A 55,961-nucleotide genomic window follows, 5' to 3' on the forward strand; every position below is an offset into this window, starting at 1 on the left:
TCAACGCGTTCGCCATCACGTTCGCCGGACGGTTCGAAAGAACCACCAACTAATGAAAACCGCCGGAACCCACACACCGTATATCGGACAGACCCCCCACCCCCTCAAAACGCGCTTAAATGCGACCCAGTTGGGTTAAGTTGGCGCAGGGTTAAGCGGACTTGCGGGCTGCGCGTTCCACGGCTTTGCGGGAAAGGTGCCCGTGGCCTGCCATGAGTCGCGGGACCACCACATACACGGCCAGCGGGACCACGAGCGCCGTCAACAGCAGGGCGCGGAACACGGGGTGCCATGGTTCCATGATCGGGCCAAGGGCGAGCATGCCGATCGAAACCAGCGGGAAGATCGCGAGCCACGTGATGAGGGCTCGGGTGTGGATCGAGGGCATCGGAGGACGGGCCGGCGCGGCGGGTACGGCAGTGGTTTCGGGTGAGGCAGGGGCGGTCATCGGATTCTCCAACCAGATAGTTGCAATTGGCTTGGGACTACCATAACCGGGCCTCCAAGCAATTACAACCACTTGGTTGGAAACTGGTAATATGACCCTATGGCGTGGGACACAGAGCGGACCAAGGGACTATTGCTGGAGGCGGCAACGTCAGAGTTCTGCGCCCGCGGTTTGGCGGGTGCGCGCATTGACCGGATCGCCTCCGAGGCCGGGGTCAACAAGGAGCGGATCTACCAGTACTTCGGCAACAAGAACGCCCTCTTCGACGCCGTCATCGTCAACGCCCTGAGCACGCTGATGGACGAGGTCCCCATCGAAGGCGCGGGTCCCGAGGCGATGGCCGACTATGCCGGGCGACTCTTCGACCATCACCAAAAGGACGCCACCGCTCCACGGCTCCTGTTCTGGGAGGGCCTCGAACGGGGAACCGAGGTGGTGGGACTGCCCAAGCGGATGGCCAACTGCGCTTCCAAAGTGAACAGCACCATCGCCGCCCTCCCGGGGGTCTCAAGGGAGGATGCCGGAGACCTCCTCATCACCATCGTGAGCCTCTGCGACTCCGCCCCCGTATTGCCCGCGCTGGACGGCCTGATGGCTGGCGATGAGCCGGGCAGGGCGCAGAAGCGGCGTTCCGCCGTCGTACGGACCGTCTACCTGGCTGCCTCCGCGCTTGCCGCCGAAGCAGCGGAGAGTACCCCGGTTTCCTAGGGTCCACTACCACTTGTCACCCCGTATGACAGACCAGTCACTGAAAATGACTTTCGTGTGGACTAACCCACTAGCCAAGCAGGGGTTCCATGAATCATGCTTGCACCATGTACTCAACGACGAGCCCATACCGCATCATTACGGTCTGCACCGGAAACATCTGCCGCTCACCCATGGCAGCACTCATGCTGGCCGAAGCCTTCGAAGCGGAAGGGCTCGGCGACCTGGTTGAAGTGGACTCCGCAGGCACCACAGGGTACGAGGTGGGACACCCCATCGACCCCCGCGCAGCCCGCGTCCTGGCAGCCCAACACATAGCCTCCGAGGACCATGTTGCCAGGGAATGGCGGCGCGAATGGTTCTCCGAACGCGATCTCATCCTTGCGCTGGACGTTGACCATTTCGGCTGGCTCCAGGAAGGCGCACCGGACCACGAGTCGCTGGAAAGGGTGCGGATGTTGCGCAGCTTCGACCCCCTCATGGCAGGCCGGAGTTCCCTCGATTTGGGCATTGAGGACCCCTGGTACGGCGGCCATACCGACTTCGACAACACATGGACGCTCATCAAGGGCGCGCTGCCCGGAATCGTGCGCCATGTCAAGGCGGCGCTGGCCAACCAAGGAAGCGAGCACCAGCAGGTAACCTCTATGTCATGACCCCTGCACCCGTGATCATTGCTGTCGACGGGCGGTCCGGCGCAGGCAAAACAACGCTCGCCGTCGAGTTGGCCGCACGCCTTCGGGAGCACCACAAGGTATCCCTGTTCCACCTCGAAGACATCTACCCGGGATGGAACGGGCTGGCAACGGGCATCGAACGTTATGTGGACACCGTCCTTGTGCCGCTCCGTGACGGACAGGCCGCCGAATGGGTCAGCTGGGACTGGGAAAACCACGCGGACGGTCGGGCGCAGGTCACCCTGCCCGCGGAAATCGTCATTGTGGAGGGCGTCGGGGCGGCCGCCGAAGCCGCCAGGCCCATGCTGGACGCCGTCGTGTGGGTGGAATCGCCGGGTGAGGACCGCCGTCGTCGGGCGTTGGACCGGGACGGCGGCACCTACGAGCCATTCTGGGACACGTGGGCCGCGCAGGAAGACGCCTGGCTCACCGCCGATCCCGTGGCCGAGGCCGCAGACATCCGCGTGCAGAACTCTGCCGACGGCAGCGCACCCACCGACGTCCTGCAGGCCATGACATACCTTTCACCGCTGGCCCGCCTCCTTTCACCGGAGCTGAGCGCCCGGCGCGGCCTCCAGCTCCGATCAGAGATGATCCCGGCCTCCCCTGATGCCGAGGCGCTGTTCCACGAGTTGTACGGTTCCTCGGACAACGCCGTCTGGCTGGACTCCTCCAACGCGGCGACGGCCATCACCGGTGGAACGCAGGCCGCCTCACGCAGCCGCTTCAGCATCCTCGCGGACGACGGCGGGACCTTCGGCCAGTCGGTGCAGCACCAATCCGGGACTACTTTGGTGACGGCCCGTTCGGCGACAGTCCGCACCTCCGGCCCGTTCTTCCGCTGGCTGGATACGGTCTGGGGCCGCCGCGCTGTGCGGTCCCCCGAGGGCTACGACTGCCAGTTCACACTCGGCTGGCTCGGCTACCTCGGCTACGAACTTAAACGGGAATCGGGCGGAAACGATGTCCGCTCAGACACTCCTGACGCTGCTCTGCTCTTCGCCGGACGCGCCGTGGTCCTGGATCACCGGGAGCACACCGTATGGCTGCTCGCCCTGGACGCGCCCGACGCCGATGCCTGGTTCAGCGCGGCCCGCACCGCCGTCGCGGCTGCTTCATCAGGACACGGCGGGGGTGTGCATCCAGCCACGGTCCATCCAGGCCACGGACGGCGTGCGGCCGGCGTCCCGATAGCGCCAGGCGGACAGGCCGCCGTCGTGGTTTCTGCGTTCGAGTGCCGCGACTCCGCCACCGACTACAAGCGCAAGATCGTCGAAGCCCAGCATGAAATAGGCGAGGGCAACTCGTACGAAATCTGCCTCACCACCACGCTTGAGGCGTCGGCGGGAGAGCTGGATCCGTGGCAGGCCTACCTGGCATTGCGGCGCCGGAACCCGGCACCGTTCGCCAGCTTCCTGCGGTTCGGCAGCCTGGCGATTGCCAGCACCTCTCCCGAACGCTTCCTGCGGATCCTGTCCGACGGCGGCATGCGCGCCGAACCGATCAAGGGCACCCGGCGCCGGTCCACCGATGACGGCGAAGACATCCGTTTGCGGCACGAGTTGGAAGCCTCGCTGAAGGACCGGGCCGAGAACATCATGATCGTGGACCTGCTGCGAAACGACCTCAGCCACTACGCAGTCCCGGGTTCCGTGACGGTGAGCCGGCTCTGCGCGATCGAAAGCTACGCCACCGTGCACCAGATGGTCAGCACCATCGACGCCCAGCTGAGGCCCGGCGCTCCACGCGCCGAAGCCGTGGCCGCCGCGTTCCCCGCCGGTTCCATGACGGGTGCTCCGAAGATCAGCACCATGGATATCCTCGATCGCTTGGAGGCCGGCCCACGCGGGGTCTACTCGGGTGCCGTGGGCTATTTCTCGATGAACGCCGCGACGGACCTCGCGGTGGTGATCCGCACCTTGGTGGTCAACCGCGACGGCGGTGGCGGACGCACGCTGAGCCTGGGGGTTGGCGGGGCCATCACGGCCGATTCCACCCCGGACGACGAGTACGAGGAAATCCGGACCAAGGCGTTTGGCGTGCTGTCAACCTTGGGTGCCGACTTCCCCTCCTAGCGGGATACCGGGCTACTGCAGGGTCGCGGTCAGCCTTGCCACGTTATCCACATACTTGGCCAGCGGGGGCCTGTGCACCCAATCCTCGAGGGTAAGCTCACGGGACACCTCGCGATACGTGGATTCCACGGCCCGCATGAGGTCCACGGTTTCGGAGCCCAGGAGCATCACTGAAACCTCCATGTTCAAGGAGAAGGAGCGCATGTCCATGTTGCTGGAACCCAGGACGGACACCTCGTCGTCGATGGTGAAGTGCTTGGCGTGGAGGACGTACGGGGCACGATACAGGTAGATCCGGACCCCGGCGTCCAGGAGCGCCTCGTAGTAGGAGCGCTGGGCATGGTGGACCAGGAACTGATCGCCCTTCTCGGACACGAACAATTCCACGTCCACTCCGCGCTGCGCAGCCGTCGTGATCGCGTAGAGCAGGGAATCGTCCGGCACGAAGTAGGGGCTGCAGATGGAAATTCGGTGCTGTGCCGAGTAGATCAGGGTGTTGAACAGGCGCAGGTTGTTCTCCGTTGAGAACCCGGGCCCACTCGGAATCACCTGTGCCGTGACGTGCCCGGGGTTGGGCTCTGTGGGCAACCGCAACTGGTCCTCCAACGACTCGTCGGTTTCGCTGAGCCAGTCCGTTGCGAAAACGACATTGAGCGTTGGGACGATCGGTCCTTCGAGGCGGGCCATGAGCTCCACCCATTTCCGTCCGGCCTTGCGGTGCTTGGGGTTGTTGTAGGACGGCTCAATCAGGTTCTGGGATCCGCTGAACGCGAGGACACCATCGATCACCAGGATCTTGCGGTGGTTACGCAGGTCCGGCCGGCGCCACTGGCCGTGGATGGGCAGCAGTGGCAGCATGGGCTTCCACTGGATCTTGCTGGCCTTGAGCCTTCGTACCAGGCGGCGGTACCCCTTGATCCGGAGCGTGCCGATGTGGTCGAAGAGCAGCCTGACCGTAACGCCCCGTTCTGCGGCCTTTTCCAGTTCCGTGAGGAGGCCGTCCGTCACGAAGTCGCTGCTCATGATGTAGAACTCGGCGTTGACGTAGCTCGTGGCACCTTTGATGGCCTCGGTCATCGCCTTGATGGATTCCTGGTAGCCGGGAATGAGCTCCACTTTGTTGCCGTCCACCATGGGCAACGAGCCGAGCCGATGATTCAGTTCGCTGGCAGACTTTACCCATTCCGGGCCGGAATACATGCTGGCCGGGTCGGCCAGCTCCGAGGTGACCGAACGTACCCGGTGGTTGACGGCTTCCTGTTGTTCCCGCCTGCGCTTGGACAACTTGAAGTTGCCGAACAGCAGGAAGAGGACAAAGCCCACAGATGGAACCAAAAAGACCGCAAGGAGCCAGGCCATGGCCGTTGTTGGGCGCCGGTTGCCCGGGATGATGCCCAGCAGGACGATGCGCATGATAACTTCCGCGATGGCCCACACACCCAGAAGCCACGTCCACTCAGGGCCAAGCGGAAACGGAAAAAGCACTCGAGAAACCCCCACGGTCCAACAACCAACGTTGACCACAGCCTATCCGCCCGCCCGCGCGGGACGGCGCCACTAAGCTGGGAACATGACTTCTCCAGCGCCGACGGTCCTCGTTTTCCTTGATCCCGCTTTCGAAAACGGCCGCGTTGCCGATTCCAGCCAGCCCCAGCTCATGGCTACGGACCTGGGCGCCACCCGTGGCGATGGAGTCTTCGAATCGCTTCTTGCCGTCCAGGGCCGTCCGCGCAAAGTCCAGGCACACCTGAACCGCCTGGGCAGTTCCGCAGCCGCCCTGGACTTGGCCCTTCCTGACCAGGAATCGTGGCGCAAGGCCATCGGGACCGCAATCACCGAGTTCCGTTCCACGCACCCCGCACCAACGCCGGAAGAGGACGAGGTAGTCGTCAAGCTGCTGGTCACCCGGGGTGTGGAAGGTGCCACGAGCCCCACCTGCTGGGTCCAGGCTTCGCCCTCACCCGCGGGCAGCCGCCGGCAGCGCGAGACGGGTATCGACGTCGTTCTTCTTGACCGCGGCTTCGACACCGAAGCCGGCGAGCGCGCGCCCTGGCTGCTGTTGGGCGCCAAGACGCTCTCGTATGCCGTGAATATGGCCGCCCTCCGTTACGCCCACAAACAGGGTGCGGACGACGCCATCTTCACCTCCACGGACGGCCGTGTCCTTGAAGGGCCGACGTCAACTGTTCTGCTGGCCCATGTGGAGACGATCGACGACGGCGACGGTTCAGCCCGCACGGTCCGTCGCCTGATCACGCCGCAACTGGACAGCGGCATCCTCCCGGGCACGTCGCAGGGCGCGCTATTCGCGGCGGCCAAAGCTGCCGGCTGGGAGCTCGGGTACGGGCCGCTGGTGCCGGAGGATTTGTTCGACGCCGACGCCGTGTGGCTGATTTCCAGCATCCGGCTGATCGCACCCGTGAACCACATCAACGGCAAGGAGATCGGCTCTCCGGCCATCCGGAAACAGCTGACGGCCGAGCTCAACGAGTTGTTCGCCGGCATCGAGTAGGCCGTGGGTGAAGACTGCCCGCTTGGAACCTAGCAGGCAGCAAGTAAAGTAATCGCTCGCGTTACCTTTTGATGAGGAACTCTTATGCTCGGCAATGGCTGCCGCATGCGTTCATTCGGGTTCCTTATCCTCCTTGAACCAGGCCCTCCCCGTGTGATGAACCTTGTTCTCGTGTTAGTTGGGTCACTCCCAACTGGCGCTGCCTTCAGACTTTGCCGTCCAACTTCCCGGAGGGAACATGGGACTCAGCTCCCCCACACAAGCCGAAACATCGGCAACCGAGGTGTCCTCGGAACAAGGCGCCTCCACCGCAGGCCTCCGCCGGTCCATGGAGGCCCGGCACCTGGTGATGATTGCCATGGGAGGCGTCATCGGTTCAGGCCTGTTCGTCAGTTCCGGTTACACCATCGCCACCGCCGGACCGCTGGGAGCCGTGATCGCGTTCCTCGTTGGCGCCTTGGTGGTCTACCTTGTGATGGCCTGCCTCGGGGAACTCGCCGTTGCGTTCCCCGTCTCCGGTGCCTTCCACATCTACGCCGCCCGGACCATAGGGCCGGCCACCGGTTTTGCCACGGCGTGGCTCTACTGGCTTTGCTGGGCCGTCGCCCTCGGTTCCGAATTCACTGCCGCCGGACTCCTGATGCAACGCTGGTTCTCCGGCGTCGACGTCTGGATCTGGTGCTTCGTCTTCGCTACCGTGCTCTTCACCCTGAATGCCATCTCATCGCGTGTCTTTGGCGAATCGGAGTTCTGGTTCGCGCTGATCAAGGTTGCCGCCGTCGTCGGCCTGATCATCCTGGGCGGTGCCGCCCTGTTTGGTTTCCACCCGATGGCCACCGGCGGCTATCCGTCCCTGACCGAGAACTTCTCCACGGACCAGGGGTTGTTCCCCAACGGTTTCACCGGCGTTTTCGTCACGTGCCTCGCAGTGTTCTACGCCTTCTCTGGCTCGGAACTGATCGGCGTCGCTGCCGGCGAAACGGCCGACCCCGCCAAGAACATTCCCAAAGCCATGCGCACCACAGTCATCCGGCTCCTGATCTTCTTCGTCGGCGCCATCACCGTCATCGCCGCCACCATCCCCTACGAGAAAGTCAGCGTGGACGAGAGCCCATTCGTCACAGTCTTCTCCATGCTGGGCATTCCGTTTGCCGCCGACATCATGAACTTCGTTATCATCACGGCGTTGTTGTCGGCGGGCAACTGTGGACTCTTCTCCTGCGCCCGGATGCTGTTCTCCCTGGCCGACGAAGGCCACGCACCCAAGGCGTTCCGGAAACTGACCAAGCGTGGCATCCCGCTCGTGGCACTCTGTGTGAGCATGCTCGGTGGCCTGGCATCCCTGATCAGCAGCATCGTGGCTCCCGCAACGGTGTACTTGGTGCTGGTGTCCATCGCCGGCTTCGCCACTGTAGGTGTATGGATGTCGATCGTGGCATCACACTTCATGTACCGGCGCACGTTTGTCCGAAACGGAGGCGACCCTTCAACCCTCGCGTACCGGGCACCGTTGTTCCCGCTGGTGCCGATCGTGGCCTTCGCCCTCTGCGTTGTCTCGTTGGTCGGCATCGCGTTCGACCCCAACCAGGTGGCCGCCCTGCTGTTCGGTGTCCCCTTTGTGGGTGCCTGTTACGGCTTCTTCTACTTCAAGTACGGACGACGGCGGCAGCTCGCCCTGGTGGGTACGGAGAAGGACCTGGAGGCTGCGGCGAAGGACTAACTGGGCCCCTGACCTTCAGGCTGCGGAAAGGACCCAGCAGGCTCCCAACCTTCCCGGCCTAAACCAAGCTCTGCGAGCCTGGGCTTCCATCGCTGCGAAGCAGCCCCTGTGCAACCGTTCCAGGTTGCCCAGGGGCTGATCCTGTGTGAAGTAAGCTCACGACGCCTCGGGGGGTGTACCGCCACGACCCACTTTGCTGCTGAAAATGCCCAACACGCCGGGAAACCTTGGCTTTCAGGCGCGGTCGGCGCTCAAAGAAGGTCGTGGCGGTACACCCCTCAGGCCCGGCCCTTACTTCTTGGCCGCCCTGACGGGGTGCTCGCTCAGGATAGATAGACGGTTGAAGGCGTTGATACCAATTGCCGCCATGCAGATGACGCTGATCTGCTCTTCCGAATAGTGCCCACGCGCCTCTGCGAACAGCTCAGCGCTGGGCCGGGATGAGCTCATCCGGGTAATCTGCTCGGCCATCTTCATGGCCACAACCTCGGAGGGCTCGAACAGTGGGACTTCCCTGTACACGGCCACCAAGGACAGCCGCTGTTCTGTTTCGCCGTACTTCAAAGCCCGACGATGATGCAGGTCCAGGCAGAATGCACAGCCGTTGATCTGCGAACACAGGTAATTGATGAGCTCCAAAGTTCGGCGCGGGATGCCGATGCGGTCGGCTTCGTCAACCAACTGCTGGGAGTAGTGGGTGAGCGTCGCGTAGAGCTCGGGTTGTAGCTTGTCCAGATAACCGGCAAGGCGCGGCGTTGTTTCCTGTTCGGGCATATTTGGAGCTTAATGCACAGGCCAGTGAGAGAGCGTCGGCGAAAACCGGGCGGGAGGTGAGAGAGCGTCCGCAGGAACGGGCGGTTAGGTGAGAGAGCGTCGGCGAAAAAGGGGGATTCGGTGAGAGAGGGTCCTAGTTGCGGGGGTCGGGGGTGTCGGCGGCGAGGCGGATATGGTTCTCGGCCAGCCACGACGGGTTGAAGGCCTTGCTCAGGTAGTTCGTGCCGGCGTCGGGGGCTATGGCCACCACCACGGAGCCGTGCGGCGCCGCGCGGGCCACCCGCAAAGCGGCAGCCACGGTGAGCCCGGACGACGGCCCCAAGGACAGTCCTTCCTCGTCGAGGAGCCGGTGGACCACGGTGTACACCTCGTCGTTGGGGATGCGCAGGAAGCGGTCCACGATGGAGCGGTCGAAGGCTTTGGGCCACTCCGATTGCGGCCAGGAGTTGCCCACGCCGTCAACCAGGATCTCTCCGGGGTGCCCGCCACTGTAGGCGGAGCCGTAGGGATCGGCGCCCACCACTTCAACGTGGCCGCCCGGGCGGAGGGCCGCTGCTTGTTCCTTCAGGTAACGCCCGTTGCCGCTGATGGTCCCGCCGGTCCCGATGCCCGCAACGAAGTGTGTGATCAGCCCACCGGTTTGTTCCCAGATCTCCGGCCCGGTGGTTTGGTAATGCGCCAGAGGGTTGGCCGGGTTGTCGAACTGCATGGGCCGCCACGCACCGGGGGTCTCGGCCGTGATCCGGGCGGCCACTGCCCTGGCATTTTCCGGCGATTCCGAGGGCGCGTTCCAGTCAGTCAGGATCACGCGGGCGCCATAGTTGTGCAGCGCGGCGAGTTTCTCCTCGGAAATAGTGTCCCCGGTAACCACCACCACCGGATGGCCGGTCAGGTGTCCGATCAACGCAAGGCCAATCCCCGTGTTGCCGGACGTGCTCTCCACAATGGTCGCCCCGGGCCGCAGCTCACCGGATCTCTCGGCCGCCCTGACCATGCTCAGCGCGGTGCGGTCCTTGATGGACCCGCCCGGGTTCTCCGACTCAAGCTTGACGTGAATGCTGCTGCCCAGGCCCCTGCCGAGGTTTTCCAACTTCACCAACGGGGTATTTCCCACCTTGTCCAATACGGAGGTATCGAGCCCGTCGGGCACGCCCATTGCAGCATGCACCCCGTGCCTGCGGGCTGCCGTGGTCACCATGATTCGCCTCCGTCCGCCAGGGCAACGCCTGTGTCAAGGTCGCTGCTTGTCCGTTCATCTCCCTGCCCCACCCGTACTTCCGCCACTGCTTCGCGCAGCGCACGCCGTGCCCGTTCAACGAGTTCAGGCGCCGAGGGCCGCTCCGCCAGCACATCGGCCATGCGACCCACGACGGCGGCAGTCCCCTTCCCGAGCGGTTGCGCGGCTCCCGCTTCGAGCAGCAGGTATGACGCCGTCAGGGCTTCAATGGCCAGCAGTTTCTCCAAGGCGGCCAGGGACTTTTCGAGTTGCTGCAGGGCAAGTGGCGCCAGGGTCGAATGGTCTTCGACGTCGGCGGACAAGGTTGGCGCTCCAAGCGTGGCCGGAGCCGCGAGGAACTTGAGTTCGGCCAGCAGACCGGCCGCGGAGTACCACAGCAAACCGGGAAGCTCCTCCTGTGCCAGGCCGGAACCGGCGGCCGCGGCAGCCAGGTGCTTGGCCCGGATGGCACGCTGCGGCGGATACAGCTTGGCGATCCGGCGTTCGCTGGAGATCCCCACATGTGCCAAGGCCAGGCGAAGGCCTTCGAAGGACAAGGCAAGCTGCATCGGCTGGAAGTTCCCACCGGAGACCATCTGTCCGGACTCAAGGTCCACCAAGGGATTGTCGCCGCGGCCGTTCAACTCCACCTCGAGCGCCGAGCGAAGCTGCGCAACCAAGGCCCGGAACGCTCCGTGTGTTTGCGGCGCGGCCCTGAAGGACAGGGCGTCCTGCACGGAAACCTCGGGACGGACGTCTTCCAGCCACCCGCCACTCAAAAGCCGACGGACGGCGGCAGCCGATTCGCGCTGCCCGTCCACCGCCTTGGCCGCCTGGATTGCCGGCGAAAAGGGACTGAGGTTCCCGCCGCCGTCGTACCTTGCGATGGTTTCCAGGGACAACGCCAGCCCGACGTCGGCAAGCCGGGCCAGCTGCTGCAGCCGAACCAGGGCGAGCACCCCGGCACCCACGGAGTAACTGTTGGCACTGACCAGCGGGAGGGCCTCGCCGGCCGCGAGAGTGAGGGGCTGCAGGCCGGCGTCGGCGAGCGCTTTGGCGCCGGGCACCAGGGTGCCTTCGGCGTCGAAAGCTTCACCTTCACCGATGGCGACGGCGGCGACGGCGGCAAGCTGGGTCAGATCGGAAGAACCCACCGAGCCCTCGGACGGGATCGCGGGGTGCACCCCACGGTTCAGGAGTTCGGCGTAGAAGCCTGCTGTTTCGGGACGGACGCCGGAACCGCCGCGGCTGAAACCGATGAGCCGGGTGAGGATGACGGCGCGGGCGGCGGCAAGGTCCAGATAGGGACCCACTCCGCTGTTGTGGTAGCGGACCACCTGCACCTGGTAACTGAGGACGGACTCCTCCTCCACGCCAGTGTCCCGCCCGGAACCCAGCAGGGTGTTGAGCCCGTAGACGCGTTGTCCGGACGCGGCCGTCTCTTCGACGATCTCCCGCGACCTGCCCATCAATGTCAACGCATCATGGTTGAGTTTCACGTGAAACGCCGGATCAGAGGCGACGTGGGCCAAGCGTTCGGGAGGCACAGCGGCGGTCCCGATCACCAGTTCCTTGGGCACGGGGGCCATGTCAGAAGTCCAGGAGGTTCTGGCGGAAACCACCGCTGCCGTAACTGCTCCTCAACAGCCCGCGGCGCCGAAGCTCCGGGGTGAGTTTGTCCAGCACGGAGTGGACCGTCACCGGATCCACAAACCCGGAGAAGAGGAAGCCATCACCGCCAACCGCTTCCCCGGTCTCCTCGAGGTAATCAGCAATCTCTTCCGTGGTGCCGATGATCGAGTCTCCGGCTCCCCCGCTGCGGGCCTGCAGGATCTGGCGCAACGTGGACCCTGGAGGGGCTGCCTTGGAGAAGTGTTCCAGTGTTCCCTGGTTGCTGTTGGTGCTCAGGGTGGGGAGGGGCTCGTCGAGGTCGAACTTCTTGAAGTCGATCACCGAGAGGTAGGAGATCGAGTTGAGTTGGCTGTCGATATCCCGTTGTGTGAGCTCCCGGCGCTGCGCCCTCAGTTCCTCCGCCTCTGCAGTGGACCCCACCACGGTGGGCTTGAGGACGAAAAGGACCTTGACGTCGTCGGGGTTCCTGCCCGCCTTCGACGCCTCCTCGCGGATGGAATCGCGGTAGGCCTTCATGCCGTCCACCCCGCGCGCCAAAGCGATCGCCACGTCCGCGTTTCCGCCCGCGAACGCCTTGCCGCGGGGCGAGGCCCCGGCCTGTACCAGCACAGGTTCCTCCGGTAGCGGGGCCGTATTGAGGGGTCCACGAACCTTGAAGAAGTCGCCCTGGTGGTTGATCGGGTGAACCTTGGTGTGGTCCGCGAACCTGCCGGCCTCCACGTCCTCAAGCACAGCGCCAGGTTCCCAACTGCGCCACAGCCGCCTGACGACGTCGACGAACTCCTCAGCCTTCTCATACCGCAGGTCGTGCTCGATCTGTTGGTCCAGGCCATAGTTCTGGGCGGCGAGGTCGCTGCCCGAAGTGACGACGTTCCACCCGAGCTGCCCCTCGGAGAAGTGCTGGAGCGTGGCGAGGAGCCGCGCCGCGGTGAAGGGCGGGTAGAAGGAGGCGCTGACGGTCGGAACAATCCCCAGGTGCTGCGTGGCCGAGAGCAGGTACGGAACCAGGGCCAGGGGGTCGTGCTTCGGTGCGAAGGATGCGTGGGCCAAGGACACCTCGGCGGTGCCGCCGTAGGTATCCGGAACGGTGAGGGAATCCTCGATGATGAACAGGTCCAGCCCGGATCGCTCGAAGGCCCTGACGGCCTCCTGGTACAGCGCGGGTTTCTTCCAGTCGTAACCCAGGCCGTAGCCGGGCGTCCCCCAGCCTTGGACTCCGAATCCGTGGCCCACGAACCATCCAAAATGAAGCATGGGCTTGAGTGTAGAACTGCTGTGTCCGTTCACCGCGACCTGATTTCATGCGAAGTTACAGGGGGTCGTACTGCGTCAATTATGCTCCCGCGGCGTCACATTTGGACCCCGTTCGGCCCGCCCCGGGGAGGCACCGGTTACGCAACATGACGACGGCGGTGCAGTCGCCAAATGCGGCTTCCCGGCCGTGGATGTTACGTTTTTCTTGAGTAATGAGCACCAGCGTTAAGCCCTGACTTGCTGGTCGGCAACCCTCTCCCGCGGCGGGGTGCCTCAGGTGACTACTCGGCGTCTTCGAACTTCGAACTGCAAGCGTGACTGAGGAGCACCACGAATGCCTGAACCCACTGAAGAAAAACTCTCCTACCGCCTGATCACGGGTCCTGATACCCGTGAATTCTGCGAACGGATCTCCGCTGCTTTGGCCGAGGGCTACGTGCTGCACGGCAGCCCGGCGGCCACGTTCAACGGCGAAACCGTCATCGTGGCGCAGGCCGTGATCCTGCCCGCTGCGGTAGCCAGTGCGGACGCAGCTGTTGCGAGCGCCGTGGACGAGTTGGACAACTACGAGGAAGCATTCGAGGGCCACGCATGAGCTACGCAGGGGACCTGACCCCGCAGGACGCGTGGGCAAAACTTGAAGACGGCGCCATCCTGGTGGACGTGCGCACCGAGGGCGAATGGGCCCACATCGGTATTCCGGACACCAAGGCCACGGAGAACGATCCCCTGTTCATCCAGTGGAACCTCGCCGGCGGCATCCCGAACTCCCGCTTCCTGGAGGACCTGCAACAGCAGGCCCCCGAGGGCGACGGCGTGGAACTCGTTTTCATCTGCCGTTCCGGCCAGCGCTCCATCGCTGCTGCCATCGCCGCTACTCAGGCCGGCTTCACGGCCTACAACGTCCTTGAAGGCTTTGAGGGCGAACCCGACCGTTATGGCGAACGCACCGTCAACGGCTGGAAGAACCGTGGCCTGCCGACCAACCTGGGGAACGACTAAAAGTGACTTTCAATCCTGACGCCGCCGGCTGGAGCCCTGACACCCAGGCCGTCCGCGGTGGCCTTGACCGTACCAACTTCCAGGAAACCGCAGAGCCGGTTTTCCTGAACTCCGGGTTCGTCTACGAATCCGCTGCCGCCGCGGAACGCGCCTTCACGGGCGAAGACGAGCGCTTCGTCTACTCCCGCTACGGCAACCCGACTGTGGCCACCTTCCAGGAACGCCTGAGACTGCTGGAAGGAACCGAGGCATGCTTCGCGACGGCGTCCGGCATGTCCGCGGTCTTCACTGCCTTGGGTGCCTTGCTGGGTGCCGGTGACCGTGTGGTTGCCGCCCGCTCACTGTTCGGCTCCTGCTTTGTGATCCTCAACGAGATCCTGCCGCGCTGGGGCGTGGAGACCGTTTTCGTTGACGGGCCGGACCTGGACCAGTGGCGTGCTGCCCTGTCCGAGCCGACCACAGCCGTCTTCTTCGAGTCCCCGTCCAACCCGATGCAGGAAATCGTGGACATCCAGGCCGTCAGCGAACTGGCCCACGCCGCGGGGGCGACAGTCGTCGTCGACAATGTCTTTGCCACTCCCCTGCTGCAGCGCTGTGGCGACCTGGGCGCGGACGTGATTGTCTACTCCGGCACCAAGCACATTGACGGCCAAGGGCGCGTCATGGGCGGGGCGATCCTGGGCACCAAGGAATTCATCGATGGCCCGGTCAAGCAACTCATGCGCCACACCGGCCCCTCCCTTTCCTCGTTCAACGCGTGGGTGCTCACCAAGGGCCTCGAAACCATCGGGCTGCGCGTGAACCACAGCTCGGCTTCCGCGCTGAAGATCGCCGAGTGGCTCGAGCAGCAGCCGGCCATCAGCTGGGTCAAGTACCCGCTCCTGAAGTCGCACCCGCAGTACGAGCTCGCCACCAAGCAGATGAAGGCCGGCGGAACCGTGCTCACGTTCGAGCTCTCGCCGTCCGGTGGCCGGACGGCCAAGGAAGCAGCTTTCGCGCTCCTGGACGGGCTGAGCGTCATCGACATCTCCAACAACCTGGGCGACTCCAAGTCCCTCATCACCCATCCGGCCACCACCACGCATCGCGCCATGGGACCGGAGGGTCGCGCAGCGATCGGGTTGAGCGATGGCGTGGTCCGGTTGTCCGTAGGCCTTGAGGACGTGGACGATCTCATCCTGGATCTGGAGAAGGCCCTCAAACAGGTCTAACCTTCATGCCATGAGGCATCCATACCGCCGGGCGGGGGCTGTCATCGTCGCGGGTTCCGTGGTGTGGTTGGTGGGGATTTCACCCGTTCCGCAGGTCTACACCACACAGGATCCAGCCGAACGCTTGCGGCTGCTGATGCGTGGCGAGCGGGGCTGGATCATGGGGCACCACCTGGCTGCCGCGGGAACTGCTGCCGTGCCGATGGGGTTCGCAGCCTTCGCCCGGGCGCTGCCTGGCGGAACGGCCAAGACCTTCGCGCGTGCGTCCGCTGCAGCATTGCTGGCGGGCGCACCGCTGTTTGTCTACAGCCTGTCGCGCAGGGCATCGGACCTTGAGCGTTTCGCCTACCGTCGAGGGTCCAACGCACCGTTCCTTGGGTATTCCTGGCTACACATTGCCGGGCTGGGCGCATTGGGCGCGGGCTTGCTGCGTTCGCCGGCCAAGCGCTGGGTAGGTCTCACGGCTTCGGGCGCTGCCTCGGTCTTCGGCATCATCCTCCTGACCGCCAAGGACATTCCGCCGTTCGTCTTCTACCTCACGGAGGGACTCGTGGGGGTTTTCTTGATCGCTTGGGATGACGAGACCGGGTCAGGCCCGCCGGACCCGGCCGAGGATGGGCGCGGGATCGCGATGGGCGTCGGCTGACGCCCCGCGCATGGTCAACCTGGCGGCATGCCCGACGGCGGCCGCGAGGGCTTCCGGGGTTGGCGGGCTCTCCGGGTGGCTCTGGTGTTTGCGGTTGAACCGCGTCACAGCCTCTCTTTGCTCGTGGGCACCGTTGCCGCGCTCCAGGATATCCGCGATCCCGGCTTTGACCAGGCCCAGCTCTCCTTGATCGTCAAGGACCGGGCTCAGGTAGTCCACCAGGGCCCACACCACTTCGGCAGCCGGTTCGGGACGGAACTCCCCGAAGTCCAGCAGGTCACCACGGAGGCCTACATTGCTGGCCTGCCAACTGGCCATGCGCAGCAGCGCCGTGGGCACCGAGGAGGGCTCAACGCCGTCGAGCATTTCCAAGGAAGCCGTCTCAACCAAGGCCCGCACCAGCACTGCAATCAGGGCCGCGTCCTCTGACCGAAGGCAGACATCGGCCACACGGACCTCCACCGTGGGGTGGGTCCGCGAGATGCGTGCATCGAAGTAGATCATGCCTTCATCCAGGAGCACCCCTGTGTCCAGCAACCGGCTCACCATCCGGCGATAGGCCGTCAACGAACCGAACACAGCCGACGGGCCGGAGGTGGGCCATCTGTTCCAGGCCTGGATGCGATAGCTGTCAAAGCCCGTGGGAAGGCCGCGCCAGTAGGGAGAGTTTGCGCTCAAGGCCGTGAGGACCGCGAGCTTGTCCCGGATATGGTCCAGCACCACCACGCCCTCCTCCGGCGACTCAACCGAGGTGTGCACATGGAAGCCGCACGTCAATTGCTCATGGGCCGTCAACCCGAACCGCTCCAGCATCTCGGCGTAGCGGGGATCGGGCGTGGTGTGGGTGGTGGATGCGAGGGGCGACGTAGCCAGGGCTGCTATGCGGGCACCGTGTTTACGGGCAGCCTCGCTGGCCATGGCCCGGCCGCGCCGGATCTGGTGCAGGAGGTCTGCGTAGCTGTGGCACGGCCGTGTTTGGGTTTCGATCTGCTCGAGCTTGAGTTCGTAGCTGAGCCCGGTACCTGTTTGTTGCGGGTGGCTACCATTGAGCAGTGCATCCGCGAGGGCCAACGGTTCGCCCGTCACGGGATCGACGATGAGCAGTTCTTCCTCAACCCCGAATGTCCGCATGCTTCATTTTGCGCTCCGCGCTCCGGCCGCGCACCCCTTCCCGCCGTTCGCACCAGGTAGACCTGGAGCGCCGGGCGGAAACCGGCGCGGCCGGGTCGAGCCAAGGGAGCGAATGGCGCGAACGGGTGCGCCAGCAAAGCTAGTCCTGGAAGTACTCCACTTTCGCTCCAATGGTGTTCAAACGCTCGGCCAGATCCTCGTAGCCGCGCTCGATCACGTAGATATTCCGGAGCTCGGAGGTTCCGCGGGCCGCGAGCATGGCCAGGAGCAGGCAAGCCGCCGGACGAAGGGCAGGCGGGCAGCCGATTTCCGCTGCGCGCCACTTGGTGGGTCCATTGACGTAGATACGGTGCGGATCCAGGAGCTGCACCTGGGCGCCCAGTTTGTTGAGCTCTGTGAGGTAGATGGCCCGGTTTTCGTAGACCCAATCGTGGATCATGGTCTGGCCCTCGGCGTTGCCCGCGATCACGGCGAAGAACGGGAGGTTGTCGATGTTCAGGCCGGGGAACGGCATGGGGTGGATCTTGTCCTGCGGAGCCCGGAGTTCCGAAGGCTTGGTGGTCACATCCACCAAGCGGGTGCGGCCATTGCGCGCCTTGTACTCGCCGGAGATCTCCAGCTTCTGGCCCATCTGCTCCAGCGTGGCGAGTTCGATTTCCATGAACTCGATCGGCACGCGGCGGATGGTCACCTCGGAGTTGGTGACGATGCCGGCGGTGATGAGGGACATGGCCTCGATGGGGTCTTCGGACGGGAAGTACTCGATGTCCACGTCAATGCTGGGACGGCCCGTGATCCGCAGCGTGGTGGTGCCGATGCCCTCGATGCCGACGCCCAATCCCTGCAGGTAGAAGCACAGGTCCTGGACCATGTAGTTGGGGCTGGCGTTGCGGATCACGGTGGTGCCCTCGCGGTGCGCGGCGGCCATGATCGCGTTTTCCGTCACGGTATCGCCACGTTCGGTCAGCACGAAGGAGCGGTGGTGCCCGTCAGCGGGAGGAGCGGCCACGGAGTAGAAGCCGGACTTTGCCTCCACCGTCAGGCCGAACTCGCGCAGTGCCTGCATGTGGGGTTCCACGGTACGGGTGCCAAGGTCGCAACCGCCGGCGTAGGGCAGTTGGTATTCGCTGGTTTCGTCCAGGAGCGGGCCGAGGAGCATGATCACGCTGCGGGTGCGACGGGCAGCGTCCACGTCCATCGAGCCAAGATCCAGGACCTCGGGCCGGCGGATGCGAAGGTCGCTGCCGTTGAGCCACGTGCATTCGACGCCGATGGACGTCAGCACCTCCACGATGCGGTTGACCTCTTCGATCCGGGCCAGGCGCCGCAGCGTGGTGGTGCCACGGTTGATGAGGCTGGCACAGAGCAGGGCGACGCCTGCGTTCTTGCTGCTGTTGACGTCCACTTCCCCGGAGAGGGTGCGGCCGCCCTCAACCCGGAGGTGCGTCATTTGGGGCCGGCCCACTTTGACAATGGACCGGCCAAAGATTGCTTCCAGTCTTTCGATCATCCGGAGGCTCAGGTTTTGCCTGCCTTGTTCCATCCGGGCAATGGCGCTCTGGCTGGTTCCCAGCTCAGAAGCGAGTTGTCCTTGCGTCCAGCCCTTTTCGCTGCGGGCGTTGCGGAGCAGGAGGCCTACGTGTTCTGGCGTAGCTTGCGTCATACCCAAGAAATATCACAAATGATCTATGGGTGCCGATCAAAACGCCGATTCAAGGACAAACATCACACCGTACCCGAACTGTGCGATATAAAAGCACGACGGCGGAACTCACCAAAGCATCAGGCCCGCCAATATCCCAACGCGTCGATACGGCGCTTGTCCACGCCCAGGACCTTGCGCAGGTGTTTCACGATTGCCCGCGTACTGGAGGCTTCGCACGCGATCCAGAAGAAGTCGTCCTCAAGCGAGACCTTATCGTGCGTGAGCGCCGAGCAAACTTCGGCAACCAAGGACGCGCCATCGCCCTTGCGCGGAACCCAGCTGACGACGTCAGCCCCGGACGTACGCACCTCAAGCGAGGGGTCGGCGTCGTGCTGATACTCAAGCCACAGCGTCGCGGGCGCGGTGACGCCGGATGCAGGGCGCGCGTCGAGCAGCGAATTGATCGCCGGAATGGACGCAGGATCACCCACGACCCAGAGGTGCCGAGGGGCCGGCGGGAAATCAAAGGCACTGCCCTGGACGGTAGCGTCGATGGTGGCTCCCGGCTGGACAGTACGGGCCCAATCGGCGGCAATGCCATCATGCATGGCGAAGTCCATGCTGAAGGTCCCGGCGCGGGCATCCGGGTTGACCAAGGTGTAGGCACGCTGGTGGCCCTTGCCGGCATCGTCGAACCAGAGGCGGATCCACATGGTGGGGTGGGGTTCGCTGTCGATCAGCAACCCGCCGTCCGTGACATGGATGCGCAGGAAATCCGGCGAGATTTCCTCCCTCCCCGTGACTTCCAGCGTGAAGTCCTTGGCGCCCATGACTTTGAGGACTACGCCTTCCCAACTGCGCTTCACGCAACACTCCTTCACGAACGCCGCCGATTTTGCGAACCCGGCACAAGCACCTATCTTGAACTTAAGTAAGCCTAACCTAAGCTCGAAAGCAGTCCCCGATTATGACGTCTGCCCCGACGCACCACCCCGCCCCGGCAGGCGGCACCGGAACCTACCGCGATGAGTGGGGAATCCCGCACTTGTGGGCCGACTCCGCCGACGAACTCGCCTTCCTGCAGGGATACAACGCGGCCTCGGACCGCTCCTGGCAGATCGAGCTGGAACGGTGGCGCTCCGAGGGCCGCACGGCCGAACTGCTCGGTCAGGACGCCGTGGCGTGGGACCGCTTCGCCCGGCAGGCCCGCCTGGATGACACAGCCCGCCGCTGCTTCGAAGGACTCGATGAAGCCACGCGGCGTTGGTGCGGGCAGTACGTGGCTGGAGTGAACCAAGCTTTGGCCGACGGATTACGCAGCGGCCCGGAATTCGAAGAAGCCAAGGCCTCCCCCGAGCGCTGGAATCCTTGGACTCCCCTGGGCGTTTTCCTGGTCCACCACATCCTGTTCTCCACGTTTCCCAACAAACTCTTCCGCGCCCACGTCGCCCGCACTCTCGGCGACCACGCCGTGGGCCTGTTCAGCATCGAGGCCCCCGTGTGGTCCGGCAGCAACGCGTGGGCGGCACATGGATCCCTGACGGACAGCGGGCTGCCGCTTGTTGCGGGCGACCCGCACCGGCTCATGGAACTGCCGGGCGTGTACCAGCAGATCAGGCTTGCGTGCCCGGACTTCGATGCCGTGGGCTTCGCTTTCCCCGGTGTTCCCGGGCTTCCGCACTTCGGACACACCGGCCACACCGCATGGGCCATTACCAACGCCATGGCCGATTACCAGGATCTTTTCGAGGAGCACCTCCGCCGGGTGCCGCTCCGCGGGACGGACGGTGAACGGGTCCTGGCCCGCGGCGCGGAGGGCTGGGAACCGGTGACCGTCAGTTCCGAGGCCATCACGGTCCGGGATTCCGGTCCGGTCCACGTCGAGATCCTGGAGACCGCCCGCGGTCCGGTCATCTCGGAAATGCCCGACGGCGGCGCGCTGAGTCTGCGCTTCCCCGCCTACGTTGAGGGGCGCTTGGGTTTCGAGGCCCTCCTTCCGCTGCTGCGGAGCCGTCAGGTGGCCGAGGTGGAAGCCGCGTTCGACTCGTGGGTGGAGCCCGTGAACAGCGTGATCACGGCAGACTCCGCCGGGTCCGTGCGGCATTTCGTCGCCGGTCTGGTGCCACAGCGCAACCCTGCAAACCGTCGGCTTCCCGTGCCAGGGCTGTCCGCCCGGCACGCGTGGGATGGCCAGTACGTTGCCCTCCCCCGCACGGAGGTCACCAGGTTCGCGGTCAGTGCCAACGATCGTGCGTCCGGGGGTGGGGACGCTGTGGCCCTCGAGTTCGCCCCGGAACACAGGGCCCGGCGGATCCGGGAGCTTCTGGAGTCTTCCAGGGGCCCCGTCTCCGTCGACCGGATGCAGGCGATCCATTCGGACACGCTCCTGGGCCCGTGGCCCCTTTTCCGGGATCTCCTGGACGGCCTGGACCCTGATGACCTGTCCCCTGTGGCCCACACGCTGCGCGCCCTCTTGCTTGTTTGGGACGGGCACATGGAGGCCGAAAGCCATCCGGCTGCGGTGTTCGCTGCTTGGCGGGGTGCCTTGGTGCAGCGCATTGCCAGGCATCAGGCGTTGGCCAAGCTGGCTGAACCAACCGGGCACTCCTCCCTGTTTGGACCGTGGTTGTCGACTGCTTCCCGGGTGGGTTTCGCGCTTGAAACGCTTGTTGCCCGCGGCTCTGAGCTGGGAATTGCCATCCCGGTTGAAGCAGCCGCGGCCCTTGAGGACGTGGCCCTGGAAGAGTCGTTCATGGACGGCGAACTGTGGGGCGACAGGCATCAGCTGCTCCCCGTCCACGTGCTTCCGGGACGTTGGACCGGCTCCGCCCCTGAAGCCCGGCTCAGTGGAGACACAGGGTGCGTCCTCTGCACGGAAAGCCTCCCCGGCGTGGAGGATCGAAGCTTCCGTGGGCCCGTTGCCCGTTATGTCTGGGACTTGTCCCAGCGCAGCAACAGCCGGTGGATTGTCCCGTTCGGAGCCGCGGGCAAGCCGGACCATCCACACCTCTCCGACCAGTTGCCTCTGTGGTCCACCGGGGAACTGGTACCCGTGGTCACGGATTGGGAGCGGCTCGCCAAAGACGCCTGACGCTTGGCTTCGCCACGGTTTTTTGCACTACCGCATCACCTCAGTTCGCACCTGCACACACCGCATCGCATCGCATCGCATCGCACAAAAGGAAGCACATGAATACCACCACCCAGGACTTCGCCGTCCGCACCACCATCTACGCAGAAGAGCTTGAGGGCTGGGGTTCGCTCCGGATTGTTCCCGTGGTTCCTGCCGAGGACATCGACTTCATCCACGAGTGGGTTTCGCAGCCCCGCGCCAAGTTCTGGGGCATGACGGAGAAGCCGCGCGAGGAGGTCCTGGGCATCTACGAGTTCCTGGACTCCCTGGACACCCACCATGCGTTCCTGGTGGTCCTCGATGGCGAGCCGTTGGCCCTGTTCCAGACCTACGAACCCCTGCACGATCCCGTGGGCGAGGTCTACCCTGCGCGTGAAGGGGACATCGGGATGCACCTCCTGCTGGCGCCGGCCACGCGTCCCATCCCGCACTTCACGCCGCGACTGGCGACCTCGCTCATCAAGTACATGTTCTCCGTGCCAGGCAAGGACCGGATCATCGTGGAACCGGATGCCCGCAACGCAAAGGCCCTTCGCAGGTTGGAAGCGACGTGCTTCGAACTGGGACCCATCGTCCAACTGGAAGAAAAAGAAGCCCAGCTTGGGTTCCTGACCCGCGCCGGTTTCGATGAGATCCAGGCGGACAAGGCGGACAGCTAGGAGCCGGCCGGACAAGGGAGCCGCGGGCTTGGGCCCACGGCTCCCTCCGTTGCCTCACGCTGCGCGCCTGGCGTGGCCTACCGCCAGACGAAACTCCACGTTCCTGCCCCCACGGCCGTCGAGACGGCGGCCGCGGCGATCACCACCCCGCCGAGCAAGACCCACACATCCAGCAGCGAGTACGTGGATTCGCGCGCCCAGGTCCGCTTGCCACCGCCGAAGCCACGGGCTTCCATGGTCACGGCCAACCTGGAGGCCCTCCGGACGGCCTGGACAAGGAGCCCAAAGCTCTGCCCGAGCGTGGCCTTCAAGCGTTGCACCGGGCTGCCCTGGGAACCGACACCACGGGCACGCCGGGCCATGCCGATGGTCTGCCACTCCTCCGCCATGAGGCCCACAAGCCGCATCGCCGCGAGGGACCCCAGCACAAAGCGGTGCGGCAACCTGGCCTTCTGCGCCAGCGCGTCCGCCAAGTCCGTCGGGTCGGTGCACGTCATCAGCAGGATTGCCGGCAAGGCGATCGCCAAACCGCGCAGCATGAAACCGAGCCCCAGCTGGAGGGAACCTTCGCTGATGGACCAGAGTCCGACGTCGAGCAGTACAGCGCCGCTGTCCGGCGCCACGATCGCGGTACTCCAGCCGCCGATCGCTGCCGCGATGATGAGCGGCCAGGCCCGGACCCACAGAAGCCGCACCGTCAGCCCGGCCAGCGGGAACAGCGCGAGCTCTGCCACCAGCGCGATCGACGCCGAGACCCAGTCGATGGACAGGGCCAGCACCATGGAAATCAGGAAAACGGCCACGAACTTTGCCAAAGGGTTGGCCCGGGTCAACAGGGCATGGTTGCCGCTCAGGCTCAAGGTCTCCCTCATGACGCACCAGCTTCCTGCTTCTCTGCCTGGTTCGCTGGCGTGAGGTGCAGTTCCGCGCCGCCAAGGACAGCGCTGAATTCCTCGTCGTGGGTCACCGAGACTACGGCCGTTCCTTGGTCCAACAGCTCCGACAGGAACGAGGCCAGTTCGGCCCAGGTATTGGCGTCCTGGCCGAAGGTTGGTTCATCGAGCACCAGCACTTGGGGATGTGCGGCGAGGACCGTCGCCACGGACAGCCTGCGCTTTTCACCGCCGGACAGGGTATAGGGATTCGCGTCCACCAAGTGCGTCAGCCGGAGCCGCTCAAGCAGTTCGTCCACGCGTTCCTCGCCGTGGCCCAGATGCCTGGGGCCGAACATGAGCTCGTCCAGGACCTTGCCCGTGACGAACTGGTGCTCCGGTTCCTGGAAAACGGTGCCGATTCGGGAGATCAGCTGGTCTGCTTTCCACGCGAACGGATCGATCCCGGCGCCTTGGGAAAGTTCGACGGCGGCAGACACCTTGCCGTGCACCGGCGCCAGAAGGCCCGCCATCGTGAGCGCGAACGTGGACTTGCCCGCGCCGTTCGGACCCGTGATGGTCAGTGCTTGTCCGGCCCTGACCTGCGCGGTAACCCCGGCTTGGACCGGCACGGGCGGGATGCTCTTGAAGCCGCGACGCCGGGGCTTTTCCCGGGACACAGCCAGGTCTTGCGCTGCCAGGAGCAACGGTGCCATCTCGGGGACGAGGGTCCGTGCACGGGTTCGTGGAACATAGCCGGGAACCCACACGCCCGCATCAATGAGCATGGTGCGGGCCTCGGAAAGCACGTGGTCCGGCTGCCCGTCCAGGAGAACCCCTCCGCCGGGTTGCAGGACCACGATCCGGTCAACGAGGTCCTTCCAGACCGATACCCGGTGCTCCACCACCACCAGGGTTGCACCGGTCTTGTCCAGGCAGCGGCCAACGGCGTCGCGGACTTCCAGCACGCCGGCCGGGTCCAGGTTGGCTGTCGGCTCGTCCAGGAGGAGCAGCCCTGTCCGCATCGCCAGAATGCCGGCAAGCGCAAGGCGCTGCTTCTGCCCGCCGGAGAGTGCCGCCGTCGGGTGATCCAGCGCCAAGCCGCCATCTGCAGCGGTACGCAACCCGACGTCGTCGAGCGCCTCATGGACGCGCGCCCAAATCTCTGCCCTCGGAACGGCGAGGTTCTCGGCACCAAACGCTGCGTCGTCGCCCACGCGGGACAGGACCACCTGCGTTTCCGGGTCCTGCTGCATCAAACCGGCGCGGCCCCGCTGTTCGCGCGGCAGTCCGCCGTCGATCAGCAGGGAGCCGGTCTCGTCCGAGTCGTCTTCCTCGTCGCCCAACACCCCGGCCAAGGCGTGCAGGAGCGTCGACTTGCCGGCTCCGGAGGGACCCAGCAGGAGCACGCGCTCCCCGGGTTCGATCCGCAGGTCCAATCCGTGGATGGCAGGGGTGGACCGTCCGGCGTGCCGCCATCCCCAGCCCTCGGCCGAGATGGCGGCGGGCCGGCCGCTGTTTGTGGCGGCCATCAGTTGAAGACAGGCTCCGACGCAGCCTTGCGGGATGCGAAAGCGCTCAGCACGCCGGTCTTCGCCAGGCCGCGCGTGGCAACCCAGGAGAGGGCACCGGCGATGATCGCACCGGAGATTGTGCAGAATGCGATGTAGGCCAGTTTGTCGACGGCTTCGTAGGCGATGTTCCAGCCCCACGGGAGGAAGGAATCATTCAGGCCGCAGAAGAGGCCAGCGCCCGCACCCGCGAGAAGCGAGGTGGGCAGGTTGAACTTCTTGTAACGGAACGCTGCGAACACCAGCTCGGCGCCGAGGCCCTGCAGGATGCCGGAGATGAGCACCGTGGTGCCGTACTGGGAGCCCATGATGAGCTCGCCGGTGGCGGCCACGGCCTCGCAGAACAGCGCCGCACCGGGCTTGCGGATGATGAGCATGCCCAGCACCGCCGGGATCATCCAGCCGCCGGCGATCAGGCCGGTGAGCGGCGGGTAGGCCGCGTTCATGGGGATGGATACGATTGCGGCGCCCTGGGACCATGCCCAGAAAATCACGCCGCCGGCGATGGCGATCAACGCTGCCACCACAATGTCTACAACGCGCCAGTTGTTACTGGTCTTCTTCACGCTTGCCGTGGTCATTTCTTTGCCTCCTGAGGTTACAGGAGGGGAAAGTGCTCCCCGGATACCCCGGCTGGCTCACGCCGCCCTGGTCCGGACACTCTGAGAAGCTCGACTCCCTTGCGCCGGTACTAACCGGATCAGGTTCGAGGGTCTGCGGCTGTCCGCACTCTCAGCGCCCTCGCGTCTCCTGCATCGCTGCAGGTTCGACGGCGGCGCTCCCCTGTCGTTATCAATCTGCCCTTATGGGCGAGGTTCAGTTTACACCTGAAGGGGTTTGCGGGGTCATGGAGCGGGTCATAAATCCGTGCGGGGCCGCTCTCCGCCCCGTTCCCCGCCCTTGGGGTCGCAGACCGGGCCGCACAACGTAGCTGAGACAATGGCAGCATGACGGAAACTCCTGGCCCAAGCCATCCTGACGCAGCCAAGCCAGTTGCCGAAGCCCGCCTTGCAGCCAGCGTGATCCTGCTCCGCGATACGTCTGCAGGGCTGGAGGCCTTTGTCCAGCACAGGGTCTCCACCATGGACTTTGCGGCGGGCATGGTGGTGTTCCCCGGCGGCCGCGTGGACACTGGGGATTACGAGGGCTGGGACTACGCACCAGAGCTTCTGGAACGACATGCCAAGGAGTGGCGGCTGAGCTCAATCGCCACAGCAGAACCGGATTCCTCCGCGGCCAGCAGCCAAGCATGCAGGAGCTCCGGCACTGTTCTCGCCGCCGCCATCCGCGAGGTCCAGGAGGAAGCCGGCCTCACGTTGGATCCGGCCGCCCTTCGGCCGTGGGCCAACTGGATCACGCCCGTGGACATGCCCAAGCGCTTCGACACCTACTTTTACGTTGCCAAGCCTGCCCAGGACGCCGCACCGCAACACCAGACCACTGAGGCCTGGCAGTCACTGTGGATGCCCGTTGACGGAATCCTGTCCGCGGAGGCTGAGGGCAAGCTGCAACTCATGCCGCCCACGTACTACCTGCTCAGGGAAATCTCCCGTTTCGACTCCGTTGATGCCATGTGGACCGCGGATCATGAGGTGGTTCCCGTGCTGGCACCACCGGGCTCCCTTGCCGCCTTCCTCAAGGAGAGGGCGAGCCGGGGCTAAGCAGGATCCGCCGGGTTGTTGAGGTTAGGCTGAAGGCATGAACTTCTTCCTCAAGCTTCTGGGCGCAGGCGTGAGCCTCGGCGCGGGTTTCCTTGGCACCAAGCTGGTCAACAAGGGATGGGAAAAAGCCACGGGCAACAAGCCGCCCAAAGGCAACGATGATATGGAGACGAGCCTCCGCTCAGCGCTGACGTTCGCCCTCATCTCGGCGTTTGTCAGCACCCTCATCCAGGTCCTCGCCAGCCGGGGTACGCAGCGCGCCATCGCCCGCTTCGCCAAGTCCCAGGACATCGTCTAGAACCAACGCGGGGTCACTCACGGCCCATGGCGGACGTCCGGATGGGCCGGAAGTGACCCCGCGTTGCCCTAGTCCTCCGAACGCCCCTCGGCCGCACGCTGCACCACGGCTTCCAGCTCGTCCTTGGTGAGCAATTCACGGTGCCCATGCTTGGTACGGTAGGCCGAACGCCCCACCATGTGGGCCGCAACGGGTGCCGTCAGCAACTGGAAGATCCAAGCCACCAGCAGCACGGGCCACACCCACCAGGTGCGCATCTGCAGGCCGATCGCGGCAAGCATGAGGAACAAGCCCAACACCTGCGGTTTGGTGGCCGCGTGCATGCGGCTCATGAGGTCCGGGAAACGCAACAACCCGATGGCCGCACCAAGTGACATCAGGGCGCCCACCACCAGGAACACTGCCGTAACGGCGTCGATCACGAGGTCCACGCCGGTTGCATCAGGAGTCATTGGCCTGTCCCCTTCGCTCAGCCACGAACCGGGCAACGGTCACCGATCCGATAAATCCGATCACGGCCAAGGCAACCAGGAGCATGAGGTTGTTCAGGTGCCGGTTGACCGCCATATCCACCGCCAGCGCAGCGCCAAGGATGGCCAGGAGTACGTCGGAAGCGAGCACGCGGTCCAGCAACGACGGCCCAACGGCGATCCGGATGATCGCCCCGGCCGCGGCGAGGCTGAGGATCACAGCCGTGACAATGAGAACCAGTTCTTTCACAGTGAGGCTCCTTCCATGCCCGGGGCTTCAGCCCGAAGGGCTGCCACTTCCTCGCGGGTGCCCATGATCCTGATCAGTCCGGCTTCGATGTCCTGTACTTCGTGCCGGATTTTCCGCACATCTTCCTCTCCGTAGATGTTGAGCGCGTGCAGGTAGAGCGTGGAGGTGGAGCGGTCCACTTCCACCACCAGCGAGCCCGGGATCAGGGAGATGACGTGGCCGGTGGCCGTCACCATGAGGTCGGCATGGCTCCGCAGCGGAACAGCGACGACGGCGCTGCGCACCTTGGGTCCTTTGACCACGGCCAGGTAGAGGACCAGGAAGCTCGCTGCCACCACTTTGCCGAGGAACATGAGGGCGAAAGGAATGGCGCGGAGGATGTTGAAGCGGCCACTCAGTTCAACGGGGGGCAAGTAGAACAGCTTGGCCACCACAATGGCGATGAGCGCGCCGAACAACAGGTTGCCGGGGCTGAAATCCCGCCACAGGGCGCCCCACACAATCACCAGCCAGATCAGCAGTGGGAGTTCGGTGCGGAAGGAGATCGGTTTGCGGCTCATTTGGCACCGCCTGTCTGCACCGCGGCGGGCACCGGAGCGTTATCACCCAGGACGGAGTGGATGTAGGCCGAACGGTCGAGCATGATCTCGGCTGAGCCGCCGGACAGCTGGAAAAGCGGTCCGGCGAAGACAGTCAGCGCTACACCGAAGACCACCAGTCCGGCCGTCGAACCCACCATGGTCCGGGGAAGGACACCGGCACGGCCGGGCGTCAGGAGCACCGGATCCGGGTATTCAGCATCCTCGGGCTTGCGCCAGAAGGCCCTGTTCCACACGCGGGCGATGGCGAGCAAGGTCAGGAGGCTCGTGACCACGCCGCCCACCACCAGGATGATGGCCAAGGGCGTGCCTAGCTCGACACCTGCTTGCAAGAGGCCAAGCTTCCCGAGGAACCCGGAGAACGGCGGGATGCCTGCCAGGTTCATGGCCGGGACAAAGAACAACACGGCAAGCAGCGGGGAGAGCTTGGCCAACCCGCCCAGACGGTCGATCGAGGACGAACCTCCGCGCCGCTCGATCAAACCCGTGACCAGGAACAAACTGGTCTGGACGGTGATGTGGTGCGCCACGTAGAACACCGCGGCCCCGAGCCCCGTTATGGAGGACATCGCGAGGCCGAACACCATGTAGCCAATGTGGCTGACCAAGGTGAAGGAAAGCAGACGCTTGATGTCGCTCTGGGCCAAGGCACCGAGGATGCCCACCACCATGGTCAGCAACGCCACGATCATCAAGGGCGTGTTCAGGGTATCCCCTGGGAACAGGAGCGTTTCAGTGCGGACCATCGCGTACACGCCCACCTTGGTGAGCAAGCCGGCGAACACCGCGGTGACCGGCGCGGGTGCGGTGGGATAGGAGTCGGGCAACCAGAAGGACAACGGGAACACGGCGGCCTTGATGCCGAAGGCCACCAGCAACATCACGTGCAGGAGGTTCTGTGTGCCTTGGTCCAGCTCAGCAAGCTTGATGGCCAGGTCTGCCATGGTGATGGTTCCGGTGGCACCGTAGATCATGGCGATCGCGATCAGGAACAGCACCGAGGACACCACGGAAACCACCACGTACGTCACGCCGGCCCGGATGCGGGGGCCCGTTCCGCCGAGCGTCATGAGGACGTAACTCGCGGTCAACAGGATCTCGAAGCCCACGTAGAGGTTGAAGAGGTCGCCGGTGAGGAAGGCGTTGGAAACACCCGCCACCAGGATCAGGTAGGTGGGGTGGAAGATGGAGACCGGCGCTTCCTGGTCGCCATCGGCCATGCCCTGGCCGGTGGCGTAGATCAGGACCGCGAGGCTCACCACCGTGGACACCACGAGCATGAGCGAGGAGAACTGGTCCACCACCAACACCACGCCCCACGGCGGCAACCAGCCACCGAGGGTCACTGAGGTGGTGCCACCGTCCCACACAGAAATCAGCAGGAAGGATTCCAGGAGCAACGTCAGGCTCAGGATGCCGATGCTGACGGCGCGTTGGGCGGCAGTGTGCCGGATCAACACGAAGGCCAGTGCGGCACCGAGGATGGGGAGAAGGACAGCGAGCGGTGACAGGTTAGCGAGATTCACGCGCTGCCTCCTTCCCGGCTCTGGGCCGTTTTGGGGGTTTCCGTTTCTTCCGGGTGCAGCCGTTCTTCCGGAGTGGACGGGGTGATGGCGAACTCCGAGGTTTCCAGCGGCACAATGGCGTCGTCTTCGGCGTCGAAGCTCGGCGTCTGGGCGACGCGACGGTCTTCGATGTCGTCCTGGATTTCATCCTGCCGGGCCAGGGCCCACGTGCGGTAGATGATGCCGAGCATGAACGCGGTCACCGCGAAGGAAATCACGATCGAGGTCAGGATCAGGGCCTGCGGCAACGGATCGTTGTACGTTCCGGGGTCCGTCTCTTTGGTGAACAACGGCGCCAGCCCTGCGTAACCACCGGTGGTGAGGATCAGGATGTTGGTGGCGTTGGCCAGGAGCATCAGCCCCAACAGCACGCGGGTCAGGCTGCGTTCCAGGATGAGGTAGATGCCGCAGGCGTACAGGACGCCCATGACGATCAGCAAGGTCAGGTTGATACTCATGCGTTACCCTTCCCGGCCGCGGCGGTCTCTGCGGCGTCATCCTCTGCGATGGGCGCGCCCTTGCCTTCAAAGTGCTCGTCGATTTCCGCGCCAAGGCTGCGGAGGACGTCCAGCGCCAGCCCCACCACCACGATGTACACACCGATGTCGAAGATGGTTGAGGTCACGAACTTAATGTCTCCGAACACGGGCAGCCAGAACTCGATGATGGCGCTCTGGAACACCTGTCCGCCCAGGAAGAGCGGCACCAACCCGGAGGCAGCCGCCGTCGCGAGTCCCGTTCCCAGCAGGGTTCCGGCACTCACCGTCGCGGCTTCGCTCAGCTCGAAGCGGCCACCCGCGAGGTACCGGATGGTCAGTGCCAGGCCGGCGGTGAGGCCGCCTGCAAAACCACCGCCGGGCAGGTTGTGGCCGGCCAGGAGGAGATAGATGGAGAACACGATCATCGAGTGGAAGATGAGCCTGGTGACCACCTCGAAAATGATCGAGCGCCGCTCGGGAGCCAGGGTCCGGCCGGCTACAAGCCAGGCGTCGCGGGTAACGTCGCTGAACTTCCGTGCCACAGCCAGCGTGGCGCTGTCGCGGGAGTCACGTTCGACGTCGGTGCGGCGCCCCACGCTGCCTTCCGGCACCGCCGCTGAGGTCCTGATGCGGTCACCGCGGCTGCGTACGAAGATCAGGCTGGCCACGCCGGTCGCGGCGACGGCCAGCACCGAGATCTCGCCGAAGGTGTCCCACGCGCGGATATCCACCAGGGTCACATTGACCACGTTCAAACCGCCGCCGCCTTCGTACGCCAGCCGTGGGAAGTCCAGGGAGATCGGCGTAGCCACGCGGGCACCCATGGCGTAGATCGCCACGAAGATCATGGTGATGCCGAATGCTGCACCAATGATCACGCGAATCACCCGCAGCCGTCCGCCGGTTCGGTCCCGGAGCTCGGCGGGCAGGCTGCGCATCGCGAGCACGAAGGCCACCAGCACGATGGTTTCCACCAGCATCTGGGTCAGTGCGAGGTCCGGTGCGCCCTGCAGCGCGAACACCAGGGCGATGCCGTAGCCCGTCACGGACACCATGAGGACGGCGAGGAAGCGCTTGTTGGCCCGCACTGCGGCGAGTGCGCCAACAATGATCCCGATCCCCACAATGATCTGCAGCGGAGAGTTGGGATCGACCAAATACACGCCTTCAGGGAGGGGCTTGTTGGCCGCGATCAAGGCTGCGAGCGGAACAGCGAACGCAACCGTAAGGATGACGGTCAGGTAGAAGTACAGCGAACCACGCTGGGTGCGGCCCGTGACCCATACGGCGATGTCATCGAGTGCGCCGATGGTGTGCTGGTACGACCGGTCGCCATCGATCCAGTCGGGAACCAGGCCCTGGACACGGGACACTGCGTTGCGGCCGTAGAACATGGCCGCGCCCACGACGAATGTCAGCGCTGTCAGGCCCAAAGCGGGAGTGAGGCCATGCCACAAAGCGAGGTGACCGGCGTCGGGCGCTCCCTCGCGGTCCGCAAACAGCGCCGCGTACGGCTGGATCCACGTGTCCACGGGAACCGGCCAGAAGCCGTAGGCGATGGTCAGGAAGCTCAGGATCGCGGGAGCGGCAAGGAAGGCCGGCTTGATCGGCTTGAAAGGAGTGGGCTCCACGCCTGCTTTGGTGGCAAAGGCACCCCACATGAAACGCGCGCTGTAGGCGAAGGTGAGGATCGATCCGATCACCAGGCCAACCAGGATCCAGATGCCCCACGCCGGCGCATCATGCCCCGTGGCGTAGTGGACGAACGTCTCGAAGACGGATTCCTTCGCCACGAACCCGGCCAAGGGAGGAACACCGGCCATGGACGCCGCCGCAATGGCAGCGACCACGCCCAGTGCGCGCGAGGAACGGAAAACGCCGGAGAGCTTGCGGATATCGCGGGTGCCGGATTGGTGGTCGATGATGCCCACCACCAGGAACAACGTGGCCTTGAACAGCCCGTGCGCCAGGAGCAGAGCGAGCCCCGCAAGGGCGGCATCCGGTTGGCCGAGCCCCACCACCATGGTGAGGAAGCCGAGCTGGCTGACCGTGCCGTAGGCCAGGATGAGCTTGATGTCCGTCTGCCGCAGTGCCCGGTAGCCGCCGATCAGCATGGTGGCCAGGCCCAGCCCCAGGACCAGTGGAAGCCAGAAGTCCGATTCGGAGAAGCCCGGCGCCAGGCGGGCAACAATGTAGATACCCGCCTTCACCATAGCCGCTGCGTGCAGGTAGGCACTGACGGGAGTGGGCGCGGCCATGGCTCCGGGGAGCCAGAAGTGGAATGGAACAAGCGCGGATTTGGTGATGGCACCCACCAGGACAAGCACGACGGCGGCAGTCACCGCGTCCTGCATGGGCCCGGCCATGAGCGTCCCGGCTTGGTCGAGGATGGCCGAGATACGGTACGTCCCTGCAGCTTGGCCGAGGATGATGAGGCCCACGAGCATCGCAAGGCCGCCGGCCGTGGTGACCATGAGCGCCTGCAAGGCAGACCGGCGGGCGGCCAGGCGGGTGCGGGCGTAGCCGATCAGCAGGTAAGACAGGATGGTGGTGAGTTCCCAAAAGATGAACAACATCAGGAGGTCATCGGAGGTCACCAAACCGAACATTGCCCCGGCGAACGCAAGCAACTGGGCACCGAAGCCGCCAAGGCCAGGGTCCTTGTCCTTGAAGTAGCGCGCACAGTACACCAGCACCAGGGTGCCTACGCCCAGGATCAGCAGGGACATCACCCATGCCAGGGCGTCCATCCTGAAAGCGAACTCGAGCTTCAGGTCGGGGATCCAGGGCAGGACTTCCTCGAGGCCGCTGCCTGAATAGACAGGTGCGTAGTTGAGGACCAACCAGATGAAAGCGCCTGCCGGTACCGCCGCGAGTGCGTAGAACGCGTTCCTGCCGAGTTTGCTGAAGATCAAAGGCGCCACAGTTGCCGCGACAAAGGTGATGGCGAGAACTGTGATCAATGTTGTCTCCGCAAAGTCAGGAAGGAATTGTCAAAAGTTGGAGCAAGCGGTGCATACGTTGGGTTCGGTTGTTCCAGTTTATCAAGGGGTTAAGGGCGTTTTCGCCGGAAAGTGCGCTATGTGGACAACCTCCGGCCTTATGAAGCCCGCGGTCTGTCGCACCACGGCCCGCCGTGGTGTCCCGATAGCATTCAGGCATGAACGCGGCTGCAGTTCCCGAAGCTTCCCCTCCCCCGTCCGAGCTTGCCTCCGGCCCGGCCGCCTCCAAAAAGGGGCAGATCCTCGCCTGGGCGGCCTGGGACTGGGGCTCGGCAGCCTTCAACGCCGTCATGACCACGTTCGTGTTCACCGTCTACTTGACCTCCAATGCGTTCGGCGGAGAAGACACGGCGTCAGCAGCCCTCGGCGCAGCCCTGGCGGTGGCCGGGCTCGCCATCGCCTTGTTGGCACCCGTGACCGGCCAGCGTTCGGACGCCGGCGGGCGCCGGAAACTGTGGCTCGGGGTGAACACCGCTGCCACGGCCGTGCTCACGGCCTTGTGCTTCTTCGTTTTCCCCCAGCCGGGGTTCCTGCTGCTGGGGGTCTGCCTGATCGCTTTGGGCAACGTGTTCTTCGAGTTCGCGGGCGTGAACTACAACGCCATGCTGGCCCAGATCTCCACGCCCCGGAACATCGGCAAGGTCAGCGGCTTCGGGTGGGGCATGGGGTATTTCGGCGGCATCGTGGCGCTGCTCCTGGTCCTTCAGTTGTTTGTCCAACCATCCTTTGAATGGTTTGGCTCATCCACGCAGGACTCCCTGAACATCAGGCTCGTGGCCGTCTTCTCCGCGTTGTGGTTCTTCGTCTTCGCGTTGCCTGTGCTGTTCGCCGTACCCGAACTCCCGGGCAGGAAGGATGCTGCGTCCTTGGGCTTCTTCGCCTCCTACCGCCTGCTGTTCAAGCGCATCGGGGCGATCTACCGGACAAGCCCGCACACCATCTTCTTCCTTCTTTCCAGCGCCATCTTCCGCGATGGTTTGGCCGCGGTGTTCACCTTTGGCGGTGTGATCGCGGCAGGCACGTTCGGCTTCGAGCTCAAGGACGTCATCTTCTTTGCGATCTTCGGAAACGTGGTCGCAGCCGTAGGTGCCATCATCGGCGGCTTCCTCGATGACAGGATCGGTCCCAAGGCAGTGATCGTCATATCGCTGGTGGGCCTGCTCGTTGCAGGAACCGTCATCCTGGTGCTGGGCAACGGCACCTATGTCTTCTTCGGCAACGAGTGGCCCGGAACCAACACTTTCTGGGTGTTCGGGCTCCTGCTCTGCCTGTTCGTGGGCCCGGCCCAGTCCTCCTCGCGCGCCTACCTGGCCAGGCTCGCTCCCAGCGGTGAATCCGGGGAACTGTTTGGCCTTTACGCCACCACCGGACGCGCCGTAAGCTTCCTGGCGCCCAGTCTCTTCACGCTGTGCATCACAATTGCTGCTCCGATTGTTGAAGAAGGTGGAGCCCAACGATGGGGCATCCTCGGGATCATGGTGGTCTTGTTGGCGGGGCTCCTGGTGATCCTGCCGGTCAAGCCGCCCGGCAAGGCCAGGATCGCCGTGGTCCCGGACAACTGAACGCCCGGCTACAGCTGAGCGCGAACGCCGCTTCACGGCGGTTGCAAGAGAGTTAAGGTGTACATATGAACGTGGAAGAGACCGAACTCCCGGGCCTTGGTGTCCGCAAGGATTTCGTCACGGCTTCTGGCCGTCGTATTGGCGTGGTTGAGCACCGCGAGGGCGAAACCGAGCTTTTCGTCTCGACGTGGGACGATCCCGATACGTGCCAGGCCTCCATTCCGCTGACCGCGGATGAAGCGTCCTGCCTGGGCAACCTCCTGAGCGGGCAGCACGTCGCCATGCGCTTGGCCGAGGCACACCGGGAAATCCCCGGCATCGTCACCCGGCAGTTCTCCATCACAGCCGACTCCCCGTTCGTCAACCAACCCATGGGCAAAGCGCAGATCCGCACCCGCAGTGGGGTTTCCATCGTGGCGATCATGCGCGAAGGCGAGGTAGTCCCGTCGCCGGCACCCGACGTCGTCCTTCACCTTGGCGATCTGCTGGTAGCAGTCGGCACGCAGGAAGGTCTTGACTCGGCCGCCGGCATCCTCCGCAACGGCTGACCCGTGGATCCGCTCGCGCTAGCCCTGGTGGAACTGGGCGCCGTCGTCTTCTGCCTGGGCCTGCTGGCCCGTTTGGCTGGCCGGATCGGCATGTCACCCATTCCGCTTTACCTGCTGGGCGGCCTGGCGTTCGGCGCCGGCGGGCTGGTGAAACTGGACGGCATGCACGAATTCGCGCACCTTTCCGGCGAAATCGGCGTGATCCTGCTGCTGTTGATGCTTGGCTTGGAGTACACGGCATCCGAACTTGTCACCGGGCTGAGGCGTTCCTGGCAAGCCGGCGTCCTGGACTTCATCATGAACTTCATCCCGGGTGCGGGCATCGCCGTGCTCCTCGGTTGGGGCTTGGTGGGAGCGATCGTCATGGGCGGCGTGACGTACATTTCTTCGTCCGGCATCGCGGCCAAGGTGATCACGGACCTCGGCCGGATCGGTAACCGCGAAACTCCAGTCATCCTCTCCATCCTGGTCTTCGAGGACCTCGCCATGGCCATCTACCTGCCGATCCTCACCGCGATCCTGGCCGGCGTTGGTTTCCTCGGCGGACTGCAAACCGTGGGGATCGCACTCGCCGTCGTGACGGTCATTCTGGTGATCGCTTTGAAGCACGGCCACCGTGTATCCCAAGCCATCCACAGCGAGAATTCCGAAGTGTTCCTGCTCAACGTCCTGGGCCTGGCGCTCTTGGTGGCCGGCATTGCCTCGGCACTGCAGGTTTCCGCCGCCGTCGGTGCCTTCATGTTGGGCATCGCCATTTCCGGTGCCACGGCCCACAATGCCACCAGGATCCTCGAACCGCTGCGAGACTTGTTCGCGGCGATTTTTTTCGTGGTCTTCGGCCTCAATACGGATCCACGGTCCATTCCTCCGGTCCTCGGCGTGGCACTGCTGCTGGCCGTCCTCACCGCAGCCACCAAGATCCTGACGGGTTTCTGGGCAGCCAAGCGGGCAGGCATCGCCGTACCGGGACGTTTCCGCGCCGGCGCAGCCTTGATCGCACGCGGCGAGTTCTCGATCGTCATCGCCGGCCTGGCCGTCGCTTCCGGGGCTGTACCGCACGAACTCGCGGCCCTCGCCACGGCCTACGTCCTCATCATGGCCGTCATGGGTCCGCTGGCCGCCCGGTTCGTGGAGCCCGTGGTCAAGGCCTTCCGCAAGACTCCCAAAGCCCCGCCGCGCACCCCCGAGCGCACTCCGGCCTAACCCCTGCCCCGCCCGTTGGCCGGCCCCAAAGCCGCGAGAGCCAACCCCCTGGGTGCAGAGTCCTAGATAGCCGTCCGGTGGAAGTTCTGGTGGCTCCGGCTGGCTGTCGGACCACGCTGGCCCTGGTAGCGGTTGCCGTACTCTCCGGAGCCGTACGGGTGTTCCGCGGAGGAGGTCAGCCGGAAGAAGCACAACTGGCCGATCTTCATGCCCGGCCACAGCTTGATGGGCAGCGTGGCCACGTTGGACAACTCCAGGGTCACGTGGCCGGAGAAACCGGGGTCGATGAAACCCGCGGTGGAGTGCGTCAGCAGGCCGAGGCGGCCCAGCGACGACTTGCCCTCGAGGCGTGCAGCGATGTCGTCGGGCAGGCTCACGGTCTCGTACGTAGAGCCGAGCACGAATTCGCCCGGGTGCAGGATGAACGGCTCGTCACCCTCCACCTCCACCAGGCGCGTCAGCTCAGGCTGCTCCTCGGAGGGGTCGATGTGGGCGTACTTGTGGTTGTCGAAGAGCCGGAAGAACCGGTCGATCCGCACGTCCACGGAAGACGGCTGAACCATCGCGGGGTCGTACGGTTCAAGGACAATCCGTTGGGAGTCAATTTCGGCACGAATATCGCGGTCAGAGATCAGCACAGCATCAAAAATACCGCATGCATTGTCCTCGCCGTCCCGTGCGACTATAGTTCCCGGACAGGTTAAGCCGCGCCCGGACTTTGGGGGCATCGAGCATTCGCGGGGTAATTGTGGGGAAATTGGCAGCGCCTGCGGCAATTGTGGTGGCCGGAGTACTGGCACTGGCAGTAGCCGGTTCCAGCCAACTCCTGCCGGCAACAGAGGCGGTTCCTGGCGGCGGCACCACACCGTCCAGCAGCGCACCTTCCGGCCTGAAAGCTCCTGAACCAAGCACGACGGCGGTCGGCTCCCCTTCGGCTGAACCCGCCGCCCCCGGCGGTGAGCCAAACGGCCCCACTGTGACGGACCCAGGTCCCGCTACGGTGCCCGGCTCCGTGCCCACCCGGCCGGTCGCCGTCGAACCGACCATCGAGTCTCCTCCGCCCGTTCCGAACATCGGCCCGTCCTGGGGTCCAGACGTCCCGTCTTCGGAGACCGCCGACCCCGAGGTACCCGGCGCCGAAGATGCAGGCCCGGTACCCACCGATCCCGAGCCGTCACCTGTCCCGACGCCCTCCGCCCCGGCCGCTGGGCCCTCGCCGGAGGTGACGCCGTCGGCCACTGCAACCGCTCCAACGGCGACGCCCGGCCCTGGCACCATCGCTTCGCCTGCTCCAACGGCAACCCCCACCCCGACGCCAACAGCGCCGGCAACAGCGCCCACGGCCACCCCGACGCCGACGCCCACCGGCCCGGTTCCGGCGCCGAACCCAAGCACCAGCCAGGGTCCAAGCGAAACCCCCTTCCCCGGCAAGGCCCCCAGCAGCGATCCCGCCACGGACGATGGTGCCCTGGCTTTGCTGCCGGACAACAACTCAGCCGCCATCCTTACCGTCTTCAACGCCATCAACAGCTACCGGGCGTCCCTTGGCTTGGCCCCGGTGAAGTACCACGCAACCGTGGCCAACCTGGCGCAGGAGTGGTCCAACAACATCGCCAGCCGTGAAGTGATCCAGCACAGGGCCAACTTCTGGACGGACCCTCGCGCCATGAACCCCAACAACGGGGCGGGCGAGGTCATCGCGGTCCGCTGGGACAGGGATGCCGCGCAACTCGTGGAGTGGTGGAAGGGTTCGCCGGGCCACGATGCGCTGCTCAGGGATCCGCGGTTCAACGTGATGGGCATCGGTATCACGTACACGGACGGTAATTGGCAGACCACCCCTAACCGCTACACATTGTGGGGCGTGGTCAACTTCTTCGGCTACACCACGCTGCCGGCCGGAACCACTACCCGCCCTGGTGGAACGGTTACCCCGCCCACGGACCCGGTGGGTGCCTGCGAGCCGGGCGACAAGCACCAACCGCCCACGGTGGACCTGAAATCCGCTTCCATCCGCAGCGCCGCCGACCTCGTATCGGTGGGCGGGGACGGTTCGGTGTACTCGTACCAGTCCCTGGGCAACGCGAAATACGGCGCAGCCCGGAAGATCGCGGCAGGCTTCACGGGGCTCAAGGAGTTGTTCGTCTCGGATTGGGACCGTGACGGCGTCTTCGACTTGATCGCACAGCGAAACGACGGGCAGTTGCTGGTGTACCCAGGCAAGGCCTCTGGTGGCTTCGGTTCGCCGGGGGTACTGGGGCAGGGGTGGCAGTCGCTCACCATTTCCGTGGGCCAGTGGTGCGCCAACAACAGGCTCCCCCAGATTGTTGCCATGGATGGTTCGGGCGGTTTGTGGCTCTATAAGAACTCGGGGCTCTCCTACATCAGGAGCCAGTCAGCCATTGGCACGGGCAACCCGGCTGTGCGCCTGAGCATGGTGGATTACAACGCGGACGGCTTCCAGGACCTGCTCACGGTGGAGGCGAACGGCAATCTCCGCCTGTACCGTGGCAGCGGGCTGGCCACTCCGCGGCAGGAAGCGCGTCCGATCGTCGGTGCGGCGTGGACGGACTACAGCGGCATTCGCGCGCTGCAGGGCGTCGGTGGACCGGGGACCACGGGTGTTGCCGGTTTGGGCACCAACGGCGTGCTTGAGTACTGGGACCTCACTTCAGGACGGCTCACCACACCGGTCACCGTGGGCGGCGGCTGGAGTGGTTTCAAGCTGGCCCAGTAGGGCTCAATCCGGCCTGGTTGCTGTCAGGCCGGACCGGTCGCCAGCCGGCCTGGCCACCCACCAGGCGGCGGGATCCGTCATGCGGCGGATTCGGACTCGATCACCGTCTTGAGCTGCTCCAACTGGGCAACCTCAGCTTCCATGGTCTTCTGGATCATTCCGTTCATCAGCTTCTGCAAGCCTTTGGGGTGGTACTCCAGTGCGAACCTGAGCCGCGTGGTCTTTCCCTCGGTGCTGAGGTAGTAGCCGCCGCTGGGCCTGGCTGGTCCCGCCACCACTTCGAAACGCACTTCCGCGCCCGGGCGGGCTTCGGTGATCTCGAAATCGGCGGCGATGGGCCGGCCACCGGGACCGGTGAGTGTCTGCTGGTACACAGCGCCCTTCTCACCGCGCACGCCGGAACGGAGTTCGATGCTGCGGATTCCGGTGCGCCACAGCGAGTTGTTCATGCCGTCCATGAGGAACTCGAACACGGTCATGGCGTCCCTGCTGATCACCACTTCATGCGCTGCAAATGCCACGGAAACCTCTTTCGGCGTACGGTCGAATGGTCGTAGCCCGGTTCCCCATACACTGCAGCTAACACCTTCAGAATAGTCAGCCGCGCTGGCCCGCGACACACGGCCACACGAGCCTTCACCGAATGGTTACCTGACAGCCGCACGCAAAGCCCGGTAGAGTTCCTGCGGCTGCTATTAATCACTTTGGGGGCGTAATGCAGGCTTTTGACCAACAGACTTTCGCAGGAAAAGTACGACGCCGGATGGCAGCCGGAGCGGCTTTCCTCGCCATCGCCGTGGCCGGGAGTGTCGCCGTCGCCGCGCCGGCGGGTGCAGCGCTACTCGGCGCGACACCGCAGCGCACGGTTCAGGCGGGCACGGTTCAGGCGGGCACGGTTCAGGCGGGCACGGTTCAGGCGGGCACAGTTCAAACAGGCGCAGTTCAAGCAGGCGCCTTTAAGGCGGCCGTCGCCCCGCAGTCCGCTCCGGCGTCGTTATCCGCCCCAACCGCCGTCCCCGCCACGGTCAACCCGCTCCCCAGCGTGGACCCGGTGGGCGATCCCGCCAGCTTCTCGGTGCTGGTCAACAAATCCAGGCCCCTGAATCCTGCCAGTTATGCGCCCGGAGACCTCATCAACGCCCGCGGCTCGGGACAGTTCCTGCGTGCTGAGGCCGCTGCGTGGCTCAACGGCCTGTTCCAGGGCGCCGCGGATGCCGGTACGGGCGGCCTTTCGATCGTGAGCGGCTACCGATCCTACGCCCAGCAGCAGCAGGTGTACGCCTACTACGTCAGCATTTACGGGCAAGCGTACGCAGATACCATCTCCGCCCGGCCCGGCTACAGCGAGCACCAGACCGGCCTGGCCGTGGACGTGGGCAACCAGAACGGTTCCTGCGGGCTGAGCACGTGCTTCGGTGACACGGCGGCCGGCAAGTGGGTGGCCGCGAACGCCCACAAGTACGGCTTCATTGTCAGGTACCCCAACGGCTACACGGGCACTACGGGCTACAGCTACGAGCCGTGGCACCTCCGGTATGTCGGCGTCGCGTTGGCCACGGATATGAACCGGCGCGGCTACCCCACCATGGAGCAGTACTTCGCCGGCAACACGGCGGCCGGCGCGAGCATCAAGTCCGGTGCGGACCTGGTCGCCGCCGACTCCGCCGGAAGGCTCCTGCGCTACCCGGCGACGGCGGTGGGCAACTACGCGGCGCCCGTACAGATTGGTTCGGGCTGGACCGGCCTGAAACAGGGCTTCGTAGTGGACTGGGACATCGATGGCGTCTACGACATCCTTGCCCAGTGGAACAACGGCGTCCTCGGCGTTTACCGCGGACTTCCTGGTGGAGGCTTCGCCGGGCAGGTCGTGGTGGGCAACGGTGGTTGGGACCAGATGACCATCACGGTAGGCAAATGGTCCCACGCGCACCCGCGGCCCAGCGTGGTGGGGTACTTCCCGGACGGCGTGCTGCGCTACTACCCCAATACTTTCGGCGGGGCCGTCAGCGCTCCCCAGATCATCGGCAAGGGCTGGAACGGCATGGAGCTGACCATGGCGGATTGGGAAGGCGACGGCGCCAACGACATCCTGGCCCGCACCGGTTCCGGCAAGCTCATCAACTACCGCGGCGATGGCTGGGCGGGCTTCTACGGGCCGGCCATGACGGTGGGAACGGGCTGGCAGTACATGCGCAACCTGCTCCCCAGCTTCGGCCTGACCGGAGCGGGCACTCGGGGAGTTACCGCCCAGACCATGGAGGGCAACCTCTATAACTACGGGCTGGGCCGCGGCCAGTGGACCACGTACTCCCAGGTGGGCTCGGGGTGGAACAGCCTGAAGCTCTTCAAGTAGCAGCGTGCCTTGTCCTGAACAATCCAGGAACTGCGCTAAGCTGGGATTCGCTTCGGCTCACGCGGAAGCAACGCGGGCGTAGCTCAATGGTAGAGCGCTAGCTTCCCAAGCTCGATACGCGGGTTCGATTCCCGTCGCCCGCTCCAGCAAGACCCTTGGCCATGCGAACACTTCGCACGGCCAAGGGTCTTTTCTTGTGGAGCCCCGAGCCTAAAATCGTAGGTACATCTTCTATCCGGGAGGTCCTCCAATGACTCTCACCGACGATGCTGGGGCGGGTCCGCTCGCCGTCATCCACCGCCTGCTGGAAGCCACGAACAAGCACGATCTTGAAACCCTGGCGGAGTGCTTCTCGCCGGGTTACGTCAATGAAACTCCGGCCCACCCCACCCGGGGGTTCACTGGCCGGGAGACCATCCGCACCAATTGGGAACAGCTCTTCACCGGTGTCCCGGACATCAAGGTCCGGATGGTGTCCCACAGCGTGACCACAGGCCAGGTGTGGACCGAACTGCACATGCAGGGGTCGTGGCGGGACGGCACACCGCACGAGCTGACCGGAGTGGTCATCTTCGGCGTGGAAGAGGGCGCCATCAACAACGCCCGCTTCTACATGGAGCCCGTGGAACATTTGGTCCGCATCGATGACACAGCAGACCGCGTCAGCCACCGGGTCACCCACGGACGTCCCCAGGAGGCTCCCGTCCAGGCGGCTTCGCAGTAACACCGCTTGGACGGGGCGCCGCGGCAGGGCGTCAGGCCGGCTGGGTCCTCGCCACGATGCGCACCACCCGGCGTCGATCGCGCAGGTCCACCTTGAGTTGCAGCGATGATTTGCGGGCCAGTACGACGGCGACAACGGCAGCCGCCGTCGCCGGAACACCGCCGGCGATCAGGATGCCGATCTGGGGTCCGAGGTGTTCGGCAAGCCAGCCCATCACCGGGCCGCCGATCGCCTGCCCACCGATGAGGACCACCAGGTACAGACTCATGACACGGCCCCGGATACTCATGTTGGAACTCGTCTGGACCATCTGGTTCGCCGCTGTCAGGAACATGAGGCACCAGAACCCTGCCAGGACCATTGCCACGCTGAACCAGACCATTGAGGGCATCATCGAAGAGAGCACCAGCATCAGTCCGTACAGTCCTGCCGAAAGGACCACCGACCGCAACTGCAACTGCCTGCGCCGGGTGGACGCCACGGCGCCCGTCAGCGCACCGAGCGCAACCATGGCGTTCAGCAGGCCGTAGCCTCCGGCACCGGCGTCGTACACGTGGTCGGCGAAAGCCGCCAAAAGCACCGGCAGGCTCATGGCGAAAACCGCCACGAAGCCTGCCATCAGCCATGGCCAGTAAATAGTGCGCTTGCTGAGGGCGTACTGCAGGCCCTCACGCAGCATTCCCTTCTTGCGGGGTGTCGGCTGGCTGAGGTGGAGTTGGTCCTTGCGGAGGACCATCAGCATGGTCACCGTTGAGCAGCAGGCCACTGCGTTCGCGGCGAAGGCCCAGCCCGCACCCACGGCAGTGAGCAGCCAGCCGGCCAACGCCGGACCGATCAGGCCGCCCAACTGGAAGGTAGTGGAGTTCACGCTGATGGCGTTGCGCAGGTACGTGGGGCCGACAAGTTCGTTGACGAAGACCTGGCGTGCAGGCTGGTCAAGCACCGTGACGAAGCCCAGGACCAGTGCGATCACGTACACATGCCACACCTGGACCGTGTGGGTGAGGGACAGCGCCGCCAGGGCTGCGGCCAGGACCGCTGCGGCTGACTGGCAGATGATGAGGATTTTCCGCTTGGCGAAGCGGTCGGCCATCATGCCGCCCCAGGGGCCAAGGAACAGCGATGGCATGAACTGCAGGGCCACCGTGATTCCGACAGCGGTGACCGAACCGGACAATTGGAGCACCATCCAGTCCTGCGCGATGCGCTGCATCCAGATGGCGATCACGGCAATGAAGTGGCCGATGGCGAAGATCCTGAAATTCGGGACCTTCAACGAGATGAAGGTGTGCCGCCAGGGCAGCTTTTCGCTGACGACGGCGAGTGGCTGGGTGACGGTGTCCGGCCGGTTTGTGTCCCGCGAGGGACCAGCAGACAGGGAATCGATGACGGGCTGGCTGACGTTTGCCGCTGAAGGCGGTGGGGGTGCCAAAAGTAGTCCTCGGATCGAGAGTTTCGGTGGGATGGACTTAACGCTATGGTTGCCAGCAGCAATTGTGGAAGCGTATCGGGATGATAACTAGGATTGCGAAATGCAATGATGCCTTCTACGCGACGCCGAAATTCCGCCCAATGCCTGAGGAGTTCCGTTGTTTGAACCAGTCCAGCTCCGCTCCTTTTTGGCCGTGGCAGAGACGCTGAGCTTCACCAAGGCCGCCGAGCGCCTGGGCCTTGCCCAACCCACCGTGAGCCAGCACGTCCGCAAGCTCGAGACCGCTGCGAAGCGCATCCTGGTGGCCCGCGATACCCGGGAGGTCCGGCTCACTGACAACGGTGATGCCATGGCCGGATTCGCCCGGAGCATCCTCGCAGCCCACGATTCCGCGGCGCGCTACTTCTCCGGCTCGGCTATGCGCGGCCGCCTTCGCTTCGGCACAGCGGACGATCTCGCCATCACGGGCCTTCCCCGGATCCTGCGCGAATTCCGGCAGCTCTACCCGCAGATCAACCTCGAACTGACCGTCAGCCAAAGCGACCAACTGTACAAGCGGCTCAACGCCGGGCAACTGGACTTGGTCTTCGTGAAGTGGGTGGCCGGAGCCAAGGACGGCACTGTGGTCCGCCACGACAACTTTGCGTGGGTCGGCTTGGAACAGACTGTTCTAGAGCCGGGCGCACCCGTGCCGCTCATCGCGTACCCCGCGCCGAGCCTGAGCCGGAAACTGGCCATCGATGCGCTGGAAGCCGCGGGCCGGACCTGGCGGATCACGTGCAGTACCAAGCAGATCAGCGGAGTGCTCGCAGCCGTCCGCGCAGGCATCGGCGTCGCCGTCATGCCCGCGTCCTTGGTGCCGGAAGACCTCAAGGTGATCACTCAGCGTTTCGACCTGCCGCCGGTTGGAGACGTTGACTTCACACTGATCCGAAACCCGCTGGCGAACGCCGAAGTCATCGATGCCCTTACGCAGGCAATTATGGGCAGGACGCTGAACAAGTCCACGTAGCGTTCGAATGTGTGCGGATGGACTCCAAGACTGTTCGGGTAAGCGCATTCCCGGTATCCTGAACCAATGATCGACCTCACCTTGCTGGCGGACCTCACGCCCGGTATTTGTTCTGTCACCCTCCGGGCCAAGGGCATCGATGAGGTGGTCAGTATCGCCTCGGAGGCCGGACTCGCCGGGATCGAATGGGGCACGGATGTGCATGTCAGCGATGCTGCCTCTGCCGCCCATGCCAAGGCGGTCACCGAAGAAGCGGGCCTCATGGTCTTGTCCTTGGGTTCGTACTACCGGGCGGGATCCTTTGGAGACTTTGCACGGGATCTGGACCTCGCTTCCGCGTTGGGCGCCCCGCGCATCCGGATCTGGGCCGGCGAACTCGGCTCAGCGGAAGCCAATGAAGAGCACTGGGACGCGGTGGTCCGCGACACGCGCCGCATCGCGGACCTCGCCGAGGAGCGAGGTATTGCCATTGCCTTCGAGTACCACGGCAACACCCTCACCGACTCCCCCGCCACAACGCTGCGCCTCCTGGAGCGCGTCGGCCATGGCAACGTCGGCACCTACTGGCAGCCCGCCGTCGGGCTTTCCGACCAGCAGGCGCTGGAGTCACTGCACCAGGTCCTGCCGCATGTGGTTGGCGTCCACTGCTTCTCGTGGGGGCCGCAAGCCGAACGCCATCCGTTGCGCACGCGGAAGCTGCTGTGGCAGACGGTGTCCGATGTGCTCCGCGGCAACGGCAAGGACCTGGACATCATGATGGAATTCGTCGCGGACGACCTCCCCGGGAATGTCCTCAGCGACGCCGAGTTCCTGCACGGCATCACGCTGGGCGAGGACTAGCCCCCACCGTGAGTCTGAACGAGGCTTGGGCGAGGGCCTAGACGTACCACGATGGACACTGGCCTTGCACGAGGATCACGCGGTGAGCAGCCTTCACCCAATCACCGACATCCAGGGATCTGTACGTTGAGACCCTGTGAATAGCATCGATGACCTCTGTAATGTTCTGCGAAAAGATGGGCTCATGGTGTGCAACGCGATTCCGTATGCCCCTGACAACACCCACGTCCCTTGCAAGCCCTCGTGCAGCAGCCGACGTTCCTGCCCCTGTGGGCACATTGGGGAAGACCGTTGTTAGTAATGGGTTCCAAATCGCCACGTCATAGCGGCGGGAAAGCATCTGCTCCCAGAAAACGAACTGGAGTTCTGGAATAACTTTGCCGGTTGTTGGGTACCAGGAGGCCTTTTGCTGGACATCCTTACGAGGTTCATATCGCCCGTGCTTCAGGGGGACGCTGTACAGAAAACGGCTGTCCCAAGGCCACCGTTCACGGTACGTCAGGGTCAGGGCCTCATGGATCGCGTTGCGAAGAACGACCTCAAACAAGTGCATTGGCAACAGCAGGGCCGAAGCCAGCTCGGCATTCCATTCGTACAGCTTGATGGCGTCGTCGTGGCCGGCGCCCCTTCGCTGGGCCGCCCGGTCAAATGCCGTCAGCCGCGCCGGCGTGATGGCCCTGCGAATCTCGGTGTACTGCATTTGACCGGCCCGCTCCATCTCGGTATTGTCGTGGATACATGCTTCGGGTTTTGAGGGCGCAAGCCTACGCTCGGAGATAAATGAGATTGGGAAAATGCCACTCCGTCGGAGTGGCATTTTTCATGCTAGCCGCCGTTCTCGCGTTGCAGCAATCACAGCGTCTTCGCTTGTGGAAACCCCCAGATTCAGGGCACGCCGACCTCGTTGCAGCTGCGAGGACTAAGCCCACATCCCGGACAGCCACGCGGCGCACAGGCCCGGCCACTGCTCTGCTCCGGGAGTCCCTTGCGCCAACCCAATGCCGTGCACACCGTGTGGGAAGACGTGCAGCTCAACCGGAATCCCGGCGCCCGCGAGCGCGCCTGCGTAAGTAAGGCTATGGCTGACCGGGACCGCTTCGTCGTCAGCGGTGTGCCACAGGAAAGCGGGCGGTGTGCAACCGTCCACCTGCCGCTCCAGCGACAACCCACCCAGGAGTTCCGGCGCCGCGCCCTCCCCGGCCAGGTTGTCCACCGAGCCCTGGTGCACCGAATCCACGAACGAGACCACGGGATAGCAGAGGACGCTCAAATCCGGCCTTGCGCCAGGTTGGTCCAGCCACGGATCGCCGGTGCGCAGCCCCACGGACAAGGACCCCGCCAGATGCCCACCGGCAGAGAAACCCAGCACACCCACCCTGGAAGGATCCACCGCCAGTCCATGGGTCCCGTTCCGGATCCAGAGCATGGCCTCCTTGGCATGGGCCAGGGGCTCCGGATGGCGATGCGGCGCCACCTTGTAACGCAACACGAATGCGTGGATCCCCAAGGAGCAAGCCACTCAGCCACAGGTTCGGCTTCGTGATCGGCCTGCCGCGCATAGCCTCCGCCGGGCAACACCAGCATCGCGGGTGCTGGCTCCCGTGAAGGTCCGACGGCGGGAACCACCGTCAGCCCGGAAGGCACCACAAGCGCCGGTTCGGCGGGCGCCGATGCGCCGGCCGCTGAAGCCGCCGTGCCGCCGTCGTGAATTGCTTGGTCCATGGACGGCTACGCGGGGTTGTCAGCCGGCAGTTCGGTGCTCCGGCGAAGCTTGACGGAACCATTGACCGAGCCGCCTTCCCCCCCGCCCGCAGCGAGCCGCCCAATATCCTCCAGCGGCAAGTAGACCGTGGACAGCGCGGGCCGGAAATCGCGCAGGGTTTCAATGTCATCGAAGCCGGCTATCGTCGCATCGCGCGGGATCCAGACGCCCTCCGAACGCAGCGCCGCCGTGACGCCGATGGCCATGACGTCGTTCACTGCGAAGATGCAGAGTCGGTCCTTGGACCCTTGGATGCGCTCGGCGAGGGCCAAGCCGGCGTCATAGCCTCCGGAACGGTTGAAGCCGGTGCGGATGACTTCGGCAGCGGTCCGACCGGAATCAGCGAGACCGCGCTGGAAGCCGCGAACGCGATCGTCGGAAGTAAACAGACCGTCGGGGCCCGCCACGATCAGGAACTCCCCCTCATGGGAAGCCGCCAATTCGCGCGCAAGGCCTGAGGCCAGTTCCTCGTTGGGGACCGCAACCACGTGGTAACCCTCCGCAGTGGTGGCACCGACGATCGAATGACCCACTACTCCCACGTGACCGCCGTTGCGGCAATAGCGGTCGAGTTCCGCTGCCAGTTCAACGTTGCCCTGCTGGTCTTCCGGGCGGGCCGAGCGCGAACCGGCGATGACGATGGAGTCGGCACGGCGTGCAGCGAAGGCGGCAACGGCCTCCCTCTCGTCAGATGGCGATCCTGATGTGCTGGCCAGCAGCACCATGCGGTGCTGCTCACGCGCGGCTTCCTGGACTCCGCGGGCAATGGCCGAAAAGTAGGGATCGGCGATGTCGTGCACAATCAAGCCAATCAGGCCGGAGCTGGATTTAGCGAGAGCCTGCGCCTGGGCGTTGGGAACGTAGCCGAGCTTGTCCGCGGCTTCACGGACGCGCTCGGCGATGCCTTCGGCCGGCTTCCGGGATGAGCCGTTGAGGACCCGCGAGGCGGTGGCAAGGGAAACCCCTGCCAAACGGGCAACTTCACTGAGTGTGCTGGCGGCCACGGGGACCCTCCTTGTCTGCAAGCGTCGGGGCTGGCGCTAACGAAATTATGTCAGGATTCATCCAATTTTGGGAAAGCGCTTGCCAATCTAAGCAGGCATAGTGCATCATCGAAGCAATGGGAATGCGCTTTCCCGCACAGTATTCGCACTGATTTCCCGCTCCGCCGCGGGCAACACACCAAAGCACTGGAGAGAACATGGGCTTCGAAACAAAGACGATCCGCATCGCCATGAACGGCATCACCGGCCGCATGGGCTACCGCCAGCACCTGCTGCGGTCCATCCTGCCCATCCGCGACGCCGGCGGCTTCACCCTTGAAGACGGCACCAAGGTCCAGGTTGAACCGATCCTGGTGGGCCGCAACGAAGCCAAGATCCGTGAACTCGCCGAGCTCCACAAGGTCTCCGAATGGACCACTGACCTGGACGCCGTGATCAACGACCCCACTGTCGATATCGTCTTCGACGCCTCCATGACCAGCCTCCGCGCAGCCACCCTCAAGAAGGCCATGCGCGCCGGCAAGCACATCTTCACCGAGAAGCCCACGGCTGAAACCCTCGAAGAAGCCATCGAACTGGCCCAGATCGGCAAGGAAGCCGGCGTCACGGCAGGCGTCGTGCATGACAAGCTGTACCTCCCCGGCCTGGTCAAGCTCCGCCGCCTCGTGGACGAAGGCTTCTTCGGCCGCATCCTGTCCATCCGCGGCGAATTTGGCTACTGGGTCTTCGAAGGCGACGTCCAGGCTGCCCAGCGTCCGTCCTGGAACTACCGCAAGGAAGACGGCGGCGGAATGACCACGGACATGTTCTGCCACTGGAACTACGTGCTCGAGGGCATCATCGGCAAGGTTAAGAGCGTCAACGCCAAGACCGCCACGCACATCCCCGCACGCTGGGACGAGGCCGGCAAGGAATACAAGGCCACCGCAGACGACGCCTCCTACGGCATCTTCGAACTCGAAACCCCGGGCGGCGATGACGTCATCGGCCAGATCAACTCCTCCTGGGCCGTCCGTGTCTACCGCGACGAACTGGTCGAGTTCCAGATCGACGGTACGCACGGTTCCGCCGTCGCCGGCTTGAACAAGTGCGTTGCGCAGCAGCGCGCCCACACCCCGAAGCCGGTTTGGAACCCGGACCTGCCCGTCACCGAGTCCTTCCGCAGCCAGTGGCAGGAAGTCCCGGCCAACGCGGAGCTGGACAACGGCTTCAAGCTGCAGTGGGAAGAATTCCTGCGCGACGTCGTTGCCGGCCGCGAGCACCGCTTCGGCCTGCTCTCCGCAGCCCGCGGCGTCCAGCTGGCCGAGCTCGGCCTCCAGTCCTCGGCCGAGCGCCGCACCATCGACATCCCGGAGATCACCCTCTAATGACGTCACTCATCCTTCCCACCGACGACGGCGGAACCCGTGAGTACCGCCTCAAGCCCGCCACCTCGTGGGCCAAGCCGAGTGCTCCGCTGACGGCCCGCCGCGCGTACGCCGCGGCCCACGTCATCCCGGAAGTCGCTGCGGACAACACTCCCGGCGCACCGGCACAGCTGGATTGGGACGCCACCTTGGCCTACCGCCACGAGCTCTGGTCCTACGGCCTGGGCGTTGCCGACGCCATGGACACCGCCCAGCGCGGCATGGGCCTGGACTGGGCAGCGACCCAGCAGCTCATCAAGCGCACGGGCGCCGAGGCTGCTTCCGTCGTAGCTGCAGGCAACGCCGCCATCGCCGGTAAGTCCGTCCAGGACCTCGTTTCATGCGGCGCCGGAACTGACCAGTTGGACATCGCAGCCCTCCCTGACGGCGCAGCCGGCATCCAGGCCGTGATTGACGCCTACCGGGAGCAGATCGCCGTCGTGAGCGAAGCCGGCCCCAAGGTGATCCTGATGGCCTCACGTGCCCTCGCCAAGGTGGCTTCCGGGGCTGACGACTACCTGCACGTCTACTCCACCCTCCTGCAGGAAGTGGACCAGCCTGTCATCCTTCACTGGCTGGGCACCATGTTCGATCCCGCGCTGGCGGGGTACTGGGGCTCGGACGATGTGTCGGTGGCCACCGAGACCTTCCTCAGCCTGATCCGCGAACACGCGGACAAGGTGGATGGCGTCAAGGTTTCGCTGCTGGACGCCTCGCACGAGGTCGCCTTGCGCGCCAACCTCCCGGAAGGCGTCCGCCTCTACACCGGCGACGATTTCAACTACCCGGAACTGATCGACGGCGACGCGACCCACCACTCGGACGCCCTGCTGGGCATCTTCGCGGCCATCTACCCTGCCGCTTCGGTCGCCTTGCAGAAGTACGACGCCGGCAACGGCACCGAGGCGCGTGCCATCCTGGACTCCACCCGCGAGCTGGGCAAGCACATCTTCAGCGCACCGACGTTCTACTACAAGACCGGTATCGCGTTCCTGTCCTGGCTCAACGGCAAACAGCCCGGCTTTCAAATGGTGGGCGGGCTGCACTCCGGCCGTTCCGTCCTGCACCTGGCCAAGACCTTCGAGCTGGCAGACCAGGCAGGCCTGCTGAAGGATCCGTCGCTGGCGGCCTTCCGGATGTCCGACTACCTGCGGATCAACGGGGTGGGCGCATGAGCGCGGACTTCTCCCGGCTGTCGGACTTTTCCAGGCTGTCATTGAACAGCGCAACCACCAAGAAGTGGACGCTGGCCGAAGCCGTGGATGGTTGCGCCCGCGCCGGCATCCCTGCCATCGGCCCGTGGCGCGACCGCGTGGCCGAAGCCGGACTGGACAAAGCCGCCAAGCTGATCAAGGACGCCGGACTCCGCGTCTCCTCCTTGTGCCGTGGCGGGTTCCTGACGGCAGCTGACGCCGAGGGACAAGCTGCGGCGTTGGCGGACAACTTCGAGGCCGTCCGTGAAGCTGTCGCCTTGGACACCCAGGAGCTGTTCCTGGTGGTGGGCGGGCTTGCTCCGGGCGAAAAGGACGTGGTGGCTGCACGACAACGCGTAGCTGACCGCCTCGAGGAACTGGTCCCGTTCGCTTCGGAGAACGGTGTCCGCTTGGTCCTCGAGCCGCTGCACCCGATGTATGCGGCAGACCGCGCTCTGATCTCCACGCTCGGCCAGGCCTTGGATCTCGCCGCGCCGTATGACGCGAAGGCCGTCGGCGTCGCCGTCGACACCTTCCACGTGTGGTGGGATCCGGAGCTGAAGGCCCAGATCGAACGCGCCGGCCGGGAGGGCCGCATCGCCTCCTACCAGGTGTGCGACTTCAACCTGCCGATCGCGGCGGACGCGCTGCTCTCCCGCGGCATGATGGGCGACGGCGTCATCGACTTCGCGACCATCGGAACCTGGGTGAGGGACGCCGGATACACGGGCGACATCGAGGTTGAAATCTTCAACCAGGAGATCTGGGACGCGGACGGGGACTCGGTCCTGGAAACCATGAAGCAGCGCTACGCGGAGCTCGTCCTCCCGTACGCCTGAAACGTGTGATCCGTTCGGCTGGGAATCCCGGACGGATCACATCCAAACCAGCGGGTCCCTGCCAAGGTCACGGCAGGGGCCCGCTTTTCCATTCGTGGGGTGTGCGGCTACGGCCCACATTGGCTTCAGCATTCGGCGGCACGCCGCATCCAACGGGCGACTGGGGGTCTCTGGGTGGGAAAGGAGGTGGTGACGGCACACCGCTCCCCGGCGACGCAGGAGCCTCAGCGGGAAAGCAGGCCGTCCCAACCCCATGTGGGGATGCGCAGTCCGGCAGGGACATCGCGTGCCGAGTCCGGGTAGGCAGCCATGGAATGTGCGGTGGCCCAGGCGAAGTAGTCATGGAGCACAGTGCGCAGCTCGCCGGTACTGACTCCTACGTCGTCCAGGGCCCCATCGAAGCAAGCGATCGCCTTGGCGTCCATGTCCTGGTGCTCGCCGTTCCCGCTGTGCATCCTGACCACCAACGACTCGTCGCCGTAGTGCTCCGAATAGGAAGGCGGTCCGCCCAGCGCCTCGGCCCAGTAGGCGGCGAGTCGCTTAGTGTGCTCGGGGTGGACGCCGTGGCGGAACGCATGCCCCACCACCTCATCGGATTGCACTCTCTCGTGCCACGCATTGGCCAAGGAGATGAAGAAATCCTCCCCGCCGGCCGCTTCAAATACCGTCTGCATGCTGCCAACCATGGCACGAGCGTCGCCGTCCCGGAAGAAGCCGCTCCTTATGCTTTCCGCTCATTCTCATCACTGTGGCTCTCGCGGAGTTCGATGCCGCGCTGGATATCTTCTTCCTCCTGCTTCTGGGCCTTATCGCTCCGTTTCGTGTCGCGGGGCGGCAGTTGCAGGCTCTTTTCGGCTTCGATGCCGGCCTGCAGTTGGCGGCCCCTTTCCATCTCGGCGTCGAACTCGGCGCCGAACAGCAGGGACATGTTGAGGATCCAGAGCCAGAGCAGCATGATGATCACGCCGGCCAGCGCCCCATAGGTCTTGTTGTAGTTGCTGAAGTTGGCCACATAGAAGCCGAAGCCAAGGGATGCGAGGGCAAAGATCACCAAGGCGATCAAGGAACCCAGGCTCATCCAGCGGAATTTGGGCTGCTTCACGTTGGGGGTGAAGTAGTAGAGCACGGCGATGATGACCACTACCAGCGCGATAAGCACAGGCCACTTTGCGATGTTCCATACTGTGAGGAAGGCTCCGGACATGCCGATGGCGCCGCCCACAGCTTCTGCTACCGGACCGCTCAGGACCAACATCGCAGCGGCCAGGCCGGCGCCCAGCACTGCCACGACCGTGACTGCGAGCATGGTTCCCCGCAGCTTGATGAAACCGCGTCCTTCATCCACCTCGTAAACCCGGTTCATGGCTCTTCCGAAGGCCGTGGTGTACCCCGAAGCGGACCACAAGCCCACAACGATGCCGAAGACCAGGACCAACCCTGCGGAGTTGGACCTGGTCAGGTCTTCGATTGGCTGCCGCATCGCGTCCACACCAGGCCCGGGGGCAAACTTTTGGACGATATCCAGGAGGGCGGAAGTCGTCTTGCCCGCGTCACCGAAGATGCCCAGAAGCGATACCAACGCGAGCAGTGCCGGGAAGAGGGAAAGGACGGCATAGTAGGTCAGCCCGGCGGCGGCATCCGGACACTGGTCTTTGTTGAACTCTCGCAAAGTGCGTTTGAGGATGTACATCCACGTGGGTTTGACCAGGTCATCGGGACTATCGGGCTTGCGGGAATCATCAGGGGCAGGAGCCGTTGCGGCCTTGGCGGTGCTGGTGTGTGCTGATTTGTCTGTACTCATGAGGCACCTGTTCGTGGGGATCGAAAACGCGAACACCTGACCCATCAATACTAAGCATACTGATGATTATTCGGGAAGCCTCACGTGGCCAGCTTTCCCGCAAGGATCAATTCAAGAGGCGATTCGATGACAGAACGGATCACTTGGCCCGCCGCACCCAGGAGGGTGCCGGAGTGTTTCAAACCCGAGACGCGAAGGTCCGCCGACTGCAGCAAACCCGGAGCATGTCGGTTCAGCCCCTCCAGCACCGCCGGCTGGAGCCAGTCGCCCAACTCCGCGAAGTGACCGCCCAGGACAACGGCTTCAAGGTCCATCAGCCTGGCCGACGAGGCGAGCGCTACGCCCAAGTAACGCCCGGCGTCGTGAACCGCCTTGCTGGCCTTGGGCTCCTTGGACACCAGCGCTGCCACCAGTCCCGCCATCCGCTCCGACAGGGATCCCTCCGGAATCCGCGCTGCCTGAAAGATGGCTTCCTGCCCGGCGAAGGTTTCCAGGCACCCCGCGCCACCGCACGAGCACGCCGGGCCGTCGGGATGCACCACGACGTGACCCAGCTCACCGGCAGAACCACCCGGCCCCATGAACAGTTCCGAGCCGATGATCACGCCACCACCCACACCGACTTCGCCCGAGACGTACAGGAAGTCGGCCTGCCCACCGCCGCCGTACCAAAGCTCCCCCAGCGCGGCACTGTTGGCCTCATTGGAGAGCCGGACTCCCAGCGGCGCACCCTCCAGCAGGGCGCCCGGGTCCAGGTATTCCTGCTCCCAATGGAGATTGGGAGCAGATATGACCAGGTTGTTGCGCTCGTCAACCAACCCGGGGACCGCAAGTCCTCCGCCCAGGATCTCGACACCCTCCTTGGTGGCAGCTGCCGCAGCTTCCGCCGCGAGCGCACCCAGCCTGGCCATGACAGCATCCGGCGCGAGTCCCCTGTTATGCGATTCGACCATTGAGGTAAATCGAAGCGCTCCGCCGAGGTCCACCAAGCCAACAGCCAGATAGTCCACGTTGATTTCCATGCCGACCACGCCGCGGCGGGTGTTCAGTTCCAGGCCCTGGGCGGGACGGCCACGTTCTCCATCCCGGTACAGGCCCACCTCGGAAACCAGGCCCGAATACACAAGGTCCGCAACGAGGCTGGAAACGGCAGCCTTGGTGAGTCCCGTACCGGCAGCCAATTGCGCCCTGCTGGGCTTGGCATCTCCGGTCTTCGCGATCGAGTCGAGGACCAGGGATAGATTACGACGGCGGACATCGCCAACGCGGCCCGGCGCGGCTTGCTCATTCACTGACATGGACCATCCTCGCGGCTTGGAAGATTTTCTTGCTGCTTTCCATTGACCATGATCCATTATGGCCCATATAGTTCAGATTGAAAACTAATTGAGGTGCTTCCCTTCCGCGCCTCAGGACGCACTTTGCAAAGGAGCAGGAATGACCCCGCAGCCCACCCCACAGGACCGTTTCACCTTCGGCCTCTGGACCGTCGGATGGACCGGCGCGGATCCCTTCGGTGTTGCGACCCGCGCCGCCCTCGACCCGGTGGAAGCCGTACACAAGTTGAGTGAGCTCGGCGCCTACGGCATGACATTCCATGACAATGACCTGGTTCCCTTCGACGCCTCCGCTTCGGAGCGGGACCTGATCCTGAAGAACTTCAAGGCAGCGCTTGCCGAAACGGGACTCAAGGTCCCCATGGTCACCACCAATCTGTTCAGCCACCCTGTTTTCAAGGACGGCGGCTTCACCTCCAACGATCGCTCCATCCGCCGCTTCGCCTTGAGCAAGGTGCTCCGGAACATCGATCTGGCGGCCGAGCTTGGCGCCGACACGTTCGTTATGTGGGGCGGCCGGGAAGGCAGCGAGTACGACGGTTCCAAGGACCTCTCCGCGGCATTGGACCGCATGAAGGAAGGCGTGGACACCGCTGCCGGCTACATCAAGGAGAAGGGCTATGGCCTGCGCATCGCGCTGGAACCAAAGCCGAACGAACCCCGTGGTGACATCTTCCTTCCCACCGTGGGCCACGGCCTCGCATTCATTGCGCAACTGGAGCATGGCGACATCGTGGGCCTGAACCCGGAGACGGGCCACGAGCAGATGGCCGGTTTGAACTTCACCCATGGCATCGCCCAGGCACTGTGGGCGGGCAAGCTTTTCCACATCGACCTCAACGGCCAGCGCGGCATCAAATACGACCAAGACCTGGTGTTCGGTCATGGCGACCTCACCAGCGCTTTCTTCACCGTGGACCTCCTGGAGAACGGATTCCCGAGCGGTGGGCCCACGTACGACGGTCCCCGCCACTTCGACTACAAGCCCTCGCGCACTG

General features: G+C 64.7%; 52 protein-coding genes, 1 tRNA gene, 1 pseudogene and 2 riboswitches (1 of these 56 running past the window's edge). Of the genes and pseudogenes, 27 read left to right on the forward strand and 27 right to left on the reverse strand.

All coding sequences use genetic code 11. The features are described from left to right. Positions 1-151: 151 nt before the first annotated feature. The gene (locus ACIQTZ_RS21180; protein WP_402983748.1) at positions 152-448 is read right to left on the reverse strand and encodes a hypothetical protein; all 297 of its coding nucleotides are present in this window, start codon (positions 446-448) and stop codon (positions 152-154) included. Between the two features lie 99 nt (positions 449-547). Between ACIQTZ_RS21180 and ACIQTZ_RS21185 the strand changes: the two genes are divergently transcribed. The 3 genes from ACIQTZ_RS21185 to pabB all read left to right on the forward strand — a co-directional run bounded on the left by ACIQTZ_RS21185 (position 548) and on the right by pabB (position 3,908). Beyond that, entirely contained in the window at positions 548-1,156 is a 609-nt protein-coding gene (locus ACIQTZ_RS21185; protein WP_402983751.1) for a TetR/AcrR family transcriptional regulator, read from the forward strand. A gap of 107 nt (positions 1,157-1,263) precedes the next feature. Beyond that, entirely contained in the window at positions 1,264-1,812 is a 549-nt protein-coding gene (locus ACIQTZ_RS21190) for a low molecular weight protein-tyrosine-phosphatase (protein ID WP_397325691.1), read from the forward strand. Then, positions 1,809-3,908: an aminodeoxychorismate synthase component I gene (pabB, locus tag ACIQTZ_RS21195; protein WP_402983754.1), complete on the forward strand. Its 2,100-nt coding sequence runs from the start codon at positions 1,809-1,811 to the stop codon at positions 3,906-3,908. The genes ACIQTZ_RS21190 and pabB overlap by 4 nt, the downstream gene beginning before the upstream one ends. A 12-nt stretch (positions 3,909-3,920) precedes the next feature. Here pabB and cls read toward each other — a convergent pair whose 3' ends face one another. Next, a complete protein-coding gene (gene cls, locus ACIQTZ_RS21200; RefSeq protein ID WP_400337013.1) occupies positions 3,921-5,393 on the reverse strand; it encodes a cardiolipin synthase in 1,473 nt (490 codons plus the stop codon). Between the two features lie 85 nt (positions 5,394-5,478). Between cls and ACIQTZ_RS21205 the strand changes: the two genes are divergently transcribed. Beyond that, a complete protein-coding gene (locus ACIQTZ_RS21205; RefSeq protein WP_402983757.1) occupies positions 5,479-6,420 on the forward strand; it encodes an aminodeoxychorismate lyase in 942 nt (313 codons plus the stop codon). Between the two features lie 238 nt (positions 6,421-6,658). Then, the gene (locus tag ACIQTZ_RS21210) at positions 6,659-8,140 is read left to right on the forward strand and encodes an amino acid permease (protein WP_402983760.1); all 1,482 of its coding nucleotides are present in this window, start codon (positions 6,659-6,661) and stop codon (positions 8,138-8,140) included. Between the two features lie 291 nt (positions 8,141-8,431). Here the strand turns inward: ACIQTZ_RS21210 and ACIQTZ_RS21215 are convergent, their stop codons facing one another. The 4 genes from ACIQTZ_RS21215 to ACIQTZ_RS21230 all read right to left on the reverse strand — a co-directional run bounded on the left by ACIQTZ_RS21215 (position 8,432) and on the right by ACIQTZ_RS21230 (position 13,049). Next, the gene (locus ACIQTZ_RS21215) at positions 8,432-8,914 is read right to left on the reverse strand and encodes a carboxymuconolactone decarboxylase family protein (RefSeq protein WP_402983763.1); all 483 of its coding nucleotides are present in this window, start codon (positions 8,912-8,914) and stop codon (positions 8,432-8,434) included. 133 nt (positions 8,915-9,047) lie between these two features. Then, entirely contained in the window at positions 9,048-10,112 is a 1,065-nt protein-coding gene (locus tag ACIQTZ_RS21220; protein WP_400337021.1) for a PLP-dependent cysteine synthase family protein, read from the reverse strand. Then, a complete protein-coding gene (locus tag ACIQTZ_RS21225) occupies positions 10,106-11,719 on the reverse strand; it encodes an aromatic amino acid ammonia-lyase (protein WP_402983766.1) in 1,614 nt (537 codons plus the stop codon). The genes ACIQTZ_RS21220 and ACIQTZ_RS21225 overlap by 7 nt, the downstream gene beginning before the upstream one ends. 1 nt (position 11,720) lies before the next feature. After that, complete coding sequence (locus ACIQTZ_RS21230) at positions 11,721-13,049, reverse strand: NtaA/DmoA family FMN-dependent monooxygenase (protein ID WP_402983770.1); 1,329 nt, start codon at positions 13,047-13,049, stop codon at positions 11,721-11,723. Between the two features lie 175 nt (positions 13,050-13,224). Next, positions 13,225-13,337: riboswitch (SAM riboswitch) on the forward strand. Positions 13,338-13,350: 13 nt separating this feature from the next. Here ACIQTZ_RS21230 and ACIQTZ_RS21235 point away from each other — a divergent pair. Genes ACIQTZ_RS21235 through ACIQTZ_RS21250 form a run of 4 tightly spaced genes read left to right on the forward strand, consistent with a single transcriptional unit; the run spans position 13,351 to position 15,875 of the window. Beyond that, a complete protein-coding gene (locus tag ACIQTZ_RS21235; RefSeq protein WP_402983773.1) occupies positions 13,351-13,611 on the forward strand; it encodes a DUF1737 domain-containing protein in 261 nt (86 codons plus the stop codon). Further along, positions 13,608-14,018: a rhodanese-like domain-containing protein gene (locus ACIQTZ_RS21240; protein WP_397325702.1), complete on the forward strand. Its 411-nt coding sequence runs from the start codon at positions 13,608-13,610 to the stop codon at positions 14,016-14,018. Before ACIQTZ_RS21235 ends, ACIQTZ_RS21240 begins: the two co-directional genes overlap by 4 nt. 2 nt (positions 14,019-14,020) lie before the next feature. Further along, positions 14,021-15,229: an O-succinylhomoserine sulfhydrylase gene (locus tag ACIQTZ_RS21245; RefSeq protein ID WP_400337029.1), complete on the forward strand. Its 1,209-nt coding sequence runs from the start codon at positions 14,021-14,023 to the stop codon at positions 15,227-15,229. 10 nt (positions 15,230-15,239) lie between these two features. Further along, entirely contained in the window at positions 15,240-15,875 is a 636-nt protein-coding gene (locus tag ACIQTZ_RS21250; protein WP_402983776.1) for a hypothetical protein, read from the forward strand. On the opposite strand, the gene ACIQTZ_RS21255 is transcribed toward ACIQTZ_RS21250, so the two are convergent. From ACIQTZ_RS21255 to ACIQTZ_RS21265, 3 genes are all read right to left on the reverse strand, one after another. Beyond that, positions 15,819-17,006: a glutamate--cysteine ligase gene (locus ACIQTZ_RS21255; RefSeq protein ID WP_402983779.1), complete on the reverse strand. Its 1,188-nt coding sequence runs from the start codon at positions 17,004-17,006 to the stop codon at positions 15,819-15,821. The genes ACIQTZ_RS21250 and ACIQTZ_RS21255 overlap by 57 nt on opposite strands. A gap of 139 nt (positions 17,007-17,145) precedes the next feature. Next, the gene (locus tag ACIQTZ_RS21260; protein ID WP_397325706.1) at positions 17,146-18,669 is read right to left on the reverse strand and encodes a UDP-N-acetylglucosamine 1-carboxyvinyltransferase; all 1,524 of its coding nucleotides are present in this window, start codon (positions 18,667-18,669) and stop codon (positions 17,146-17,148) included. Positions 18,670-18,788: 119 nt separating this feature from the next. Next, a complete protein-coding gene (locus tag ACIQTZ_RS21265; RefSeq protein ID WP_402983782.1) occupies positions 18,789-19,517 on the reverse strand; it encodes a siderophore-interacting protein in 729 nt (242 codons plus the stop codon). A gap of 101 nt (positions 19,518-19,618) precedes the next feature. On the opposite strand from ACIQTZ_RS21265, the gene ACIQTZ_RS21270 reads away from it, so the two are divergent. Both ACIQTZ_RS21270 and ACIQTZ_RS21275 read left to right on the forward strand, forming a co-directional pair. After that, entirely contained in the window at positions 19,619-21,742 is a 2,124-nt protein-coding gene (locus tag ACIQTZ_RS21270) for a penicillin acylase family protein (protein WP_402983784.1), read from the forward strand. 98 nt (positions 21,743-21,840) lie between these two features. Next, the gene (locus ACIQTZ_RS21275; protein ID WP_402983786.1) at positions 21,841-22,443 is read left to right on the forward strand and encodes a GNAT family N-acetyltransferase; all 603 of its coding nucleotides are present in this window, start codon (positions 21,841-21,843) and stop codon (positions 22,441-22,443) included. A gap of 77 nt (positions 22,444-22,520) precedes the next feature. Here ACIQTZ_RS21275 and ACIQTZ_RS21280 read toward each other — a convergent pair whose 3' ends face one another. The 3 genes from ACIQTZ_RS21280 to ACIQTZ_RS21290 are packed head-to-tail and all read right to left on the reverse strand — an operon-like array spanning position 22,521 to position 25,467. Next, positions 22,521-23,315 carry an energy-coupling factor transporter transmembrane component T family protein gene (locus ACIQTZ_RS21280; protein WP_402945058.1) on the reverse strand — a complete coding sequence of 265 codons (795 nt, stop codon included), beginning with the start codon at positions 23,313-23,315 and terminating at the stop codon, positions 22,521-22,523. After that, positions 23,312-24,847 carry an ABC transporter ATP-binding protein gene (locus ACIQTZ_RS21285; RefSeq protein WP_402983789.1) on the reverse strand — a complete coding sequence of 512 codons (1,536 nt, stop codon included), beginning with the start codon at positions 24,845-24,847 and terminating at the stop codon, positions 23,312-23,314. The genes ACIQTZ_RS21280 and ACIQTZ_RS21285 overlap by 4 nt, the downstream gene beginning before the upstream one ends. Then, positions 24,847-25,467: an ECF transporter S component gene (locus tag ACIQTZ_RS21290; RefSeq protein ID WP_400337042.1), complete on the reverse strand. Its 621-nt coding sequence runs from the start codon at positions 25,465-25,467 to the stop codon at positions 24,847-24,849. Before ACIQTZ_RS21290 ends, ACIQTZ_RS21285 begins: the two co-directional genes overlap by 1 nt. Positions 25,468-25,545: 78 nt before the next feature. Next, a riboswitch (TPP riboswitch) is annotated at positions 25,546-25,681 on the reverse strand. Between the two features lie 152 nt (positions 25,682-25,833). Here ACIQTZ_RS21290 and ACIQTZ_RS21295 point away from each other — a divergent pair. Both ACIQTZ_RS21295 and ACIQTZ_RS21300 read left to right on the forward strand, forming a co-directional pair. Further along, entirely contained in the window at positions 25,834-26,547 is a 714-nt protein-coding gene (locus tag ACIQTZ_RS21295; RefSeq protein ID WP_402983792.1) for an NUDIX hydrolase, read from the forward strand. Between the two features lie 37 nt (positions 26,548-26,584). Then, on the forward strand, positions 26,585-26,845 hold the full coding sequence (locus ACIQTZ_RS21300) for a DUF4235 domain-containing protein (RefSeq protein WP_387438201.1): 261 nt from the start codon (positions 26,585-26,587) through the stop codon (positions 26,843-26,845). A gap of 68 nt (positions 26,846-26,913) precedes the next feature. Here ACIQTZ_RS21300 and mnhG read toward each other — a convergent pair whose 3' ends face one another. Genes mnhG through ACIQTZ_RS21330 form a run of 6 tightly spaced genes read right to left on the reverse strand, consistent with a single transcriptional unit; the run spans position 26,914 to position 33,171 of the window. Continuing rightward, the gene (mnhG, locus tag ACIQTZ_RS21305) at positions 26,914-27,297 is read right to left on the reverse strand and encodes a monovalent cation/H(+) antiporter subunit G (RefSeq protein WP_400337046.1); all 384 of its coding nucleotides are present in this window, start codon (positions 27,295-27,297) and stop codon (positions 26,914-26,916) included. Then, positions 27,287-27,565: a monovalent cation/H+ antiporter complex subunit F gene (locus ACIQTZ_RS21310; RefSeq protein WP_400337047.1), complete on the reverse strand. Its 279-nt coding sequence runs from the start codon at positions 27,563-27,565 to the stop codon at positions 27,287-27,289. Before ACIQTZ_RS21310 ends, mnhG begins: the two co-directional genes overlap by 11 nt. Then, complete coding sequence (locus ACIQTZ_RS21315; RefSeq protein ID WP_402983795.1) at positions 27,562-28,125, reverse strand: Na+/H+ antiporter subunit E; 564 nt, start codon at positions 28,123-28,125, stop codon at positions 27,562-27,564. The genes ACIQTZ_RS21310 and ACIQTZ_RS21315 overlap by 4 nt, the downstream gene beginning before the upstream one ends. Continuing rightward, the gene (locus ACIQTZ_RS21320) at positions 28,122-29,690 is read right to left on the reverse strand and encodes a Na+/H+ antiporter subunit D (RefSeq protein WP_400337051.1); all 1,569 of its coding nucleotides are present in this window, start codon (positions 29,688-29,690) and stop codon (positions 28,122-28,124) included. The genes ACIQTZ_RS21315 and ACIQTZ_RS21320 overlap by 4 nt, the downstream gene beginning before the upstream one ends. Beyond that, positions 29,687-30,187 (reverse strand): Na(+)/H(+) antiporter subunit C, encoded by a 501-nt coding sequence (locus ACIQTZ_RS21325; RefSeq protein ID WP_397325720.1) that lies wholly within the window; start codon positions 30,185-30,187, stop codon positions 29,687-29,689. The genes ACIQTZ_RS21320 and ACIQTZ_RS21325 overlap by 4 nt, the downstream gene beginning before the upstream one ends. After that, positions 30,184-33,171 carry a Na+/H+ antiporter subunit A gene (locus ACIQTZ_RS21330; RefSeq protein ID WP_402983798.1) on the reverse strand — a complete coding sequence of 996 codons (2,988 nt, stop codon included), beginning with the start codon at positions 33,169-33,171 and terminating at the stop codon, positions 30,184-30,186. The genes ACIQTZ_RS21325 and ACIQTZ_RS21330 overlap by 4 nt, the downstream gene beginning before the upstream one ends. Positions 33,172-33,368: 197 nt before the next feature. On the opposite strand from ACIQTZ_RS21330, the gene ACIQTZ_RS21335 reads away from it, so the two are divergent. From ACIQTZ_RS21335 to ACIQTZ_RS21345, 3 genes are all read left to right on the forward strand, one after another. Next, positions 33,369-34,772, forward strand: a complete 1,404-nt coding sequence (locus tag ACIQTZ_RS21335; protein WP_402983801.1) for an MFS transporter — start codon at positions 33,369-33,371, stop codon at positions 34,770-34,772. A 65-nt stretch (positions 34,773-34,837) separates the two neighbouring features. Further along, positions 34,838-35,320 carry a cation:proton antiporter regulatory subunit gene (locus tag ACIQTZ_RS21340; RefSeq protein WP_397325723.1) on the forward strand — a complete coding sequence of 161 codons (483 nt, stop codon included), beginning with the start codon at positions 34,838-34,840 and terminating at the stop codon, positions 35,318-35,320. A gap of 3 nt (positions 35,321-35,323) precedes the next feature. Beyond that, positions 35,324-36,523 (forward strand): cation:proton antiporter, encoded by a 1,200-nt coding sequence (locus tag ACIQTZ_RS21345; protein WP_402945036.1) that lies wholly within the window; start codon positions 35,324-35,326, stop codon positions 36,521-36,523. 62 nt (positions 36,524-36,585) lie between these two features. Here ACIQTZ_RS21345 and dcd read toward each other — a convergent pair whose 3' ends face one another. Further along, positions 36,586-37,161: a dCTP deaminase gene (dcd, locus tag ACIQTZ_RS21350; RefSeq protein ID WP_397325725.1), complete on the reverse strand. Its 576-nt coding sequence runs from the start codon at positions 37,159-37,161 to the stop codon at positions 36,586-36,588. A 119-nt stretch (positions 37,162-37,280) separates the two neighbouring features. Between dcd and ACIQTZ_RS21355 the strand changes: the two genes are divergently transcribed. Further along, the gene (locus ACIQTZ_RS21355; protein ID WP_402983805.1) at positions 37,281-39,260 is read left to right on the forward strand and encodes a CAP domain-containing protein; all 1,980 of its coding nucleotides are present in this window, start codon (positions 37,281-37,283) and stop codon (positions 39,258-39,260) included. Between the two features lie 77 nt (positions 39,261-39,337). Here the strand turns inward: ACIQTZ_RS21355 and ACIQTZ_RS21360 are convergent, their stop codons facing one another. Continuing rightward, positions 39,338-39,781 (reverse strand): SRPBCC family protein, encoded by a 444-nt coding sequence (locus ACIQTZ_RS21360; RefSeq protein WP_400337060.1) that lies wholly within the window; start codon positions 39,779-39,781, stop codon positions 39,338-39,340. Positions 39,782-40,090: 309 nt separating this feature from the next. Here ACIQTZ_RS21360 and ACIQTZ_RS21365 point away from each other — a divergent pair, with 309 nt between their 5' ends. The 4 genes from ACIQTZ_RS21365 to ACIQTZ_RS21380 all read left to right on the forward strand — a co-directional run bounded on the left by ACIQTZ_RS21365 (position 40,091) and on the right by ACIQTZ_RS21380 (position 42,337). Next, positions 40,091-40,363 (forward strand): pentapeptide repeat-containing protein, encoded by a 273-nt coding sequence (locus tag ACIQTZ_RS21365; protein ID WP_402983834.1) that lies wholly within the window; start codon positions 40,091-40,093, stop codon positions 40,361-40,363. Beyond that, the gene (locus ACIQTZ_RS21370) at positions 40,336-41,613 is read left to right on the forward strand and encodes a D-alanyl-D-alanine carboxypeptidase family protein (protein ID WP_402983837.1); all 1,278 of its coding nucleotides are present in this window, start codon (positions 40,336-40,338) and stop codon (positions 41,611-41,613) included. The genes ACIQTZ_RS21365 and ACIQTZ_RS21370 overlap by 28 nt, the downstream gene beginning before the upstream one ends. 72 nt (positions 41,614-41,685) lie before the next feature. Continuing rightward, positions 41,686-41,759, forward strand: a tRNA-Gly gene (locus tag ACIQTZ_RS21375). Between the two features lie 104 nt (positions 41,760-41,863). After that, positions 41,864-42,337 carry a nuclear transport factor 2 family protein gene (locus ACIQTZ_RS21380; RefSeq protein WP_400337064.1) on the forward strand — a complete coding sequence of 158 codons (474 nt, stop codon included), beginning with the start codon at positions 41,864-41,866 and terminating at the stop codon, positions 42,335-42,337. Positions 42,338-42,368: 31 nt separating this feature from the next. Here the strand turns inward: ACIQTZ_RS21380 and ACIQTZ_RS21385 are convergent, their stop codons facing one another. Continuing rightward, on the reverse strand, positions 42,369-43,769 hold the full coding sequence (locus tag ACIQTZ_RS21385; protein ID WP_402983808.1) for an MFS transporter: 1,401 nt from the start codon (positions 43,767-43,769) through the stop codon (positions 42,369-42,371). A gap of 157 nt (positions 43,770-43,926) precedes the next feature. Between ACIQTZ_RS21385 and ACIQTZ_RS21390 the strand changes: the two genes are divergently transcribed. Further along, the gene (locus ACIQTZ_RS21390; protein WP_387438184.1) at positions 43,927-44,781 is read left to right on the forward strand and encodes a LysR substrate-binding domain-containing protein; all 855 of its coding nucleotides are present in this window, start codon (positions 43,927-43,929) and stop codon (positions 44,779-44,781) included. 66 nt (positions 44,782-44,847) lie between these two features. Continuing rightward, on the forward strand, positions 44,848-45,621 hold the full coding sequence (locus ACIQTZ_RS21395; protein WP_402983811.1) for a sugar phosphate isomerase/epimerase family protein: 774 nt from the start codon (positions 44,848-44,850) through the stop codon (positions 45,619-45,621). Between the two features lie 37 nt (positions 45,622-45,658). On the opposite strand, the gene ACIQTZ_RS21400 is transcribed toward ACIQTZ_RS21395, so the two are convergent. The 3 genes and pseudogenes from ACIQTZ_RS21400 to ACIQTZ_RS21410 all read right to left on the reverse strand — a co-directional run bounded on the left by ACIQTZ_RS21400 (position 45,659) and on the right by ACIQTZ_RS21410 (position 48,387). Then, a complete protein-coding gene (locus ACIQTZ_RS21400) occupies positions 45,659-46,321 on the reverse strand; it encodes a hypothetical protein (protein WP_402983813.1) in 663 nt (220 codons plus the stop codon). A 219-nt stretch (positions 46,322-46,540) separates the two neighbouring features. Next, positions 46,541-47,268 (reverse strand): annotated as a pseudogene (locus ACIQTZ_RS21405) (alpha/beta hydrolase). A gap of 81 nt (positions 47,269-47,349) precedes the next feature. Continuing rightward, positions 47,350-48,387 carry a LacI family DNA-binding transcriptional regulator gene (locus tag ACIQTZ_RS21410; protein WP_402945015.1) on the reverse strand — a complete coding sequence of 346 codons (1,038 nt, stop codon included), beginning with the start codon at positions 48,385-48,387 and terminating at the stop codon, positions 47,350-47,352. Positions 48,388-48,584: 197 nt separating this feature from the next. On the opposite strand from ACIQTZ_RS21410, the gene ACIQTZ_RS21415 reads away from it, so the two are divergent. The 3 genes from ACIQTZ_RS21415 to ACIQTZ_RS21425 are packed head-to-tail and all read left to right on the forward strand — an operon-like array spanning position 48,585 to position 51,825. Continuing rightward, on the forward strand, positions 48,585-49,754 hold the full coding sequence (locus tag ACIQTZ_RS21415; RefSeq protein ID WP_397325734.1) for a Gfo/Idh/MocA family protein: 1,170 nt from the start codon (positions 48,585-48,587) through the stop codon (positions 49,752-49,754). Next, entirely contained in the window at positions 49,754-50,968 is a 1,215-nt protein-coding gene (locus tag ACIQTZ_RS21420) for a dihydrodipicolinate synthase family protein (protein ID WP_402983816.1), read from the forward strand. Before ACIQTZ_RS21415 ends, ACIQTZ_RS21420 begins: the two co-directional genes overlap by 1 nt. Then, positions 50,965-51,825: a sugar phosphate isomerase/epimerase family protein gene (locus ACIQTZ_RS21425; protein ID WP_402983819.1), complete on the forward strand. Its 861-nt coding sequence runs from the start codon at positions 50,965-50,967 to the stop codon at positions 51,823-51,825. The genes ACIQTZ_RS21420 and ACIQTZ_RS21425 overlap by 4 nt, the downstream gene beginning before the upstream one ends. Before the next feature lie 224 nt (positions 51,826-52,049). On the opposite strand, the gene ACIQTZ_RS21430 is transcribed toward ACIQTZ_RS21425, so the two are convergent. The 3 genes from ACIQTZ_RS21430 to ACIQTZ_RS21440 form a co-directional block, all read right to left on the reverse strand. Continuing rightward, entirely contained in the window at positions 52,050-52,499 is a 450-nt protein-coding gene (locus ACIQTZ_RS21430; protein WP_402983822.1) for an oxidoreductase, read from the reverse strand. A gap of 47 nt (positions 52,500-52,546) precedes the next feature. Further along, positions 52,547-53,626 (reverse strand): YihY/virulence factor BrkB family protein, encoded by a 1,080-nt coding sequence (locus ACIQTZ_RS21435; protein ID WP_402944999.1) that lies wholly within the window; start codon positions 53,624-53,626, stop codon positions 52,547-52,549. Between the two features lie 80 nt (positions 53,627-53,706). After that, a complete protein-coding gene (locus tag ACIQTZ_RS21440) occupies positions 53,707-54,924 on the reverse strand; it encodes an ROK family protein (RefSeq protein WP_402983825.1) in 1,218 nt (405 codons plus the stop codon). A 139-nt stretch (positions 54,925-55,063) separates the two neighbouring features. On the opposite strand from ACIQTZ_RS21440, the gene xylA reads away from it, so the two are divergent. Next, a protein-coding gene (xylA, locus tag ACIQTZ_RS21445; protein ID WP_402983828.1) for a xylose isomerase crosses the window boundary here: on the forward strand, positions 55,064-55,961 show its 5' portion. The gene runs 290 nt beyond the window's last position; 898 of the gene's 1,188 nt are visible here — the first part of the coding sequence; it begins with the start codon at positions 55,064-55,066; the stop codon falls past the right edge of the window.

Source organism: Paenarthrobacter sp. NPDC090520 (assembly GCF_044769205.1).
Classification (GTDB): Bacteria; Actinomycetota; Actinomycetes; order Actinomycetales; family Micrococcaceae; genus Arthrobacter.

Coding starts and splice junctions, on each gene's coding strand:
- ACIQTZ_RS21425 (WP_402983819.1), top strand. CDS start 50,965: ATGAGCGCGGACTTCTCCCGGCTGTCGGACTTTTCCAGGCTGTCATTG.
- ACIQTZ_RS21235 (WP_402983773.1), top strand. CDS start 13,351: ATGCCTGAACCCACTGAAGAAAAACTCTCCTACCGCCTGATCACGGGT.
- ACIQTZ_RS21240 (WP_397325702.1), top strand. CDS start 13,608: ATGAGCTACGCAGGGGACCTGACCCCGCAGGACGCGTGGGCAAAACTT.
- ACIQTZ_RS21185 (WP_402983751.1), top strand. CDS start 548: ATGGCGTGGGACACAGAGCGGACCAAGGGACTATTGCTGGAGGCGGCA.
- ACIQTZ_RS21205 (WP_402983757.1), top strand. CDS start 5,479: ATGACTTCTCCAGCGCCGACGGTCCTCGTTTTCCTTGATCCCGCTTTC.
- ACIQTZ_RS21260 (WP_397325706.1), bottom strand. CDS start 18,669: ATGACGCAAGCTACGCCAGAACACGTAGGCCTCCTGCTCCGCAACGCC.
- ACIQTZ_RS21210 (WP_402983760.1), top strand. CDS start 6,659: ATGGGACTCAGCTCCCCCACACAAGCCGAAACATCGGCAACCGAGGTG.
- ACIQTZ_RS21270 (WP_402983784.1), top strand. CDS start 19,619: ATGACGTCTGCCCCGACGCACCACCCCGCCCCGGCAGGCGGCACCGGA.
- pabB (WP_402983754.1), top strand. CDS start 1,809: ATGACCCCTGCACCCGTGATCATTGCTGTCGACGGGCGGTCCGGCGCA.
- ACIQTZ_RS21285 (WP_402983789.1), bottom strand. CDS start 24,847: ATGGCCGCCACAAACAGCGGCCGGCCCGCCGCCATCTCGGCCGAGGGC.
- ACIQTZ_RS21190 (WP_397325691.1), top strand. CDS start 1,264: ATGTACTCAACGACGAGCCCATACCGCATCATTACGGTCTGCACCGGA.
- ACIQTZ_RS21290 (WP_400337042.1), bottom strand. CDS start 25,467: ATGACCACGGCAAGCGTGAAGAAGACCAGTAACAACTGGCGCGTTGTA.
- ACIQTZ_RS21440 (WP_402983825.1), bottom strand. CDS start 54,924: ATGTCAGTGAATGAGCAAGCCGCGCCGGGCCGCGTTGGCGATGTCCGC.
- ACIQTZ_RS21415 (WP_397325734.1), top strand. CDS start 48,585: ATGGGCTTCGAAACAAAGACGATCCGCATCGCCATGAACGGCATCACC.
- ACIQTZ_RS21420 (WP_402983816.1), top strand. CDS start 49,754: ATGACGTCACTCATCCTTCCCACCGACGACGGCGGAACCCGTGAGTAC.
- ACIQTZ_RS21430 (WP_402983822.1), bottom strand. CDS start 52,499: ATGCAGACGGTATTTGAAGCGGCCGGCGGGGAGGATTTCTTCATCTCC.
- ACIQTZ_RS21295 (WP_402983792.1), top strand. CDS start 25,834: ATGACGGAAACTCCTGGCCCAAGCCATCCTGACGCAGCCAAGCCAGTT.
- ACIQTZ_RS21255 (WP_402983779.1), bottom strand. CDS start 17,006: ATGCGGACATTCGGGGTTGAGGAAGAACTGCTCATCGTCGATCCCGTG.
- ACIQTZ_RS21340 (WP_397325723.1), top strand. CDS start 34,838: ATGAACGTGGAAGAGACCGAACTCCCGGGCCTTGGTGTCCGCAAGGAT.
- ACIQTZ_RS21395 (WP_402983811.1), top strand. CDS start 44,848: ATGATCGACCTCACCTTGCTGGCGGACCTCACGCCCGGTATTTGTTCT.
- ACIQTZ_RS21400 (WP_402983813.1), bottom strand. CDS start 46,321: ATGCAGTACACCGAGATTCGCAGGGCCATCACGCCGGCGCGGCTGACG.
- ACIQTZ_RS21215 (WP_402983763.1), bottom strand. CDS start 8,914: ATGCCCGAACAGGAAACAACGCCGCGCCTTGCCGGTTATCTGGACAAG.
- ACIQTZ_RS21250 (WP_402983776.1), top strand. CDS start 15,240: ATGAGGCATCCATACCGCCGGGCGGGGGCTGTCATCGTCGCGGGTTCC.
- ACIQTZ_RS21275 (WP_402983786.1), top strand. CDS start 21,841: ATGAATACCACCACCCAGGACTTCGCCGTCCGCACCACCATCTACGCA.
- ACIQTZ_RS21380 (WP_400337064.1), top strand. CDS start 41,864: ATGACTCTCACCGACGATGCTGGGGCGGGTCCGCTCGCCGTCATCCAC.
- ACIQTZ_RS21280 (WP_402945058.1), bottom strand. CDS start 23,315: ATGAGGGAGACCTTGAGCCTGAGCGGCAACCATGCCCTGTTGACCCGG.
- ACIQTZ_RS21315 (WP_402983795.1), bottom strand. CDS start 28,125: ATGAGCCGCAAACCGATCTCCTTCCGCACCGAACTCCCACTGCTGATC.
- ACIQTZ_RS21325 (WP_397325720.1), bottom strand. CDS start 30,187: ATGAGTATCAACCTGACCTTGCTGATCGTCATGGGCGTCCTGTACGCC.
- ACIQTZ_RS21225 (WP_402983766.1), bottom strand. CDS start 11,719: ATGGCCCCCGTGCCCAAGGAACTGGTGATCGGGACCGCCGCTGTGCCT.
- ACIQTZ_RS21335 (WP_402983801.1), top strand. CDS start 33,369: ATGAACGCGGCTGCAGTTCCCGAAGCTTCCCCTCCCCCGTCCGAGCTT.
- ACIQTZ_RS21300 (WP_387438201.1), top strand. CDS start 26,585: ATGAACTTCTTCCTCAAGCTTCTGGGCGCAGGCGTGAGCCTCGGCGCG.
- ACIQTZ_RS21435 (WP_402944999.1), bottom strand. CDS start 53,626: ATGAGTACAGACAAATCAGCACACACCAGCACCGCCAAGGCCGCAACG.
- ACIQTZ_RS21220 (WP_400337021.1), bottom strand. CDS start 10,112: ATGGTGACCACGGCAGCCCGCAGGCACGGGGTGCATGCTGCAATGGGC.
- mnhG (WP_400337046.1), bottom strand. CDS start 27,297: ATGACTCCTGATGCAACCGGCGTGGACCTCGTGATCGACGCCGTTACG.
- ACIQTZ_RS21180 (WP_402983748.1), bottom strand. CDS start 448: ATGACCGCCCCTGCCTCACCCGAAACCACTGCCGTACCCGCCGCGCCG.